Raw genomic sequence first — 57,671 nt, 5'->3', positions numbered from 1 at the left:
CCACGCCATCGCCGAGCGCGGCACGATCACCGTGCGTACCGGCGTGGACGGAGACACGGTGTGGGTGGAATTTGAAGACACCGGTGGTGGCATCTCGCCGGAACTGCGCCAGCGCATCTTCGATCCGTTCTTCACCACCAAGCCGGTGGGCAGCGGTACCGGCCTGGGCCTGTCGATCTCCTACAGCATCATCAACAAGCACCACGGCCGCATCGATCTGGACAGCACGCCAGGCGTCGGCTCGCGCTTCCGCCTGGTGCTGCCGATCAAGCAGCCACGGTAAAGGCCTCTGGTAGTGCCGGCCGCTGGCCGGCAACCCGATGAAATCGGCTACCCAGCAGCTGCCGGCCAGCGGCCGGCACTACCCGTGTGCAGGTTCAGCGCAGCGGTGACCGATCCTCGCCACCATCAGCCGGCTCGGCGGCAACCGGCCCACCGTTGCTGCGTCGCTGTTCCTCGTACGTGCGGAACGCCTGGTGGATGTGCTTGCGCAGCTCGTCGTCGTTCCATGGCTTGGTCAGGAACCGGTAGATCGCACCGCGGTTGATCGCATCGGTCACCGTGTTCAGGTCGGTATAGCCGGACAACACCAGACGGATCGTGTCCGGGTACAGCATCTTCACCCGGCCCAGAAACTCGGTGCCGCTCATGTCGCTCATGCGCTGGTCGGACAGGATCACCTGCACGTCGTTGATGGCCAGCAGATCGAACGCATCGCGCACGTTGCCCGCCGCCAGGATGCGGTAGCCGTCGCGGCGGAACAGGCGCACCAGCGAGCGCAGCACGTTCTCCTCGTCGTCCAGCAGCAGCAGGGTGCGGTCCGGCCGGGTTTCGGCAAACGCCTCCGGGCGCAGGTAACGGCGGCGCAGGGTCATGCCGGCGGCGTCGGCCGACATCGGCTCGCCGAACAGGTAGCCCTGGAACACATCGCAGTCGTTGCGGCGCAGGAAGCCCAGCTGCGCCTGCGATTCCACGCCGTTGGCGATCACCGTCATGCCCAGCTGGTGGCCCATCGCGATGATCGCGCGGGCGATCGCCGCTTCACGATTGCCGGCAGGCGCGCTCTTGATGAAGCTGCGGTCGATCTTCAGCTTGTCCACCGGGTAGCGCACCAGTGCACTCAGGCTCGAATCGCCGGTGCCGAAGTTGTCCAGGCTCAGGCTGATGCCTTCGTTGCGCAGGTTGGCCAGCGTTTCGTGGACGAAGTTGACGTTGTTGGTCAGCGCGCTTTCGTTGATCTCCAGCGTCAGCATCTGCGCCGGCACGCCCGACGCCTGGATCACGCCCATCACTTCGGCAAAGAAGTTCGGCCGCAGCAGCTGCAGGGTGGATACATTCACTGCGATGGTGAAGTCATCGAAGCCCTGGTCGCGCCACAGCCGGGCCTGCTTCAAGGCACCTTCCAGCACCCATGTGCCGATCTGCACGATGATGCCCAGGCGCTCGGCAGTACGCATGAACCGCTCCGGCACCAGCATGCCCAGGGTGGGCGACTGCCAGCGCAGCAGCGCCTCCATGCCCACCACGTGGCCATCGCGGGCGCTGACCAGCGGCTGGTAGCGCAGCTTCAGTTCGCCGTTGGGAATCGCATCGACAATCTGCCGCGCGATGATGCTCTCGCTGTGCGCGCTCGGCGGCGTGTCCACCGCATGGATGCGCACCGCATTGCCACCTTCGCGGGCGGCCTGGTACAGCGCGTCCTCGGCATGGTCCAGCAGGCGCGAGGCGCTGCTGGCATGCTCCGGGCACAGGCTCACGCCCAGCTTGCCGGTCATGAACAGCGTATAGGGCAGTACCGAAAGGGGCAGCTCCATCTGCTGGCGGATCTCTTCGGCGAAATCCTCGGCCAGTGGCAGATCGGCGGTGCGCGGCACGGCGATCAGGAACTCGTCGCTGCCATGCCGCCACAGCTTGCCGCGTCCGCGCAGGTAGGACTGCAGGCGCTGGGCGACCAGCACCAGGGCCTGGTCACCGACCTCCGCGCTCATGTTTTCATTGACCGAGGCGAAGTGATCGATGTCCACATGCATCAGCATCAGCGCTGTGCCTCCGGAAGCGGCTTCGGCGACCATCGCCTGCAGCTCGGGGTTGCCGGCGCCAAGGCGATCAGGCGCATCATCGATGCTGACCGGGGGCAGGTTGGGGTTCCACATGGGCTCAGTATTCCGCTGACTCTACGGCCGCGGTAACAGCGGCCTGGTAAGGAAGGTGGACATCGACGAGGGTACCGGCGCCATGCGCCGACTCGATCCGCACATGGCCGCCCACGCTCTGCGCACGCTCGCGCATCACGATCAGGCCCAGGCCGCGCGGGCCATCCGGGTCGAACCCCTCGCCATCGTCACGGATCATCAGGTGCAGCCCGCGCTGGTCGACGTCGCGCAGCTGCAGCACCACCTGGCTGGCGCGCGCGTGGCGCAGCGCGTTGGTCAGGCTTTCCTGGGCGATGCGGAAGCACGCCTGTTCGATGCTGTTGTCCGGGCGCGTGGGCAGCGATTCGATCTCAGCCTGCAGCTCGACGCTGGACGAGCGGAACAGCACACGCGCCTGCCAGCTCAACGCCGCTTCCAGGCCCAGCGCATCCAGCTGCGGCGGCCGCAGCAGGGTGGAGATGTCGCGCAGCTTGGCGACGGTGGTATCGGCCAGGCTGACGATCTGTGCCAGGTCCTCGCCGCGCCGTTGCGCGTCGTCCTCGTCCTGCGCCGCATAGGCCGAAAGCTTGATCGCGGTGATCGCCTGGCCGATGTCATCGTGCAGGTCGCGCGAGATTGCCCGGCGCTCGTCTTCCTGCAGCGAGAACAGACGACCGGCCATCGCCTGCAGCTCGCGGTTGCTGGTCTCCAGCGCGCTGCGGGTCTGCTCCGATTCGCTCAGGTCGCGCACGATCAGCAGCTTGCAGTCACGCCCGCCGTAGCGCACGTCACCCACCGCAAGGCCGGCCTGGAAGCTGCGGCCATCGGCGCGCTGCATGGCCAGCACGCTGCTGTGGCCTGGGCTGTGCTGGGGCTGCCCAGCGCGCATCTGCGCGCGCAGCCGGGCCAGATCGCTGCCTGCCACCAAGGCTGACAGCGGCTCGCCCAGCAGCGTGTGGCTGCCGTAGCCGAACAGGCCGGCCGCCCACGCATTGGCGTACAGCACATGTTCGTCGGACAGGATCACCACGCCATCGGGCAACACCCGCACCAGCTCGCGGAACTGCTCCTCGCGTTCGCGCAGCAGGCGCCGTGACTGCTCACGTTCGGTCACGTCCTGCAAGGTGCCCAGGATCCGGTCACGGCCGGCCTCATCCACACCGCTGGCCGCACGCAGGTGCACCATCAGCGCGCGGCCATCCATTGCCAGTACCGGCAGCAGCACATCCACCTGCACCTGCTCGCCGGAGCACAGCCCGGCCAGCACCTGATCGGTCTGTGCGGCGGTAGCCGGGTCGGCTGCCACCAGCAGTTCGTCGAAACGGTGCCAGCGTCGCGCCTCGGGCGGGCGACGGCCCAGCAGGCGATAGACCTGGTTGGAGTAACGGCCCTGGCCGGTGGACGGGTCCAGTTCCCATGCGCCGATCCGCGCCAGTTCGTGGGCTTCTTCTACCCGGGCCAATGCCTGGTCGCGCCGAAGCTGCGCCAGGTCTTCGGCCGTGCGGTCGATGGCGATGAGCAGGCGCGCCGTGTGCCCGTCGTAGTCGATCGCGTTCGAGCGCAGTTCCATCTGCCGCAGGCTGCCATCGCGCAGCTGCAACTGCGCACGCAGGATGCACAGCTGCTCGGGCGCCTCGCGGATCTCTTCCAGCTTGGTCTGCAACGCTTGGTCCTGGCCCGGTGGCCAGAGCACGTCGATGGTCTGTGCCAGAAGCGCGTCGCGGTCCCAGCCGAAGGTGCTGCAGGCGGCCGGATTGGCATCGAGGATGGCCAGTGTGTCCAGGTCATAGACCAGGATCGGGCCGGGGTTGCCCTCGAACATCTGCCGCAGGCGCAGCTCGGAAGCCTGCAGGCGGGCATGGGTGTGCAGCACGTGCTCGGCCAGCGGCCGCAGCAGCAGGTACAACAGGCCTGCGCTGGCCAGGGCGAAGAATGCGCCCTTCATGCTCTGCCACAGTGCCGCCTGCTGCGGGTCGGGCACCAGCGCCGTCACCGCGCCGTCAGTGGCGATCATCCAGGCCAGCGCCATCGCCAGGTAGCTCAGCACCACGCGCCGACGGTCGCGCCCCAGCGCCTGCGCCATCCGCGGGTCGGGAACAGGGGCAGTGCCGGTCGGTTCTACGGGCATGGACAGGGCAGGGAGGAGGGCAGGGAAGAGGGGTGCCGGTCATCTTACCGCGCAGGTGTGCCCTGGCCACTCAATTATCCGCCGCAGGCGCCGTTAACCACTGCGTGCCCCGCTGTCGGGCGTTTCATCCGGAGCAAGATCGCGTGGACCAAGGGATCATCGCCAGCCTGCTGCAGCATCCGCTCGCCTCGGCGCTGGTCATCGTCGACCGTAGCGGGCGCCCGCTCGCGGCCAATCCGGCCGCGCGCGAGCATGGCCTGCCGGCTACGGTGGCCGCCTACGCGCCGATGCTGGAAGACCTGCGCCTGCTGGCCGCCGACGGTGGCATCGTCGCCTGCACGCTGCCAGGCGGCCCACGCGGCCACTACGATGGCCACCTGCGCGCCGTGCATGACAACAGCGGCAACCTGCTCGCCTTCACCCTCAGCGTGCCCGAGCCGGTGCCGATCGACGGTGGTGGCCGCTGGGAACTTGCGCTGGACAGCGCCGGCCACAGCCTGTGGGACTGGGACATCCCCAGCGACCGGGTGGCCCGCACGCCCGCGCTGGGTGAGGAAACCGCCACCCAGATTCTGGCGCGCGTGCACGCCGACGACATCACCCAGGTGCGTGCCGCGCTGGATGAACACCTGCAGGGTGGCAGTGAGCAGTACAGCGCCCAGTTCCGTTTCCGCCAGGCCGATGGCCAGTGGCGATGGGTGCTGGACCGCGGCCGGGTGGTGGCCCGTACCGCCGATGGCCAGCCGCTGCGCATGGTCGGCACCCATACCGACATCGAGCAGCAGAAGCAGCTGGAGGCCATGCTGCAGGAGCAACAGCTGCATCTGCGCGAAGCCCAGCGCATCGCCAGCATGGGCAGCTGGTCGTTCGATCCGCACAGCCGCCACTTCTGGTGGTCGCCGGAGCTGCGCTCGCTGCTGGCGCTGCAGCAAGGCAGCATCCCGGGGCAGCGACGTTGGCTCAAGCAGCTGCACCCCCGCTCACGCGGGGCACTGCGTGCCGCCTGGCGGCGCCTGTGGCGTGATGGCCGCGCCGCCAATATCGAACTGGAACTGACCCGCGGCAACGAACCCTCCCAGCACCTGCGGCTGTGGATGCAACCGCTGCTGGACATGGACGGCCAGCCCAAGCGCTTGCTGGGGCAGGTGCAGAACATCACCGAACAGCACCAGACCGATGCGCTCATCCGCTGGCGCACCGAACTGCTCAACCGCGTATCCGCGCTGGGCCGCATCGGCGGCTGCGAGATCGAAGTTGCCACGCGCAACATGCAATGGACCGAGGAGTGCTATCGCATCCACGGCCTGCGCAAGGAACCGATCACCCTCGACCAGGCGCTCGCACTGTACGCCGAGGATTCGCGCGCGGCGTTCGAAGCGGCGCTGGGGCGGATTGCCGGTGGCGGCCTGCCTGAGCAGCTGGATCTGTGCTTCTACCGCCAATCCGGCCTGCGCGTGTGGGTACAGGTGCTGATCGAACTGGATCGTCGCGATGGCCTGCCGCCGCGCTTCGTGGTCCTGTTCCGTGACATTACCCGCGAGCGTGAAGCCAACGAACGCATCGAACTGCTGGCGCACTACGATCTGCTGACCGGATTACCCAACCGGGTGCTGCTGGGCGAGCAGACGTCGGAGGCCATCGAGGAGGCGCGCGATCGTGGCACCTCGCTGGCCATGCTGTTCATCGACCTGGACGGCTTCAAGAACATCAACGACAGCTTCGGCCATGCCACTGGCGATGCGCTGCTGAAGGCCGCCGCGACCCGCTTGCACCAGAACCTGCGCAACAACGACCTGTTCGGCCGTTTCAGTGGCGACGAGTTCATCGTGGTGCTGCGCGACCTGGCCGAGCCGGAAGATGCCGGCCATGTAGCGCGCAAGCTGATCAATTCGCTGGCCGAACCACTGCGTCGCGGCGATACCACGTTGAAGGTGGGCGCCAGCGTGGGCATCGCCATGCTCGGCGAGAGCCAGACCGACTTCGATTCGCTGCTGCGCGCAGCCGACGCGGCGATGTACGCGGCCAAGGAAGCCGGTCGCAATACCTATCAGTATTACAGCCAGGACGCGCTGGCGCGGATCCAGCGGCGGTTGGAGATCGAGCACGGCCTGCATGGCGCCATCGAGCGCGACGAGTTCAGCCTGGCCTATCAGCCGCTGCTGCACGCCCATCATGGTGAGCCGCCGGCGATCGAAGCGCTGCTGCGCTGGCATCGTCCGGGGATCGGCTACTGCAGCCCTGCGGAGTTCATTCCGATTGCTGAAAAGTGCGGCGAGATCGTCCGCATCGGCGACTGGGTGTTGTCCGAAGCCTGTCGCCAGGCGGCAGCATGGGACCGTGCCGGCCTGCATTTCGAGCGCATTGCGGTAAACGTGTCGGCGGTGCAGCTGCGTGATCGCGGCTTCGCTGAGCGGGTGATCGAAATCTGCCACGCGCACGGCTGGCCGCCGCAGCGGCTGGAGCTGGAACTGACCGAATCGGCGCTGATCCGTGACACCGACATCCTGCGCCACTGCTTCGATGTGCTTGAACGGCATGGCGTGCCGCTGGCGGTCGATGACTTCGGTACCGGCTTCTCCAACCTCAACTACCTCAACCGCTTCCCGGTCGGCCGCCTGAAGATCGACCGCAGTTTCGTGCAGGGGATGCTGCACGACTCGGGTACCGCGGAAGTGACCCAGGCCATCGTGCACCTGGGCCATGCGCTGGGCATGAAGGTGGTGGCCGAGGGCGTGGAAACACACCAGGAAGAGGACATGCTGCGCCGGCAGGGCTGCGACGAGATCCAGGGCTACCTGTACTCGCGCCCGCTCAGCCCGCGCGACCTGGCGCAATGGCTGCGCCAGCAGCACGCCGCACCCGGCCGCACCGATGCCGCCAGCGAAGTGGTGCTGGTTCGCTGAGGCGCCACGACCCTGCCTTGGTGGGTGCCGACCGTTGGTCGGCACTGATGTCGGCACGCGCGATCATCCACGCATGGCGTGGATCTACACTGCTCTGGTAGATGCCGACCTTGGTCGGCATTGATGCCTGCACGCGCGATCATCCACGCATGGCGTGGATCTAGTGCGGCGCGGCAACCAGCCTCTGCGGAAACTCGGACCGCAGCCGTGCGCGCACCGCTTCGACCACGTTGGCATAGCGTCGCCGCTGGATGTAAAAGCCAATATAGAACAGCAGCAGGGCCACCAGCATCGGCGACGCCGCCGGGCGTACCAGAATGATCGGCACCATCATCAGCGTCAGGCCCAGCGCGAACCAGCTGCACAGTCCGACCACCCGCACCTCCCGGCGCCGCGCGTCGATCATCACCCGGCCGCGCATCAGCGGAAAGTAGCGACCGCCGAAGCTGGGTGCGAAGCTCTCGCGAAAGGCGACACTGCCGTCCGGCAGCGCGCGGAACACCAGGCGAAGCCAGGTATCGGTCGGCAGGTCATGCTCCAGGCCGGCCAACGAAAGCTGGGCCAGTTCGGTCGGCGTAGCGGCGATGCGTTGGTTGAACAAGGCGATGCCGGTACGGAAGAAGAATGGCGCCCACATCACCAGCAGCAGGATTTCGACCAGCAGCAGGGTAATCAGGGCGATGACCATCGGTCTTCCATGAACAGGACCGGCGCATCATGCCATGGGGAGCTTCATCCACGCAGGGCGTGGATCTACTTCAACGCATCCCCATCCAGCCCAAGGTCCCACGCCAACCCCAGCACGTCGTCGCCAGCCACAACCGGGGCAGGGCGCGCATCGGCCAGTTGCTGCAGCTCCTGTATTTCTTCGCGGGCCACATCTTCCAGCTGTCGCAGCTGCTCACGTACGCTCGCATTGCGCGGGCGTTCGTTCTCGTTGATCGGGGGCAGGGCGCGGATCAGGGTCATGGTGCGCTTGCAGGATGCATCCAAAGGCGGGTCACACGCAAAGGCCCCGGCAGAACCGGGGCCTTGCACGCTGCCGGAAGAGGCAGCGGACATCAGGATCAGAACAGCTCGACCGTACCGGCGCCCATGCTCTGCTGGGCAACCGGCTTGTGCGGCGGGCGTTCCCATTCGCTGCGCAGTTCGCGCAGGCGGCTGCCGGTGCGCTGCAGGGCCGAGGCGATTTCCTCGTCGAACACGCCGCCGTTGCGGTGCAGCAGTTCCTGCAGGGCCACCGCTTCGCGGTTGATTGCGGTCAGGCGGTCCAGGTGGGTATGTACGCCGCCCAGCGCCTGGGTGGCGATGTCCTCGAACTGCAGGGCGCGCACGGCTTCGGCTACGCTGCCATCGATCGAACGCGCGCAGTCGGACACTTCGCGCATGCCGTCACCCAGCGACGCATTGATCTGCGCCACGTTGTCCAGCATCGCCGCGGCTTCCTGGCGCGCTTCACGGGAGCGGTCCATATCGCGCGAGGCCATGTGCGAAACCGTCTCGCGGACCTTGGCGATGGCGTCCTTGGAGCTGTGTGCCAGCTTGCGGATCTGCTCGTTGAAGGTGGTCGAGCGCTCGGACAGGTTGCGTACTTCGTCGGCGACCACGGCGAAGCCGCGACCGGCTTCACCGGCACGCGCAGCTTCGATGGCGGCATTCAGGGCCAGCAGGTTGGTCTGGTCGGCAATCGACTTGACGTCTTCCAGCAGCGCGAAGATGCCATCCAGGTGCTGCGCCATCTGATCGATGTGCTGCACGGTGGTACTGCTCTGGCCGCTCACCTGTTCCAGCGCTTCCACCAGCTGTTCCATGCGGTGGCTGGCGTGCTGGGCGAAGCGGGCAACGTCGAGGCCAGCGCCGCCTTCGTCACCGGCGCGGTCGACGATGCGCGACAGCGCCTGGCTCTGCTGGCGCGACTTGCGGTTCATCGCATCGAAGCTGCCGCCGAGGCTGGAGACGGCCTGGCGGATCAGGTCGCGGGCGCGTTCCACTTCGCCACGCGAACCGTCGATCTCGTTGCCGACGAAGTTGCGCAGCTCGGTCAGCAGCTGGTCCTGCTCACGCAGGACACGGGCATGTTCCGGGGAACGGTGCGCCTGGGCGCGGGCGGTCCACCACGCAAAGCCGAGCCAGCTCAGCGTCATCGTGGTCAGGATCGCCCAACGCAGGGCGACCGGCCATTCGAAACCGATGGCGAAGGGGAGCAGCAGGGTCAGAGCCAGGGGGGCGGCCAGACGGATGAAAATGCGTGAGTACATGGACGTTCTCGGGAGGTGCACGGAGGATGTATCGGCCGTACCCCCCTTCTCTTTAACGTCGATGTGCTCCGAAATGCATTCTGAATGCGCCGGTTTTCCGGCGCGCCCGGGTGGTCTGGGGTCAGGGCCCTATCCCTGCAGGAAAGGGATCCGACCCCGCACTTCAGGCCAGCTGCCGGTCCACGGCCTCGACCATCGCCTTGCGGCTGAGCAGGAAATCCCAGTAGCTGCCACCCAGCTGCCGCCACAGCACCGCGGCGCGCACGGCGGCCAGCAGCAGTGCACGGATCTCGGCCACCACGCCGGCCTGGCCCAGGTAGTGCGGGTTGCCCTGCACCATCACCCTCGGCTTGAGGTGGCTGATGGTGTCCGCATACAGGCCGCCCAGCGCGGCCAGTACATCCGGGTGTCCGCTGTCTCCCAGCGCGGCGGCCTGCTGCTGGGCGCGCTCGATACCCGAGGCGACCTTGTTCACGGTGGCCCCGTCCTGCACGAACCGGCGCTCCAGCTGCAGCACCGACAGGGCCAGCTTGGGCAGGATCGGATCCTGGCCCTGGCTGCGGAAATGGTTGTGCAGCAGGCGCAGGCCGGACTTCAGTGCGTGCCGATCACCAAACACCGCCTGCGGCGAGGACGCATCGATGCGGAACACGCTGTCCACGGCGGTGCGCACGGCAGCGGCGTCGGAATGGCCGGTATCGGCGATACGGCGTACCTGCTGCAGGGCCTGGGCAATGCCGGCCAAAGCCAGAACGCGGTCGTCGACAGTGAAACTCATGCAGCGAGTACCTCAAAAGGGGAAGGGGTGGTGCGCAGGCGCTGTTCCAGCGGCGCGTCGGTGGCGGCGATCACCGCGCCACCCAGGCAGACCTCACCGTCATACAGCACCAGGGATTGCCCGGGGGTGACTGCACGCTGCGGGCGGGCGAAGGAAACCTGCACGCTGCCGTCGTCCAGCACGTCCACCGTGCACGGCTCGTCCGGCTGGCGGTAGCGGGTCTGCGCGGTGCATTCAAAACGCCGTGCCGGTGGCGCGCCGGCAATCCAGTGCGCGGTCTCCGAGCGCAGTCGGTTGGACAGCATCCACGGGCTGTCGCGATCCTGGTCCACGTACAGCACGTTGCTGGCCACGTCCTTGCCGACCACGTACCAGGGGGCGGCAGGGCGGCCGCGCACGCCGCCGATGTTCAGGCCTTCGCGCTGGCCCAGGGTGAAATAGAAAACGCCAGGGTGTTCAGCGATCACGCTGCCATCGCTGGGGTCCAGGATCTGCCCGGTTTTGGCCGGCAGGTAGCGTCCGAGGAACTCGCGGAAATCGCGCTCGCCGATGAAGCAGATGCCGGTCGAATCCTTCTTGGCGTGGGTCGGCAGGCTCACGTCGCGGGCAATCCGGCGCAGGTCGCTCTTTTCCAGATCGCCAATCGGGAACAGCGTGGCTGCCAGCTGTTCCTGCCCCAGCTGGTGCAGGAAGTAGCTCTGGTCCTTGGAACGGTCGGCGCCACGCAGTAGCAGCCACTGATGGCCGCGCTGGGCAATGCGCGCGTAGTGCCCGGTGGCGATGCGCTCGGCGCCCAGCTCGCGGGCAGCATCCAGGAAGTGCTTGAACTTCACTTCGCGGTTGCACAGCACGTCCGGGTTCGGCGTGCGGCCGGCGGCGTACTCGGCAAGGAAGTGTTCGAACACCCCTTGCCAGTACTCGTTGGAGAAGTCGCGGAAATGGAACGGGATGCCCAGCAACCCGCAGACAGCCACCGCATCGCGGCGATCATCTTCAGCGCGGCAGTCACCGCTGCCGTCGTCGGCCCAGTTCTGCATGAACAGACCGGCCACGGCCTCGCCCTGCTGTACCAGCCGCCAGGCGGCCACGGAGGAATCCACGCCGCCAGACACGCCAACCATCACCCGTGGACTGCTCATGCGACCTCCCGGACCAGTGCAAGCGGGTAGCGCTGGCCGGCCAGGTAGTCGGCCAGCACCTGCCAGACCAGCGGGCTGCGCTGGCGTCCGGCGGCGGCCTGCAGTTCGGCCGGGGTCATCCACAGCGCCCGATCGATGCCGGCATCCAGCGGCCGCGCCGGGTCGTGCGAGACCGGGCGCGCGGCATAGCAGAAGCGCAGGAACGGGGTGCCGTCAGCGGCGGTCCACTGGTAGCAGCCGATGAAGGCGGTCAGTTCCACCGTCCAGCCGGTTTCCTCGACGGTCTCGCGCAGGGCGGCGGCAGCCAGGCTTTCGCCCGGCTCCAGGTGCCCGGCCGGCTGGTTCAGCACCTGCCGGCCTTCGATGGTCTCTTCGACCAGCAGCACCCTGCCACCGTCGACCACCACGGTGGCGACGGTTGCGTGCGGTGCCCAGCGCGGGTCCGGCGAGGTGTTCAACTCAGAGATCGTCCTTCTTGGTCAGCTCCAGCTCCATCGCATCGGCGGTGCGGATGGCCGCATCGATGGCGTCGCTGAGCTGGTCGGAGGTGGCGTCGGCATCGATCTTCACTACGAACATCGCGGTCGACTCCTGCTTCACCCAGCCGCCCATCTTGGCATCCTGCGAGTCTTCCAGCAGGCGGTTGGCCACGGCCACCGGGAACTGCTTGGTCTGAGAGGTATAACCCGGCGACCAGACCTCACGGATGTTGTGGGTACCGAAGTCTTCCACCGACGAGCGCACATAGACGATCTGGGTGCGATCGCCTTCGACGTCGAACACCATCTGGTAGTCGCCGTCTTCATCCACCTCGTAGGTGTAGCCCAGCTTTTCCAGATGACGGGCAACGGCCTTGTCGGCCTTCGCGCTGTCAGTGGTGGTCGCAGCGCCAGCGGTGCCAGCGGCAGCCAGGGCGATCAGCAGGGCGGAGAGAAGGGTCCTTTTCATGAAGATCCTGTGAAACCAAGAGTGTGGGAAGGTGCAATTGTGACGGCGGGCGTCCTTGCCGTCCATTCCGCACAGGGCCGACGCAGGGCCGTCTCAGCCCTTATAATGGACCGATGCCTCGCGAGTCCGCCCCCGATTCCCACCACGAGCACGGCGTTGCCGTGGAGCCCGCGCGCCCGGAAGTAGCGCCGCCGCCGTTCTATCAGGTCATGCTGCTCAATGACGACTACTCCCCGATGGATTTCGTCGTGGACGTCCTGCAGCAGTTCTTCAACATGGACCTGGACAAGGCCACCCAGGTGATGCTGCACGTCCACACCCGTGGCCGTGGCGTCTGCGGTGTGTTCACCCGTGAAGTGGCCGAGACCAAGGTGGCCCAGGTCAACGAGTACGCGCGGATGAACCAGCATCCGTTGCTGTGCACGATGGAAAAGGCCTGACCGCCCACGGTCCGATCGCGGATGGAGCGCGCCCTGTAGAGCCGAGCCCATGCTCGGCTGATTTCTGCCCGGGCGTATCGACCCCGGATGGAGCGTGCCCACCAAGGTGGGCACCTACCAGGGCAGACAGAGGATTCACACCTCCGCCAGCGCCTGCAAGGCCATCCCGGCTACTGCCTCATCGATGTCGGCCGGGTCGCCGTCATCCCGGAACCACACCGCTGACAGCCCGGCACTGGCCGCGATCCAGCGCAGCAGTCGCGTGCGCTCGATATCGGCCAGCCGGCAGACCTGTTCCAGCCGGGCGTGGAAGCGCTCTGGCCGGGTGGCCACATGGATGCCTGGCCCGCACAGGTCCGGGTTGCTGAACATCGTGGTGTAATCGAACGCGCGGTCGCCCAGCAGCCGCTTCGGGTCGATCGCAAGCCAACCCCGTGCGCCGAAATCCAGCACGTTGTCGTGGTGCAGGTCGCCATGCAGCGGCCGTATCTCCTGCTCATCCTCCAGCAGTGCCATCGCCAGCGATCTGCACTGTTCCAGCAATGGCGGCAGCGGCGCCCTTGCCTGCAGCAGATCGGCGAACCATCTACGCAGGCAGACCAGGTCTTCTGGTGGCGCGCTCCGTGGCCGGTGCAGCTGCTGCAGGACCTGGCACAGGATCATGGTGCAGGCGTCGTCCTCGCCCTTGATCGAACGTTGCCGCAGCGAATCGCCGTGCGCGCGTTCGATCAGGATCGCCGGCCCCTCGTGGGCCAGCAGGCGTGCGGCACCGTCGCCGTTCCACCAGCGCAGCAGGCGATGGCCGTTCTGTTCCTCTGTCTCCGTGCTCACCTTCAACATGGCCGCCTCGCCAGAGGCGGTCAGCACCGGCCAGAGCCGGGCATGGGGGGTACGGATCGAAGGGCCATCACGTCGCAATCGCCAGCGGCTCAGGTAGGGTTCGCTCATGGTGAGGGTGCTGTCCTGGAGTGAACGATGATCAAGCGGTTCGCACTGCTAACGCCATCTGAACGTCGCAATCCGCTAGGGTGATGGAAATCGCGTAGTCAGGCCGCATATTGTCCCCAACTGCCGCCGGAGTAATCCATGTTCAGCAAAGACCTCGAACACACCATCGGCCAGTGCTACAAGCGCGCCCGTGAGGCCCGACATGAGTTCATGACGGTCGAACACCTGCTGTTGGCACTGCTCGACAACCCGTCCGCCCAAGCCGTACTGAAGGCCTGTGGTGCCGACGCCGACCGCCTGCGCCAGGAGCTGGAGCAGGCCATCGAGGCTTCCGTGTCCCGCCTGGCCGAAGATGACGGCCGCGATACCCAGCCGACCCTGGGTTTCCAGCGCGTGCTGCAGCGGGCCGTGTACCACGTGCAGTCCTCCGGCAAGAAGGAGGTCACCGGCGCCAACGTGCTGGTCGCCATCTTCGGCGAAAAGGACTCCCACGCCGTCTATTACCTCAACCAGCAGGACGTCACCCGGCTGGATGTGGTCAATTATCTGTCCCACGGCATCGCCAAGCTGGGTGAGGAAGGCGAGCAGCCGTCCTCGTCCGAGGGCGAGGGCCGCATGGAAGGGGGCGAGGGTGAGCCGAAGGGCGATGCCCTGACCGAGTTCGCCAGCAACCTCAACGAACAGGCCCGCGCCGGTCGCATCGACCCGCTGGTCGGCCGTGCCGACGAGATCGAACGCACCATCCAGGTCCTGTGCCGCCGCCGCAAGAACAACCCGCTGTACGTAGGCGAGGCTGGCGTCGGCAAGACGGCCATTGCCGAGGGCCTGGCCCGACGTATCGTGGAAGGCTCGGTGCCGGACGTGCTGGCCGATGCGGTCATCTACTCGCTCGACCTGGGCGCGCTGGTGGCCGGCACCAAATACCGTGGCGACTTCGAGAAGCGCCTGAAGGGTGTGCTGACCGCGTTGAAGAAGGTGCCCAATGCGGTGCTGTTCATCGACGAGATCCACACCATCATCGGCGCCGGTTCGGCGTCGGGCGGCACCATGGATGCCTCCAATCTGATCAAGCCGGCACTGGCGTCGGGCGAGCTGCGCTGCATCGGCTCGACCACGTTCCAGGAATACCGCGGCATCTTCGAGAAGGACCGGGCGCTTGCCCGTCGCTTCCAGAAGATCGACATCGTCGAGCCCACCGTGGGCGAGACCTACGAGATCCTGCAGGGCCTGAAGTCCAAGTACGAAGCCCACCACGGCGTGACCTACGCCGATGAAGCGCTGCAGGCTGCGGTCGACCTGTCGGTCAAGCACATCGCCGACCGCCTGCTGCCGGACAAGGCCATCGACGTGATCGATGAGGCCGGTGCCCGCCAGCGCCTGTTGCCGGAAGGGCAGCGCAAGGAGCTGATCGACGTCGAAGAGGTCGAGGCCATCGTCGCCAAGATGGCGCGCATCCCGGCCAAGCAGGTCAGCGCCACCGACAAGGATGTGCTGCAGCATCTGGAGCGCAACCTGAAGATGGTGATCTTCGGCCAGGACCCGGCCATCGGCACCCTGGCCTCGGCCATCAAGCTGGCGCGCTCGGGCCTTGGCAATCCGGAAAAGCCGATCGGCAACTTCCTGTTCGCCGGTCCCACCGGTGTCGGCAAGACCGAGGTGACCAAGCAGCTGGCGCTGCAGCTGGGCATCGAGCTGGTCCGTTTCGACATGTCCGAGTACATGGAGCCGCATTCGATCAGCCGCCTGATCGGTGCGCCTCCGGGCTACGTCGGCTTCGACCAGGGCGGCCTGCTGACCGAGAAGATCGTCAAGACGCCGCACTGCGTGCTGCTGCTGGATGAAATCGAGAAGGCGCACCCGGACATCTTCAACATCCTGTTGCAGGTGATGGACCGCGGCGTGCTGACCGACACCAACGGTCGCGAAGCCAACTTCAAGAACGTGGTGCTGGTGATGACCACCAATGCCGGCGCGGCGCAGGCCTCGCGGCGTTCGATCGGGTTCACCAAGCAGGATCACGCCACCGATGCGATGGAGACCATCCGTCGTGCGTTCACGCCGGAATTCCGCAACCGCCTCGATGCGGTGGTGCAGTTCCAGCCGTTGGGCTTCGAGCACATCCTGCGCGTGGTGGACAAGTTCCTGATCGAGCTGGAGATGCTGCTGCAGGAGAAGCACGTCAGCCTGTCGGCCACGCCGACCGCGCGCGACTGGCTGGCCCACCATGGTTTCGACCCGCTGATGGGCGCCCGCCCGATGGCGCGGGTGCTGCAGGACAAGGTCAAGCGCCCGCTTGCCGACGAGCTGCTGTTCGGCAAGCTGGTCAACGGCGGCAAGGTCAGCATCGACGTGCGCAACGACGAGCTGGTGGTCGAGGCGCAGGCTGAGCCTGAGCGGCTGTTGCCGGCCACTGTGGAATAAGCGTCTGCCGGGCACTGCCCGGCGACGCAGGCAACGACAGGGCGGCTCAGGCCGCCCTTGTCGTGTCAGCCTTCAGCGGCTGCGCTGGCGGGCCATGCGCTGGAAGGTGGCAGCTTCGAGGGGCTCGATCCGCTCGACCGTGCAGCTGGCGCGGTCGGTTTTCAGCACGCTGCGCGAACCGCCGCACAGCTGGTTGCTCTCGCCCTGGGTTTCAAACGCCAGCCGGCGCGAGGTCACGGCGCTGTTGCAGGAGGCGGTGAAGATGACGCGGTAGTGCTGGTCACCATTGCGCAGCAGCACATCGCGATCGGCGCCGGCGCGCACGATCTGCTGGTCCTCACTCAACGCAATGCAGCTGTCGCCGGTGGTGGCTGGCGGCGTGTCGGCGGCCTGGGCGGCGGGAGCGATCAGGGCGGCAGCGATGAGTGCGAGTGCAGCAAAGCCAGCGGGCAGGGAAGACATGTTCATGGCGGGGGCAGGGGGTGGCGATCCGGACTGGATCGGGTGCCACGATGACGCCGCTGGTGCGAATGCGAATCTGCCGCAAGCATGGCTGACCGATGTCACGGTGCATTCGGTCAGGGTGCCGTCCGGCAGGGCCGGATTTCAGACATGACAAAAGGCCAGCGTCCAGGGCTGGCCTTGTCGGGGTGGCGCAACGCGCCAGCCGCTTACTTCATTCGGTAGGTGATACGACCCTTGGTCAGGTCGTACGGGGTCATTTCAACCTTGACCCGGTCACCGGTGAGGATGCGGATGTAGTTCTTGCGCATGCGGCCGGAGATGTGGGCGATGATTTCGTGCCCATTTTCCAGACGAACGCGGAAAGTGGTGTTCGGCAGCGTCTCGCTGACGGTGCCCTCGAACTCGATGGAATCGTCTTTCGACATGTAGTCCTGTGCGGTTCAGAAAACGGCCACGTTGGGCCTAAGGCGCAGCATTTTACGCGTCAAACGCCCAGCTTGCAAAGATTGTGTTATTCCCCGGCAAAATCCGCTGCCGGCACGCGCCCGACCAGCTGAGTCCAGGCGCCTTCCCGGCCCGGTGCCTGCACCGCGCTGCGGACCTGTTGCAGAAACGGCGCGCGCGGCAGGTGCTCCGCCCCCATGCGCAGCAGGTGCGGGTTCTCCACCTGCGCATCGATCAGTGGCCAACCCCAGCCACGCAGTGTCCGCGCCAGTGCAGCCAGCGCCACCTTGGAACCGCCGCTGGCGCCACTGAACATGCTTTCGCCGAAGAACATCGCACCGATGGCCACGCCGTAGATGCCACCGACCAGCGTCTGCCGGTCCCACACTTCGAAGGAATGCGCGAATCCCAGGTCGTGCAGCTGGCTGTAGGCATCCACCATCGCAGGGCTGATCCAGGTGCCGTCCTGGCCGGGACGGGGGGCGCTGGCGCAGGCACGCATCACCTGGCTGAAGGCGGTATCGGCGGTCACTTCCCAGGTGCTGCCGCGCATTTGCCGGCGGAACCTGCTGCTCAGGTGCACACCGTCGGTACGGAACACCATGCGCGGGTCCGGCGACCACCACAGGATCGGCTCGCCCTCGCTGAACCACGGGAAGATGCCGCCGGCATAGGCGTTGAGCAGGCGCAGCGGGTGCAGGTCACCGCCCACGGCCAGCAGCCCGTCGGGTTGGCGCAGGGCGGTCTCGGCTGGCGGGAAGGGGGCATCCGGCGCATCGGCCAGGCGCCAGGGCAACTGACGGGTCATGCCGGCATTGTATTCGTCGTGGCGATACGCGATGTCTGGCACCATCACGCTTCACCGGCAAGGAGCCCCGCATGAGCGACCCCATCACCGCCATCCTCGATGCGCACGATGCGCCGCGCACACGCAATGACAGCCTGGGCATGCTGTTGACCCTGGCCAGCGAAGACCGCCCCCGGCTTGGCGCGCTGCTGCTGCAGGCGCTGGAGCGCCGCTCGCCCAGTTCCACCTTCCTCGATACGGCGCTGGATCTGCTGCCGGATGAGGCTGTCGCGCCGGTCTGTGCCGATGCCTGGCGGCGCTATCGTGACGGCGAGCGCGGTGAACTGCTGACCAGCGTGCTGGAGTTCGCCAGCTACCAGGCGCCGCACACGCTGCAAGGCGACTGGGAGGCGCTGCTGGAGGTCGCCATCGAGGATGACATCCAACTGGCCCCGCAGGTCTGGCAGGCACTGCCGCCGCCGGTCGCGGCGAACTGGGCGCATCGGTTGACCGAGGCCGATGACGATCGCGAACTGGAGCGCGCCAAGGCAGTGCTGTTGGCCAACCAGCCGGAAACCCATGCTGCCGCGCGTGGCTACCTGGCCGACTGGAGCGATCTGGATGCGCAGGTCTGGGCGCACTGGGCGGGCCTGGCCGATGGTCCCCGGCTGCACCGCCTGCATGGCCAGCAACCGCTGCACCTGCGTTTCGGAAGCAGGCAACATCGTGCACAGGTGGCCGAAGAGCCGGGCTGGCGCAAGCGGATCTGGCGGCTGCACCCCACCTGGAATGGCGGTCAGGTGCAGCATGCGGGGAGCATGGGCGGCCCGCTCGACGCCGTGTGCGGCAGCTGCCATGCACCGCTGCAGCGCCTGCTGCAGACCGACACTGCGGCGCTGGAAGAGGGAGCGGCCGGCTCGATCACCCTGGGCCTGTGCCTGGACTGCTGCGGCTGGGAAGATCCGCCCGTGCGTTTCTATCGCCACGATGCGGACGGCGTGCCCAGCTGCCACCCCAGCCAGCACCGTGAGGTGCCGATCAATCCCACCGACAGCGGGGACCTGATGCAGGCCGACGTCGGTCTTGCCGCGATGGACAGCCCTCGCTGGCAGCAGCAGGACTGGGGCCAGTCCAATCATCGGCAGAACCTGTCGCGCGTGGGCGGCGCGCCGAGCTGGGTGCAGAGCGCGCACTACCCGGCGTGCATCGACTGCGGCGAGCAGATGCCTTTCGTGATGCAGCTCGACTCGACGTTGCCGACCACCAATGAAGGCATGTTGCTGTGGGGGAGTGGCGGCATGCTCTACAGCTTCTGGTGCGCGAAGTGCCGGGTGAGCGGGCATTTCTGGCAGTGCACCTGAGCGCAGTGCCCTGAATTGCTCTGGTAGATGCCAACCTTGGTTGGCACGCTTCTCCGACGCTACGGTTCCGCACGAAACGGGCTATGCCCCTGCAGCTCCTGCTGGTAGCGCCGCACATCCCGCCGCTCCTGCCGGCACCAGTCGCGCAGCGCCTCGGCAAACTCCGCATCGGCCACCCAGTGCCGGCTTCGCACGATGGTCGGCAGGAAGCCACGCGCCAGCTTGTGCTCACCCTGCGCGCCGGGCTCGAAACGGGCTATCCCCTCGCGCAGGCAGTATTCGATGCCCTGGTAGTAGCAGGCCTCGAAGTGCAGGCCGGGCAGGGTGGCACCGCCCCAGTAGCGGCCGTACAGCGTGTCGCCACCGCGCAGGCACAGCGCGCCGGCGATGGGTTCGCCGTCCTGTTCGGCCAGGAACAGCACCAGTCCGCGCCCCAGTGAAATCGCCAAGTGGCGCAGGAAGGCTTCGGTCAGCGCTGGCGCGTTGCCGTATTCCAGGAACGTCTGCAGGTAGAAGCGGTACATCGCCTGCAGATCGGCGCGGCTGGCTTCGTCGCCATGCACCACCCGGAAGCTGATGCCCTGGCGGGTGACCTTGGCCCGCTCCTGGCGGATGTTCTTGCGGTGCTTGTGGTTCATGGCGCCGAGGAACTGCTCGAACGTGCTCCAGTCACCCGGGTTCTGCCACTGGAACTGGATGTCCTCGCGCAGCAGCCAATCGTCACTGAAGGCCGTTTCGTCAGCCACCGTGTGGAAATTGATGTGTGCCGACGACACGTCGAGTGCGGGCATCTGTTCGCGCAGTGCCGTCAACAGCGCAGCGCGCTGCGAATCGTCACGGGCCAGCAGGCGCGGGCCGGTCACCGGCGAGTACGGCACCGCGCCGAGCCACTTCGGGTAGTAGTCGCGGCCGTGGCGCGCATAGGCATTGGCCCAGGCGTGGTCGAACACGAACTCGCCATGCGAGTTGGTCTTCAGGTAGCCGGGAGCGGCGCCGACCAGGGTGTCACCGTCCCACAGGGTGAAGTGTTGCGGCTGCCAACCCCAGTCCTCGCGCAGGCAGCCGTGGGTTTCCAGGCCGGACAGGAAGGCGTGGCTGACGAACGGGTTGCGGCCGTCGTGCAGGGCATCCCAGTCGGTGGCGGGAATGGACTGCAGGGAGTCGAGGAAGCGGGCGGTGGGCATGAGGGGAAAGGATAGGGCAGGACGATCGCGAACGGTGTTGGCGGAAGCGGATTGGTTCGTTCTGCCTGAGGGTGAGGAAAGTTCGAATTCTGCGTTGATGTGCGCGTGGTGCCGAACTCCAGCGCGGTGACGGGCCAGGGTGTGTTGCGTCGCAGAAGCGGTGCATTCATTTCACGCATGGAGTAGCCACAATGAACCGAACGCTTCGCTCTGTAACACTTTCCGTGCTGCTGTCCCTGTTGGGGGGCGTGCTTATGACCAGCCCTGCGCAGGCCGCTGAATCCCGCCCCCCGATGGAGCAGGACGCGGGGCTCAACATACTCTTGACTCAGAAGGCGCGCGACATCCTCGAACGCGTCCGTCTCGTCGATGGGCAGGCGCGGAGCCGCCGGGTCGAGGTGTCAGCGGATATCGCCAACGGTGTTGTGACCGTGGCCTTGGATCGGAACTTCCTGCCTGCCGATTACGGACCGTCGTTCGAGGATCAGAGAAGCGAGATCAGTTTTGGGCTGCTGCATTGGGCCGAGCAGGCGGCTCCGTTCAGTCGTGTCATTTTTCTGTATGACGGAAAAGAGGTCGAGCACTATTTTCCTGCTGTGCAGGAGGCGGATAGCGCCGCCCGCGAGGTGCGGCGGAAACGACGAGAAAGGTCAGGAAAGGGCGCTGGGATGGCTTTCGTTGCCGCTGGGCACGGCTATTTCTACAGTCACAGATCGAACGACTGGGTGACGTCTCGTCCAGAAGTTCATGGCGTTTCCGAAGGGATCGTAACCCCGTCGTATGCAGACGAGCTGAAGCAATTGATCGAACAACGAAGCCGAATGCCGGCTGTTCGTCCCCGTGTACAGCAAGGGGGTGGTCTGGTTCACCCGCCCAGTGGAAAGGAGTGGTGGACGATGGCCGCGCGCTATGCAATAGCCGAACAATATCCCGGCAATGTCGCGATCTGGAATACCTATGCGGGCAGCACCCTGTGGGATAGGGAGGAACGTGAGGACATCAATAGTCGGCCGCTTCTGGCCAATCATATTGACGCAGAGGTGGCCATCCACCTGCACAGCAACGCAGAAGCGACGGGGAACGTACGCGGAGCGCGTGTCATCGTACAGCCGGGACAGGCGGAGGATGCGGCGTTGGGGCGGAGCGTACTGTGTGCGATGAAGGAGGTTGTCCAGGCGCAATCGGGCTACGAGTCCTTCGCCGTCGCTCCTGATGTGCATTCCGACAACAAGGGCGAGAATCGAGAGGCGCATATGCCATCGATCATCGTGGAGACCGCCTTCCACACGAACTCGGATGACGCCAAAGCGCTTCTCGACCCAGCCTTCCGGTCCGCCGCGATGAAGGGCGTTGAGAAGGGCTATCGGTTGTGGGCGGCCGGGAAGGCATGCGAGCCGCTGGTGCTAAACGCGATAGCGGATATCGATGTGCCGGTTCAATCATCACGAGCCTTTGATCTTGGCTATCTGGGCAACCCCCAGCATCCAGTGGTCGCGCAGTTCTCGCTGGCGTCCTGTTCGGAGCCTGGGGCCTGTACGCCGTGGGAAGCAACTTTTGATGACCCCGCGACGCCGATGACGATCGATCTTGCCTGCAATGGCTCCAGCCCCGGCATTGCGCGCTGGAGTGTGGTGCTTCGGGACGCGGACGGCGTTGCAGCGCCACCGGTCGAGTTCCAGCAGAGTTGCGTGCAAGCCTGAAGGCGAACGGGGCATTGCCAGGCATGGCCTGGCACTACTGAAAAGAAAAGGCCGGCGCTCTCGCGTCGGCCTTTTGTCTAAGTCGAGCATTGCTCGACTCTACAGGAGCGGATTCACCTCTCAGCTGGCCTTGCCCTGTGCATCCAGGTAACGCTCTGCATCCAGTGCGGCCATGCAGCCGAAGCCGGCCGAGGTGATCGCCTGGCGATAGTGCTGGTCGGCCACGTCGCCGGCGGCGAACACGCCTTCCACCGAAGTCTGGGTGGCGTTGCCACCCAGGCCCGAACGGATTTCCAGGTAGCCGTTGTTCATGGTCAGCTGGCCGTCGAACAGCTGGGTGTTCGGGTGGTGGCCGATGGCCACGAAGAAGCCGTGCGCATCGATGTCGCGGGTGCTGCCGTCCAGGGTCGACTTCACGCGCACGCCGGTCACGCCGGCCTCGTTGCCCAGCACTTCCTCCACCTGGTGGTGCCAGACGGTTTCGATCTTGCCGGCTTCAACCTTGGCGAACAGCTTGTCCTGCATGATCTTTTCCGCCTTCAGGGTGTCGCGGCGGTGGACCAGGTAGACCTTGCGGGCGATGTTGGACAGGTACAGTGCTTCTTCCACGGCGGTGTTGCCGCCGCCGACCACGACCACGTTCTGGTCACGGTAGAAGAAGCCGTCGCAGGTGGCGCAGGCGGACACGCCGCGACCCTTGAACTCGTCTTCGGTCGGAATGCCCAGGTACTTGGCGGTCGCGCCGGTGGAGATGATCAGGGCGTCACAGGTGTACTCGTGGCTGTCGCCGATCAGCTTGAACGGGCGCTGCGACAGGTCCGCGGTGTGGATGTGGTCGAAGATCACCTCGGTCTCGAAGCGCTCGGCGTGGGCCTGCATGCGCGCCATCAGGTCCGGGCCCATCAGGCCATGGGCGTCACCCGGCCAGTTGTCCACTTCGGTGGTGGTCATCAGCTGGCCACCCTGCTGCAGGCCGGTGATGACGACCGGCTTCAGGTTGGCGCGGGCAGCGTAGACGGCAGCGGTCCAACCGGCCGGGCCGGAACCGAGGATGACAAGACGCTGGTGGCGGGAGGGCAGGCTAGTGCTCATGTAGACTCGCGAAAAGGTAGATGGGACAAGGCGCGGCGATGTTTGCACAGCATCCTTGGCTGGTCATAGAGTGGCGGCTGGGGCAGGGCGATTCAAGCCGATGAACAGAACAGCGCCATCCACGGGCGGTTTCGGGCCCTGTCCCCGCTTGTGCGGCAACGGATAACTGAAAACTGACGCCGTCTCGTTTATTATCAAACACTAACAGCGCATTCCAAAGGTATGGTCTAAGGTGGCGAAGCAGGTCCCCGAACGCTCCAAGTCCGACGACAAAAAGGCATCGCGTCGCACGGCGGCAGCGGCCACGACCGACAATCCACGCCGTCAGCGCCTGTGGCGCGACCTGGGTCTGATCGCCATCGCGCCGGCGCTGCTGTATCTGGCTGCCAGCCTTTTCACCTATTCAGCCACCGATCCGGGCTGGTCGCACACCGGCAGCGTGGTCGCGCCGGTACACAACATGGGCGGCCGCGCGGGCGCGTGGATCGCCGACGTGCTGCTGCAGCTGTTCGGCTACATCGCCTTCCTGCTGCCGGTGGTGCTGGGCGCGCTGGCCTGGATCGCGATGTTCGGCCTCAAGCGCGAGAGCAAGGGCGAGAACGATCTGGACCCCGCGTTGCGGCTGGTCGGGCTGGTCGGCTTCCTGATTGCCGGCACCGGCTTCCTGCACGTGCGCCTGTTCAGTGGCGATGTCTCCAGTGCCGGCGGCATCCTTGGCAAGCTGGTCGGAAATTCGCTCAGCGTGGGCTTTGGCGCGCTGGGCGCCAACCTGTTCGTGCTGGTGCTGCTGCTGGCCTCGATCACCCTGGCTACAGGCTTGTCCTGGTTCGTGGTGATGGAGAAGATCGGTCGCGGCGTGATGTCGCTGGCGCCGTTGCTGGAGCGCAAGAAGGAGCAGGCCACTGAGTGGCAGCAGACCCGCGTGATGCGCGAGGAGCGCCAGGAGGTGCGCAAGGCCGATGCCGAAGTGCGCGCCAAGCGCGAGCCGGTGAAGATCGAGCCGCGCCCCGAGCCGGTGATCGAAAAGAGTGATCGGGCCAAGCGCGACAACCAGATCCCGATGTTCCGCGGCGTCAATGGCGATGGCTCGGACCTGCCGCCGTTGGCCCTGCTGGATGATCCCAAGCCGCAGCCCGTGGGCTATGACAAGGAAACCCTTGACGCGCTGTCGCGGCAGATCGAGTTCAAGCTCAAGGATTTCCGCATCGATGCACAGGTGGTCGGCGCCAACCCCGGCCCGGTCATCACCCGCTTCGAGATCGAGCCGGCGCCGGGCATCAAGGTCAGCCAGATCAGTTCGCTGGACAAGGACATCGCCCGCGGCCTGTCGGTCAAGTCGGTGCGTGTGGTCGATGTGATCCCGGGCAAGTCGGTGATCGGCCTGGAAATCCCCAACGTCACCCGCGAGATGATCTACCTGTCCGAGTTGCTGCGCTCGAAGGAGTACGACAAGTCGGCCAGTTCGCTGACCCTCGCGCTGGGCAAGGACATCGCCGGCCGCTCGACCGTGGCCGACCTGGCGCGCATGCCGCACCTGCTGGTGGCCGGTACCACCGGCTCGGGCAAGTCGGTGGCGGTCAATGCGATGGTGCTGAGCCTGCTGTTCAAGGCGTCGCCGAAAGACCTGCGGATGCTGATGATCGACCCGAAGATGCTCGAACTGAGCGTCTACCAGGGCATCCCGCACCTGCTGGCGCCGGTGGTCACCGACATGAAGGAGGCTGCCAACGGCCTGCGCTGGTGCGTGGCCGAGATGGAGCGCCGCTACAAGCTGATGAGCGCGGTAGGCGTGCGCAACCTGGCCGGCTTCAACAAGAAGGTGAAGGACGCGCAGGACGCTGGGCAGCCGATGATGGACCCGCTGTTCAAGCCGAACCCGGAGCTGGGCGAGGCGCCGCGGCCGCTGGAGACGCTGCCGTTCATCGTCATCTTCATCGACGAATTCGCCGACATGATGATGATCGTCGGCAAGAAGGTCGAAGAGCTGATCGCGCGCCTCGCGCAGAAGGCGCGTGCGGCCGGCATCCACCTGATCCTGGCCACCCAGCGCCCGTCGGTGGACGTCATCACCGGTCTGATCAAGGCCAACATTCCTACCCGCATCGCCTTCCAGGTCAGCTCGAAGATCGATTCGCGCACCATCCTCGACCAGTCCGGCGCGGAGACGCTGCTCGGTCACGGCGACATGCTGTATCTGCCGCCCGGCACGGCGATGCCCGAGCGTGTGCACGGCGCCTTCGTGTCCGATGAAGAAGTGCATCGCGTGGTCGAGCACCTCAAGGCGATGGGCCCGGCCGACTATGTCGACGGCGTGCTGGACGAAGTGCAGACGATGGGCGATGGCGTGGTGGTCGGTGCGACCGGCCTGCCGGAGACCAGTTCCGGCGGTGGTGATGAGTCCGACCCGCTGTACGACGAAGCGCTGCGCGTGGTCACCGAGACCCGTCGTGCATCGATTTCCGGCGTGCAGCGTCGCCTGAAGATCGGCTACAACCGCGCAGCGCGACTGATCGAGGCCATGGAAGCGGCCGGTGTGGTCAGTTCGCCCGAGCACAACGGCGACCGCACGGTGCTGGCACCGCCGCCGCCGAAGTAAGCCCTGCCGCATTCCCGACGTCCAAGGAACCGACGCATGCTTCAACCCGTTTCCTGCGCGCTGGCGCTGGCCTGCCTGCTGGCAGCCGGCCCGGCGCTGACCGATGCCGCCGCGACAGCCGTACCCGCGGTCGCGCCGCCATCCACCGGCAGCGATGCCGAGGCCAGCAACAACTTCAGCTTCGTCCGCTATCGCGCCGACTACCAGGTGCGCCCTGATGCCGGCAACGTACAGACTGAAACCTACGAGATCCTGCTCAAGACCAAGGCCGCGGTGGAGCAGTTCAGCCAGGTGCGGTTGAGCTACAGCGAGAAGATGGAAACGCTGGATGTGGTCAACGCCTACACGCTGACCGCCGACGGCCAGCGCCGCGAGGTGCCGGCCGATCGCATCTACACCCAGGAAAGCTATTCCAGCGCCTCGGCGGCGATGTATGCCGACCGCAAGGTGCGGGTGATCGTGTTCCCCAACCTGGCGCCGGGTACGCGGCTGTTCTACCAAGTGCGGCGCACCCAGCTGACGCCGTACTTCCCGGGCTACTTCGGCCTGTGGGAAACCTTCAATGTGTTCACCCAGTACGACGATGCCGAAGTGACCCTGAGCGCGCCGGCCAACCTGCCCATGCACGTGGACAGCCGCGGCGTGCAGGGCAGCGATCGCCCGGTGGTGAAGAACGGCCAGGCGACGTGGCGCTGGCGCTACCAGCGCCGCGAACCGATGCAGGCGCAGAACTGGTCGGCGGCGGTGTGGGAGTTCGGGCCGAACATCATGGCCAGCACCTACCGCGACTGGGCGCAGATGGGTCGCGCCTATCAACTGAAGGCCGGTCCGGCCGCGCAGGTCACGCCGGAGATCCAGGCGCTGGCCGACGAAGTGACTGCCGGCATCAGTGACCGCCGCGCGCAGGCCGATGCGCTGTACCGCTGGGTCGCGCAGAACATCCGCTACGTCGCGGTGTACCTGGGTAACGGTGGCCTGGAGCCGAACAGTGCGCAGAGCATCCTCGACAACCACTACGGCGACTGCAAGGACCACGTAACGATTCTTGAGGCGCTGCTGGCGGCCAAGGGCATCACCAGTTCGCCGGTGCTGATCGGTGCAGGTGGCGGCCCAACGCTGCCGAAGATTCCGCTGCTGGGTCGCTTCAACCACGCCATCACCTATGTGCCCGAGTTCGATCTGTATCTGGACTCGACCAGTGCCTGGGCGCGCTTCGGCCAGCTGCCCGATGGTGATCTTGGCGCGCCGGTGCTGCACACCCGCGATGCGACCCTGGCGCGCACGCCGGCCAACGATCCGCAGCGCAACGCGACGGTGATGGACGTACGCTTTACCTTCGACGCACAGGGCAATCTGCGTGGCGAGACGGTGCCGCAACTGAGCGACAACGCCGAGATCGGCATGCGCGCACAGTTCGCCCAGCTCAATGCGCAGAACCGGGCGCGCGCTGAAGAATCGATCATGGCCGCGTCCGGTTTCGATGGCCGTGGCCAGCTGCAGCTGCAGGGTGTACCGGTCGACCTGACCCGGTCGTTCGGTTATCGCATGGCGTTCCAGGCCGAGGATTACGTGGACTTCGACGTGGCCGGCGGCATGGCCGTACCCGATCCGCCGGGTGGCGAATCGGTGCGCGGGCTTTATGCCAGCGCCTCGGCACCGGACAACGAGACGCCGTTCTACTGCAATGCCAGCCTGCGCGAGGAAACCTATCGCCTGCAGTTCCCGGTCAATGCCCCGATCATCGCGATTCCCGGCAGCCAGCGGTTTGCCAATGCGGCCGGCGAGTACCGGGTCGACTGGAGCCGACAGGGCCAGGAAGTGACCGTGCATCACCGCCTGCAGCAGAACGCGGTGCGCGGCGCCGAGGCGCTGTGCCAGCCGCAGGACTATGCCGCCTTCCGCGCGCTGTTCCGCGAGGTGCGCCGCGGCTTCCGTGGTCAGGTGCTGTACGGCAAGCTGCCGGGCGCTGGCGGCTGAATCGCCGATCAGCGATCAGGGCGTCATAATGGCGTCCTGATCGCCCATTCATCTTTTGCCGGGCACACTGGCACCCAACTTTCCTGGCCGCGCGCCCACAGGATTCCTGCATGAACCTTCGCCTCCGTCGTTTCCTTGCCACCACCACCCTGGCCGTGGCCTGCGCCGCCGCCGGCAGCGCCTGGGCCGGCGCCCGTGATGACCTGAAGACCTTCACCACCGGCCTTAAGGGCCTGGATGGGCAGTTCAGCCAGCAGGTGTTCGACAGCCGCGGCAAGGTCAAGGAATCCACCAGCGGCCGCGTCGCCTTGTCGGCACCGCGCCTGTTCCGCTGGGAGTACGTGCGCCCGCATGAGCAGCTGATCGTGGCCGACGGCAAGAAGGTCTGGATGTTCGAGCCGGACCTGGAACAGGCGACCGTGCGCGAGCAGGGCAAGGAAGAGCAGAACAGTCCGCTGACCGCGCTGATCAACCCGGCGCTGCTGGAGCAGCAGTACGACGTAAGTGAAGAGGCCGCACAGCGCGATGGCCTGCAGTGGCTGTCGCTGTCGCCGAAGCGCGATACCGAAGCCAGCTTCCAGTACGCCGCACTCGGCTTCAACGCGCAGGGCCTGGCGAAGATGGAGATCACCGACGCCGTGGGCCAGCGCACCGTGATCAGCTTCAGTGGCTGGAAGCGCAACCCCAGCTTCGCCGCCAACACCTTCCGCTTCACCCCGCCGGCCGGCACCGACGTCATCGGCAATTGATCGTGGCCGCCGGGCATGGCCCGGCGCTACCTGCTCTGGTGGGTGTCAACCTTCGCCCTTGGTGGGTGTCAACCTTGGTTGACACGCTTTTGATCTGCCGGCCAGCGGCCGGCACTACCGATCCTGATCCGCCTCGCAGGGCCCGGCACTACCGCCCCAGGTAGGTGCCAACCTTGGTTGGCACGCTCTCGCGGTACAATGAGCACGTGCCAAGACATCGCTCCACTTCATTCCCCGGACCCGATCTGCTGAGTGTCGATCGGGAACACATGCGCCCGCTGGCCGAGCGCATGCGCCCCCGCACCCTGGACGAAATGGTCGGGCAGAAGCGTCTGCTCGCGCCGGAGAGCGCGCTGCGCCGCGCGGTTGAATCCGGGCGCGTGCATTCGATGATCCTGTGGGGGCCGCCGGGCTGCGGCAAGACCACGCTGGCGTTGCTGCTGGCTGAATACTCCGACGCCGAATTCCGTGCCATTTCCGCGGTGCTGTCCGGCCTGCCGGAGGTGCGCCAGGTGCTGGCCGAGGCGGCGCAGCGCTTCGCCGAAGGCCGTCGTACCGTGCTGTTCGTCGACGAAGTGCATCGCTTCAACAAGGCGCAGCAGGATGCGTTCCTGCCGCACATCGAGCGCGGCACCATCCTGTTCGTTGGCGCCACCACCGAGAACCCGTCGTTCGAGTTGAACTCGGCACTGCTTTCGCGTTGCCGCGTGCACGTGCTGGAAGGCGTCTCGCCGACCGACATCGTTGAAGCACTGGAACGTGCGTTGGGCGATCGTGAGCGCGGCCTTGGCGAGGAACACATCGAGGTTGCGCCGGAGCTGCTGCTGGAGATCGCCACTGCCGCCGATGGTGACGTGCGTCGTGCGCTGACCCTGCTGGAAATCGCTGCCGAACTGGCGGGCGGGGAGGGTGGTCGCATCACCCCGCAGACCCTCACCCAGGTGCTGGCTGACCGTACCCGTCGCTTCGACAAGGGCGGCGAGCAGTTCTACGACCAGATATCGGCGCTGCACAAGTCGGTGCGCAGCTCCAATCCCGACGCCGCGTTGTACTGGCTCACGCGCATGCTCGATGGTGGCTGTGATCCGTCGTATCTGGCACGTCGACTGACCCGCATGGCCATCGAAGACATTGGCCTGGCCGACCCGCGCGCGCAGAGCATGGCGCTGGAGGCGTGGGACATCTACGAGCGGCTGGGCAGCCCGGAAGGCGAGCTCGCCTTCGCCCAGCTGGTGCTGTACCTGGCCAGCACCGCCAAGTCGAATGCCGGCTATGCCGCCTTCAACCAGGCCAAGGCCGATGTGCGCGACAGCGGTACCGAAGAAGTGCCACTGCACCTGCGCAATGCACCGACCAAGCTGATGAAGGAGCTGGGCTACGGCGCCGAGTACCAGTACGACCACGACGCCGAGGGCGGCATCGCGCTGGACCAGACCGGTTTCCCCGATGCGATGGGCGAGCGGGTGTACTACAACCCGGTGCCGCGCGGGCTGGAAATCAAGCTGAAGGAAAAGCTGGACCGGCTGCGCGCTGAGCGCGAGGCGGCGAGGGCGGCCAAGGGCGCATAGCCCGGTTCGCTTCATGCAAGGTTTCTCATTGCCCCGCCCGCCAGCATTTGGCAGACTGCGCGGCCCTGTTTTTCAAGGAACGATGCCGTGCAGGAAATGATGCTGCCGTTGAAGCGCTATGCCCAGTTCGAGGGTCGCGCCAACCGCCGCGAGTATTGGATGTTCCAGCTGTTCCTGTTGCTTGCGGCAACCGTGGTAGCCGCGCTTTCGCTCACGGTGGCGCTGGTTGCCGGCCTCGTCCTGGAAGCTGATTCCAGCTGGATGGCCGGGATCACCATCGGGGCGCTGGCGCTGGTGGGTCTGCTCTGGCTGGCCACGATCGTGCCGCTTATCGCAGTGACCGTGCGCCGCCTGCATGACTGCGGCCAGTCCGGCTGGCTGTATCTGCTGGCCCTGGTGCCGGGTGGTGGCCTGGTGATCCTGATCTTTGCGCTGCTACCGGGTACGCCGCAGGACAACCCGTACGGCCCTGTGCCTACTGGCCCCTGAGGTCGCCAACGTCGCCTCATGCAACGAAGCCGGCTCTGAGCCGGCTTCGTCGTTTCTGCGCTGCTGTCAGTGGTGCCGAGCTGCTTACTGCAGAACGCAGTCTCCCAACGCCAGGCAATCCGATCCCGAGCTGAACTGCAGCGTGCAGCTGGCGGTGAAGGAAACGCCTTCCTCCATCGCTGCGAGCTTGGCGTTCTGCTCGTCATCGGAAGCGGTCAGTCGGGCCAATACCTGGCCATCTTCGTCGCCCGCCTCAAGGACCGGCTCGCCCTGCAGGTTGCTGGAGGCGCCCAGACTCACCGCCGTGAACTGCACGGTCTGGTTGAGCTCTTCCAGCCCGAGAGAGGAATAGCCAGCCTCTTCATAGGCCGAATACAGCCCGGCAAGGCTTGGCGCGGCGTGGCCGGCCAGCGGAGCGAGGAGGCCAACGGCAAGTGCGATCAGTGCTTTGTGCTTCAAGGTGTTCTCACAATCATGGGATCCGATCCCACGGGGGTTGTGGAGCTGATGGGCGGGGGCCAGGCAGGCACCCGCGGAGGCGGGGCGATTCCTGCGCCCCGATGGCACGAAAAGTAGATGAACACGGACTTCCGGCGCAAGCGCTGGCGCACGTGCTGGCGCGCGCGTGATACACAGTGTGACGTTTGATCGATGTGATAATCATTCGCGTTTAAGGTAGACTGCGGTCCCTTGTGAACCGGTGGCCGTGTGCCGCTTTCGCCGTCACTGATGAAGTCTTCCGTCCTGCCGCCGCGCCGTGGCCCGCTGGTATCCGGCCTGGCCGCCTTGATGATGGGTCTGCTCCTGGCTACCCCGTATGCATATGCGCAGCAACGCAATCCGCTGCAGAAGATGGGCCAGACCGTGCTCGACGCACCGGCGGCCAGCTATCGCTTCGAGCGTTTCGTGATCGACAGCCCCGACCAGCAGCGACGCTGGCGGGTAAATGTTGCGATCCCGGCCAAGGCCTCGAAGACCCCGGCGCCGGCGCTGTACGCGCTGGACGGCAACGCCGTGGCAATGGTGCTGGACCAGCCGCTGCTGGCCGAGCTGGCCGCACGCAAGGCGCCGCCGGTGCTGGTGCTGATCGGCTACGACAACGATCTGCGCATCGATTCGGCTGCGCGCACCCGCGACTACACCGCGTGGATAGATCGCGCCGATGACGAAAGCGGCAAGACCCAGGCCGTCGGCGGCGGCGCGGCGGCGTTCCTGGACATGATCGAGCGCCGCATCAAGCCTGAAGTCGAGCGCCGCGCCAACATCGATCACCAGCAACAGGCGCTGTGGGGTCACTCGCTGGGCGGCCTGTTCGTGCTCAGCAGCCTGTACACCCGTCCGGCCGCCTTCCAGTACTACCTCAGCGCCAGCCCGTCGTTGTGGTGGAGCCAGGGAGCGCCGCTGGGCGACGTCGAACAGCAGTTCGTGCAGAACGCACACGGTCAGCCCGCGAAGGTGTGGCTGATGCTGGGCGGCGCCGAGCGCGTCGGCGACCGCGGCAAGCGCGACATGAGCAATCCGCGCGTGGTCGCGCATCTGCGCCGCATTGGTGGCGCCACCCCGGATGCGGCAATGCAGCTGTCCGAACGCCTGGGCAACGTGCCGGGGCTGAGCGTGCAGTACCGCGAGTTCCCTGGTCTCGGCCATGGCCCGATGCTGCCGGCGTCCTTCCACGCGGCGCTGCATGAACTGTATGGCGTGACCGATCGCAGTGCCGGTGACGGCCAGTCAACCGGTGGTGACAACGCCGCCGAATGAATCCCTCGCACGGCAGTGCCGTGCGACCCCACTACCCAGGCGGACTGTCGACGTGCAGCGGCCAAGGCAACCGATGAATCCCGCGCCACGAGGCGCGGCCTACGTGTGCAAGGAGCCTTCCATGTCGTTCCGTCCGTCTTTCCGTCTCACTTCCCTGGCTGCCGGCCTGCTGCTGGCAGTGACCGCCACCGCGCAGCCGGTGTTCGACCAGCCGGCCAGCGCCACCTTCAAGGGCCAGGTTGTCTCACGCGGTGAGAACGTGGTGCCCGGCAGCACCGCCGACGTCACCGGCCGCGGCTTCGTGCCGGGCCAGCAGGTCAGCCTGCTGCGCGGCGATACCGTGCTCAACAGCCAGCCGGTGGTGGTCGATGCCGATGGCAACTTCAAGACCCAGCTGGCCATTCCGGCCGACGCAGTGCCGGGCACCCACCCGGTGGTGGTGCGCGCCAGCCAGCCGGCCGCCGCAACCGTGCTGAAGCTGCGCGTGTCGCCGCAGTTGCCGCTGTCGGGCCAGGCGCAGTTCGCCACCCAGTCCAACAAGCTGGTGCCGGGCCTGTACCAGTCCGCCTACAGCGCCGCCAGCAACGCAGTGTTCGTGACCTCGGCCGTCGGCCGCCCGCCGGTCACCCAGTCGCAGCTGCTGAAGCTGGACCCGAAGTCGCTGAAGGTGACCAAGGCCATCACCCCGGCGCAGGTGCCGGGCAGCACCAACGGTGCGGTGTTCGCGGTGTATGGCGTGGGCGTGGATGATGCCAATGGCAACGTCTGGGTCAGCAACACCCGCCAGGACACCGTGGCGGTCTATCGCCAGGCGGATCTGTCGCTGGTGCATCAGTTCCCGGTCGGCACCGTGCCGCACGCTCGCGACGTCGTGGTCGACAGCACGCACGGCAAAGTGTTCGCCTCGGCCACCGGCGAAGACCATCTGTCGGTGTTCGATGCGAAGACGCTGAAAGCGCTGGAGCCGATCACCCTGGCCTCCGGCGTGGACGACGAGAAGTTCGTGCCGATGAGCCTGGTGCTGGATGAGCCCAGCGGCAAGCTGTTCACGGTCAGCATCGGTACCCCGGAAGCGGCGGTGATCGATGTGGCCAGCGGCAAGGTCGACAAGGTGATCGACCTGGGCAATTCGATCAGCGCCTCGGGCGTGGCCTTCGATGCCCAGCGCAATCGCCTCTACGTGGCCTCGCAGGGTACTGACAACCTGCTGATCGTCGACGTGGCCAGCGGCAAGGTCGTGCACGACGTGCCGGTCGGCGCCGGCGCGCTGAACGTGGCCTTCGATGCGAAGAGCGGCCTGGCCTACGTCACCAACCGCGGCGCCGGCACGGTCACCGCGGTTGATCGTGATGGCAAGGTGGTCGGCAACCTCGATGGCGGCACCTTCCCGAACCACGTCCGCGCCGATGGCAAGGGCAATGTCTTCGCCGTGAACAAGTCGCGTGGCGCTGAAGATCCGAAGGGTGACCGCATCACCCGCATCAGCCTGCGCCAGCCGTAAGCCACAGGGCAGGGCGGCACCCCGCCGCCCTGCCAGCAAGGAGAACCTGCATGAACATCGCTTCCCGCCTGCGCCTGTGCGCGCTCCCGCTTGCCTTTTTACTGGTGCTGGCCGCCTGTGGCGACAAGGCACCGCCGTCTTCGGGCAACCCCGACGCAGCTGCGCCGGCTGCCGCCACCGCCGAGGCCGGGGCACTTCCCGCAGGCTGGCAGCGGGTGGCGGGCAATGACGTGCCGACCCTGCCGGGGCAGCAGGCGGTGTTGCCGACCAAGGTCCAGTCCGACGATGGTGCCGGTGTGGAGGTGGACGACACCAGCCGGATCATTGCCGGCGGCGACGACATCATCGCGGTGATCGAAGCGCTGGGACTGGGCAAGCAGGTGTTCGCCGCGCCGACCAACACCACGACTCAGGCAGGCCTGGCTGCGCCGCATCAGTTCCTGTTCAACCGCACGACCGGCGTGGAAGGCGTGCTGAGCCTGCAGGGCTCGTTGTTCATCGGCAACAGCCTGCGCCGCCACACCGAGCTGGCAAAGAAGCTGCGCGAAGTGGGCGAGCCTGCGGTGGTGATTGATGACCTGCAGCCGGCACCGGACAAGGTGCGCAAGATTGCCGCCGTGCTCGGCGTGGCCGATGCAGGGCAGACCCTGGCCACCCAGGTGCAGCGTCAGCTGGATGAGGCTGCCGCGATCGGCAAGGGCCTGGGGCATGCGCCGCGGGTGATCCATGTGTCGGCGACGGGTGCAGGCGGTTCACCGACCGTGGCCGGTGCCGATAGCGCGTCGGCCAAGCTGATCGCGCTGGCAGGCGGCATCAACATCGGCACCGAGGCCGGCGTGGCCAACTATTCGCAGCTGAGCAACGAAGGCGTGGTCGCGGCGGCACCGGAGGTAATTCTGGTGACCGAGCATGACCTGCAGTTGTTCGGCGGCGCCGAGGGCCTGTGGAAGGCCTACCCGACGCTGAAGCAGACCCCGGCCGGACAGGCCAACCGGGTCTGGGTGATGCCGGATGCGCAGCTGAAGTACGCCAGCATCGGTTCCGGTGCGGGCGCGTTGGCCCTGGCCCGGGCGCTGGCGGCGCTGCCGAAAGCATGAGTCCTGCGGATCGACGCCGCCGTCGCGGGCGGACGATGTTGTTGATTGCGCTGGTCGCGTTGCTGGGTGCGGTGCTGGCGTCGTTTGCCGTGGGGCCGCTGCGGCTGCCGCCGCTGGAAGTGATGCAGGCGCTGGCGGTAAAGCTGGGCCTGCTGGATCCGCAATCGGTCAGCAGCCGTGACCTGGCCGTGGTGTGGCAGCTGCGCATTCCGCGTGCACTACTGGGTGCCATGGTGGGGGCGGCGCTGGCGATGGCCGGCGCCAGCCTGCAGGGACTGTTCGGCAATCCGCTGGCCGATCCGGGCATCGTCGGCGTCAGTCAGGGTGCTGCGTTGGGCGCGGTGGCGGCGATCGTGCTCGGTGCGGCGGGCGCAGCCGGCTGGCTGGTGCCAGTGGCGGCGTTCGGCGGTGGTGCCGCCGCGATCGGACTGACCTACGCACTGGCACGGCCGGGCAAGGGCAGTGGCAACGCCACGCTGTTGCTGGTGGGCATTGCGATGGCCGCCTTCTGCTCGGCCCTGATCGGCTTCCTGACCTACATCGCCAACGAAAGCGAGCTGCAATCGCTGGTGTTCTGGCAGATGGGCTCGTTGGCGCGTGCCAACTGGGCTGATGTGGTGGCGGTGCTGCCGCTGTTTGCCATCGGCGCATTCGCGCTGCAGCGCCTGGCCACGCCGCTGGACATGCTGGCGCTGGGTGAGCGTCAGGCTCAGCACCTGGGGCTGGATGTGGCACGTACACGGCGCCTGCTGGTGGCGTTCAGTGCACTGTTGGTTGGCTCTGCCGTGGCATTCGCCGGGTCGATCAGCTTCGTAGGGTTGGTGGTGCCGCACGTGGCACGCTTGCTGGTTGGCCCCGGCCATCGATGGCTGCTGCCGTTGTCGGGCCTGCTGGGTGCGCTGCTGATCGTGGTGGCCGACACTGCTGCACGCACATTGGACCCGCCTGCCGAGATTCCGCTGGGCCTGTTCTCTGCCGCGCTGGGCGCGCCGTTCTTCCTGTGGCTGGTGCTGCAGCAGCGTCGCAAGGCGGCCGCATGAGCGCATTCCTGCAATTGCGCGACGTGGTGGTGCGCCGCCAGCAGCGCGAGATCCTGCATGGCATCACCCTTGCGTTCCAGCCGGGCACGGTGACCGCGCTGGTGGGGCCCAATGGTGCCGGCAAGTCCACCCTGCTGGGTGTGGCGGCCGGCGATCTGCGCGCCGACGGTGGCGACGTGCATCTGCACGGACGCCCGTTGCGCGACTACAAAGCCGGGCCACTTGCGCGCGAACGTGCGGTGATGCCGCAGGAGCACGGCGTGCGCTTCGCCTTCAGCGTGGAAGAAGTCGTGGCGATGGGGCGCCTGCCGCATCCGCCGGATCCGCAGGTGGACGATGCGCAGGTGGAAAGCGCAATCGATGCTGCCGAACTGCAGGCACTGCGCCTGCGCGAAGTGCAGCAGCTGTCGGGCGGTGAATCGGCGCGGACCACCTTCGCCCGTGTGCTGGCACAGGACACGCCGTTGCTGTTGCTGGATGAGCCCACGGCTGCGCTGGATCTGCGCCATCAGGAGCGCACCCTGCGCAGCGTGCGTGCCTGCGCCGAAGCGGGCGCGTGCGTGATCGTGGTGCTGCATGACCTCAACCTGGCGGCCGGCTACTCCGATCGCATCGTGCTGCTGGAACAGGGCAGGGTGGCTGCTGACGGCACGCCATCGGAGGTGCTGACCGAGGCCAACCTGCAGCGCGTCTACCAACAGGACGTGGTGGTGCTGCAGCATCCGCGCCGCGGTGTGCCGTTGGTGGTGGTTACCTGAGGCGAAGCGGGCATGCCAGGTTGTGCCGCGTATCATGTGCGGCTCGATTTTTTCAAAGGAATGGCCTGATGAATCTCTCCCGCCCGCGTTGCGCCCTGTTTGTCGCCTTGATCGGCGTTGTCGGCGCTGCAAACGCCGCTGCGACCACCAAGGTTTCGTTGATGACTGCATCCGAGCAGGCGTCGCTGATTGAGACACGGCATTCGACCGGCGAGGGTGCAGCGGTTTCATCGTTCACCACCGAGTACTTCGGCAATGGTGAGATCGGCATGGCCTGGGAGGACAAGCGTGTGCTGCTGTTGTGCAAGAATGCGGCCTACCTCAATCTGCCTGGGATGAAGCCCGACGCCAGCAAGCTGTCGGTCGAACAGCGGCAGATGGTGGCGTACGAGGCGATGATGGCCGGCTTCGGCGGCATTGCTGCGCTGGGCGCGGTCACCGGCGAGTCGATCGAAGTGGCCGATGACGGCACCGAGACGCGTCGCCCCGGTGAATCCACATGGGCCTACGGCGTGGAGCGCTACGAGGTGGCGACCCAGCGCATGCCGGACGGCGTCCTGCGTGCGCGCGTGCGCAAGCAGGCGACGGTCAACAACGCAAAGCCGTCCGCGCCGGGTGACACTTTCAGTACCGATGAAGACCAGGCGGCGCGCCTGGCCGAACTGGCGCCCACCGGCAGCTGGACCGAAGTGCTGATCCATGGCGGTCCGCGCAAGCCGCGCACCGACCCGGCAATGTCCCTGAAGGGGTGGGTGTCGACCGTCGAGCAGCAGGCGGCGACCGTGGGTGATGCTCGCCGTCTGCACGACTGCAAGTAAGGCGCCTGTTGGCCTGCGTAGCAGCCACCCATGGGGTGGCTCTACCTTGGGGCTCATCGTTCCATCCATGCGCGCAATATTCACTTGCGCGCCAGACTGACAGGTCTAGAATGCGCCGCATGAACCGGATGCCGCTCCTGAAGTTTTTCACCCTGACCCGCGCAAGCGCGGAACGGGCGTGTCTGCCTGGAGCCCCACGAGGCCGCTGATCGCGGCCTTCGCTGGACCATCCACAGAGCGCCCTCCGGGGCGCTCTTTTCGTTTCCGCCTTCCATCCCTTAACCCGCTCGACCGCAAGGAGAACGTGCCATGCACCAGATCGCCGAGACCGAACGTCAGCCGCACACCCTGTAGCCAACCGGGGTGTGCGGCCCCCGAAGTTGGCCCAGCAGGAACCCATCTCATGAACACCAATACCCAGACTCTGTCGCGTCTTCGCAACCTCGGCATCATTGCCCACATCGACGCTGGCAAAACCACCCTTACCGAACGCCTTCTGTGGAAGACCGGCGAGATCCACCGCGTCGGCGAAGTGCACGACGGCAACGCGACCACCGACTTCTCGGCGATCGAACGCGAACGTGGCATCACCATCGGCGCTGCTGCCGTGCACGCGCAATGGGCGCCGCGCGATCTGCCGCTGCACCAGCTGACCCTGATCGACACCCCCGGCCACATCGACTTCGCCATCGAGGTCGAGCGCTCGCTGCGCGTGCTCGACGGTGCCGTGGCCGTGTTCTCGGCCGTGGACGGCGTGCAGCCGCAGTCAGAAACCGTGTGGCGCCAGGCGCGCCGGCATGGCGTGCCGTTGATTGCGTTCGTCAACAAGATGGACCGCATCGGCGCCTCGTTCGAGCGCGTGCTGGAGCAGCTCCAGGACAAGCTGCGGGCGCGCCCGTGGGCGCTGGGTATGCCGCTGGGTAGCGAAGGTGACTTCCATGGCTGGGTCGACCTGGTCGATGGCCGCGTGCTGCATTGGCAGGACGGAGGCGCGGCGACGGTGACGGCATGGAGTGACGCCGAGCGCGCGCAATGGCAGCCGCAGCGCAATGCGCTGGTCGAGGCCGTGGCCGACCATGACGATGCGCTGGCAACGGCGTGGCTGGAAGGCCGTGACATCGACGCGGCGATGCTGCGCGCAGCGATCCGTCGCGCGACCCTGTCTGGTGCCGGCGTGCCGGTGCTGGCCGGTGCCGCCTTCAAGGACAAGGGCATCGAAACGCTGCTGGATGCGGTGGTCGATTACCTGCCGTCGCCGCTGGATCGTCCTGCCGTTACCGCTGAAAGCGAGGGCGGCGACGTCCTGCTGCCGCCGGACCCGGACGGCCCGTTGGCGGGCCTGCTGTTCAAGATCACCCACCAGCAGCACGGCGCCTTGAGTTTCGTGCGGCTGTACTCGGGCACCTTGAAGGTGGGCGACAACGTGGCCAGCTCGCAGCACCCGCAAGGGCGTCGCATCAGCCGGCTGGTGCGCGTGCAGGCCGACCAGACCCAGGACATCGGGCAGGCCGTGGCCGGCGACATCGTTGCCGTGCTGGGCTGGAAGGATGCGGTCAGCGGTGAAACGCTGAGCGGGCGAGGGCAGCCGTTGCTTCTGGAGAGTATCCAGGCGCAGGCCCCTGTGCTGGCATGGCGGTTGGAACCGGCGCGTGCGGCTGATCTGATCCGGTTGGCGCAAGGTCTGGCCAGCCTGGCCCAGGAAGATCCCTCGTTCCGGGTGGAAACCGATCGCGATACGGGTGAAACCCTGGCCTGGGGCATGGGCGAGCTGCACCTGGAAGTGATGGTCGAACGCCTGCGCAGCGAGTGGAAGCTGGACATCGGCATTGGTGCGCCGCGCGTGGCTTACCAGGAGACGCCGCAGCGTGCCGTTGAAGGTGTGGTTGGCCGATTGGTCAAGCAGACCGGTGGCCAGGGCCAGTTCGCGCACGTGGTGCTGGATGTGGTGCCGCGCGACGACGGCGAGGTCGTGTTCAATGACCGCATCGTTGGTGGCGTGGTCCCGCGCAACTTCATCGCTGCGGTGGAGAAGGGCGTTCGTGCCGCGCTGTCGGAAGGTCCCCAAGGCCACCCGGTAGTCGGCATCGAAGTCAGCCTGGTGGATGGCCAGACCCATGCGAAGGATTCGTCGGAGATGGCGTTCCATCGGGCGGGCAGCGAGGGCATCAAGGCTGCACTGGCGGCCAGCGGTACGCAGTTGCTGGAGCCGGTGATGGCGGTGACGGTGCATTCGCCGTCCGCCTCGGTGGGTGACGTGGTGGGCGATCTGAATCGTCGCCATGGCCGCGTCGCCCGCATCGACGACCAGGACGGTCGCGCCGAAGTCAGCGGTTTCGCGCCGCTGGCGCAGCTGGTCGGTTACACGACCTCGCTGCGTTCGCTGAGCCAGGGACGGGCCAGCAGCGAATCGCATCTGCACGGCTACGAGCCGGTGCGTGCGTCGTAAGGAAGGAGCAGGGGAGCCCGTTCGCGGGCTCCCTTTTTTTTGTGTATTGGCGGGGGCTCATCCACGCATGGCGTGGATCTACTGATCTTGTAGTGACGGGGTCCGTATCCACGCATGGCGTGGATCTACTGCACAGCTGGCCTTCGGTAGATCCACGCCATGCGTGCATGGGTGCCATCCGTGCGCCACTCACTTGCACTGCATTGCAACAAAACTGCAGAAAAAGCTGGATTAAAGTGATGCCTCACGATAAATTGCGCACCCCCCGTTGCTTGCCGCCGCCCGCACCCTGCCCATGCGTGATGACAATGATCCCGGAACCCTGGAGCTGACCCTGCCGCGCAAACGCGGTCGGCCGCCCAAGTTCGGGTACGCAATGAGCGACGCGCAGCGGGCCGCGCGCTATCGGGCGCGGCGCGCAGGGCAGGCCAATCACGCTGATGTGCGGCACTGCAGCGACATGGTCCTGCTGGACAAGATCCGCGCGGCGGTCAGTGCGCGCGACACCGAACTGGCCGGCTTCCTGGTCCACGTTCTGTGGCAGCGTTACCCGTTGCAGCTGAAATAAGTCGGCCGCGGGGTGGCCGTTGTCACCTGCCTTGTTGATAATGCGGGATTCAGGTTGTTCCCGCTGGCGCGCCCGGGATGGCAGGCGCGCATGATCGACATGGTTTCCACGATGACCACCACCAGCGACACCACCACCGAAGCTGCGCCGAGCAGCGCGCCCTTGTTCTACACCCGTCCGGTGCCGCTGCAGGCAGACCTGCACGCCGATCTGCGCATCCTGCCGGGCAAGCTCGAATTCGCTGCCAGCAGCAACTCGATCCCGCTGGTGCTGGGCGAATTCTCGCTGGCGCTGCACCACTTCCCGATCCTGTTCGCAGGCCCGAGCGCGGTGCCGATGGCCGCCGTGGGTGTGACCACCGACAACCTGTTCATCACCGATGGCCTGTGGGACGACGAGACCTACATCCCGGCCTACCTGCGCCGCCATCCCTTCATCTTCATCGACACCGGCGCGGACAATGACTTCCTGCTCGGCATCGACGAAGACAGCCCGCGCGTTGTCCGTGGTGGCGAAGAAGGCCAGCCGCTGTTTGTCGATGGCAAGGCCACCGACATGGTTCAGCAGGCACTCGAGTTCTGCGGCCAGTTCACCCGCGAACACGAACAGACCCAGGCGTTCTCCAAGGCGCTGGTCGACAACGGCCTGCTGGTCGAGCGCAATGCAACCGTGCGCCTGCCCGATGGTCGCGAGTTCAACCTCAACGGCTTCTTCGTGGTCGACGTGGAGAAGTTCATCGCGCTTCCGGACGCGACCGTCGTCGAATGGCATCGCAACGGCTGGCTGGCGCTGATCCACCAGCACCTGATGTCGCTGGGTCGCTTCAACGACCTGACCCGCCGCCAGGCGGGCCGCAACGCCGCCTGATTTCAGGCCGCCGGCGCGGTTCCCGCACGCCGGGAGCCGCGCCAGCCTTGCATCTCGGCCAGTACCTGGCGCGCATCGTCCCACCTGGGTGGCACGCAGTCGCCCAACTCCCAGAGCTCACCGGCAAGCGCCGCCATGCCGCCCGCGCCGAGCATCTGCAACGCCCCTTGCAGTCGATGCGCGTGATGGCGCAGCCGCACGGCATCGCAATGACCGATCGCTTCATGCAGGCATTGCAGTTCGCGATCGATGTCTTCTTCGTAGGCGGCCACCAGTTCCTGGGCAATGCCCTCGCTGGTAGTGGCGGTCACAGGCTGATCGAGAGCCCGCAGCAGCGCATCGATCTGCAGCGGCTTGACCAGTACCGCATCGATACCGGCCGCCTGGCAGCGTAGTGCGTGGTCGCCACCGCTGAAGGCGGAAAGCGCAAGCAGCCGGGCACGAGGCGCTCCTTCTGCCTCATGCAGCCGTAATTGCCGGGCCAGCGAGTAGCCATCCATTCCCGGCAGGCCGATATCCAGCATCACCAGCGGGCAGGGCGCCTCCTTCTGCAGTGCCAATGCTTCGTCGGCGTTGGCAGCCTCCTGCACCGTCGCGCCCCAGCACCGCAGCTGGGCTGCAATGACCTGTCGGTTCAGCGCGTGGTCCTCGACCAGCAGGATGTCCATGCCGTCCAGCCGGGGCAGGGCGGCCGCTGTTGAAGCGTTCTGCGCATCTTCCTGCACCGGTTGCACGGGCAGATGAACAATGAAGCGGCTGCCACGTCCATGCACGCTATGAACATCCAGAGTGCCGCCCATGGCTTCGGCCAACGTGCGACAGATGGACAGGCCCAGCCCGCTGCCACCGCGCTGCCTGCCCGCGTCGGCCTGCCGGAAGGGCTCGAACAGCCCAGCCATCTGCGCTGGCGTGATGCCGATGCCGCTGTCGATGACTTCCATCAGCAATGCTGCGGGCTTTGCTGGTGCGTCCAGCTGCAGGCGCAGTTCAATGCCGCCTACATCGGTGAACTTGACGGCATTGCCGAGCAGGTTGTCGAGCAGTTGCCGCAGGCAGTCCGGGTCTGTCGCCAGCAGCGGGAACGGCGTCTGCGGCAGGCAGAGCTGCAGGGTCAGAGCTTTCTTCTGCGCCTGGGGCGCGATGGCCTGCAGTGCCTGCGTGCAGAGTGCGGGAACGTCGCAGGGCTCTCGCTTTGGCCGGAAAGTGCCGCTGGCCAGGCGGGAGAAATCCAGTGTGCGATTAAGCAGTCCGCGCAGCGCGTGGCCCGCATTTGCAGCGGAGGCCACCAGTTCGCGCTGGCTGGCCGGCAGTGGCGCTTGCCCCAGCAGGTCGATTGACGCCATGACGGCCTGGGCGGAATTGCGTACCTCATGGCTGATCATGCCGGTCATCTGTGCGTGCTTCCGTTCACGGCCCTGCTGCTGGCGCAATCTGCGCACAGCCAGCAATGGAAGCGTCAGCAGCAGGGCAGCGGCTGGCAATAGCCAGAGCGTGGCGCCATCGAAACCTCCGCGGGCCTTGTGGCCGAACGCGGTTGGCAACGCCTGCTGGGCCCAGCGCTGCAGGAGCTGGGCATGTTCTTCGATGGTGATGTCATCCAGTGCTGCCTCGATGCGCTCAAGCAGCTCCTGGTCTTCGCGCCTGGCAAGCAGGTGCAGCTGGGTCGGAAAACTGGCGTCGAGCACTTGCAGGCGCAGGCTGTGGGAAAAGTAGCGCCGCGCCATCGCACGCGCGGTGGATTCCAGACCGATCGCTGCGTCGGCAATGCCAGCATCCACCGCAGCCAATGCCGCCCGCATGCTGGGTTGGGGCAGCACGGGCACTGCGGGATAGTGCTCGGCCAGCCACGCCGGATAGGGGCCGCCGTCAACGGCAGCGATCCGCAGCGTGCCGGCATCGGCAACCCGCCGCGGCAAGCGCTCACCGATGCGGCCGGCAAGCACGCTCGCGCCGCCATGAAAGCTGCGCGATGGCGCCAGGCTGGGGCAGGGCAGGTGCGCCCCATCGCCAGCACCCTGCACCAGCACCAGATCAGCCCGTCCCTCGCAGACGGCACTCATCGCTGCCAGGGTGCTGGGAAAGGGAACTTCAACGAAGGCCAGGCCGGAATGGCGGGCAACGAGCGCAGCATAGCCATGCGCCAGCGTCTGCAGCACTTCCGTGTTGGCGGCATCTTCGGGGGCAGGGTGCAGGGTGGGTCCCGCGGCCACCCGGACCTCGCGCCCAGCCGCCCATTCTCCGTGCTGGATGTCGCCGGCAGACGTGCAGGGAAGCAGTGTGAGCAGCGCCAGCAGCAGGGATTTGCGGGCGCGCTTCAACAGCGCGGTCACAGGGCCTCCAGCTGCTGCCGCATGGCGAAGATCTCCGCGTCGTTGCGCAGCCCCAGCTTGCGCAGGGCGGCAATCTTCTGCGTGCTTACGGTCTTGACGCTGCGGTGCCGGTGCAGGGCAATCTCGGAGACGGTCAGCCCGTCCAGAACCAATCGAATGACCTCGCGCTCATTCCGGCTCAGGGCATCGCAGGGCGTCAGCAACTTGCACGAAGGCGGTATCCGGCAAAGTCCTTGCGAGACGCGCACAACCGCGTCGGAGAGTTCAGCCAAAGGCTCGGATTTGCCGACAAAGCCGCTGATTCCCGCATCCAGCAGGTGGTTGATGATCGCCACCGAATTCTGCCCGGCGAAGCCAAGCAGCGTTACCCGCGGCAGCGCCTGTCGAAGATGCTGGACGAGCTCGGCGCCGCTGATATCACCCGGCGCCAGGGTGATGTCGATGATCGCCACATCCGCGCGGCACTGCTGCAGGGCCAGCACGAAGGCCTGGCTGTCACTGTGGCTGGCGACGATCTCGAAGCGGCTGTCGTTGCCGAGATGAAAGGCCGTGCCGCGGCGGACGACGTCATGGTCATCGAGCAGCGCCAGGCGAAGCCGGCGCGGTGCAGGGAATCCGTTCATGCGCAGCAGTGTTGTCAGCGCCGAGTGGCGTGGCGCCCATTCTGGCGCTGCTGTCGCGTCGAGCATCGAAAACGTTCGATTTTTGAGACTTTTCCTAGAGCGGAGTTGGTAAAAGCTGGAGCTCTGTGTCGGGAATGGCGCTACGCGGGTCCGTCAGCGCAGCCTGTTGCGTCTTTGATCATTGCAATATTCGTGAAGCGCTCGTTGCCGTTTTCGCATGCGGCGCTCCCGAATCCGGGTGTGGCGGCGCCTATTAACGTGACGCGTCACGCTCGATGGGCGCGCCAACGACAGCGGAGCCTCAATGAACTTAAAAAAGGGGCGGCCGTAAGGCCGCCCCAATGCCGCTCAATGGGCGTGCTGCAATCAGAACCGCACCGACCACCGCGCGTTCGCGCCATGGTCGCGGCTTTCACTGCCGAACTGGCCGCTGTAGCCCAGTTCCAACTGCTGGCGCGGGCTCAGCCATGCCGACACGCCCAGTTCGGCCACCACCGCGTTGTCAGCAATGGGAGCGCCACTGACTGCAAACGCGGTGCCACCGTTGACGAAGGCGAGGTTGGCCACCTGGCTGCGGTCGCCAGATGCTTGGCGGTAGCCCACCGCACCGCGCAGGTGCAGCCAGCTTTCCTGCTGGAACGAGGCCTTCAGTCCCTTGTCGAAACGCAGGCCGGCGGTGGCCACGGTGGTGCCGGTGTCGTCGACCTCGCCCCGCAGCGCCGCCGCACCTCCGTGCTCGTTGACGCGCTTCAGGTCCACTTCCACCCGCGCAACCTGCAGATACGGCTCCAACCCGCCCTCGGGCCCGCCAAAGCGATAACCGGCTTCAAGGAAGGCTTGACGCGTGCGGCCGTCATAGCGCGCGCTCAAGGTGTCGCTGAAGCCAGTGAATGCCACCTCGCGGGTGCTTTCCACTTCGTGCTTGCTCCAGGCCACGCCGCCGCGCAGGCCGAAGCCACCCCAGTTGTGGCTGGCGTAGGCGCCGAAGTGGGTGTTGTCGATCTTCGACTTGGCACGCCGGCCATCCTGCTGCTTCACGTCGGTGCGGCCGGTGCCGGCCAGCAGGCCGACCTGCCATCCATCGAACTCGCGGTCGATGCCGACCAGCAGGCCGTTGCTGTTGGCTTCGGTACGTGCCGTTCCGGCATTGCCATCCAGCTTGCCGTTGCCGCCGATCGCCTGCACCCAGACCCCGGTGGCGTCGTTGCCACCGGCGCCTGGTGCGGCTGCGCCGGCGCGGCGCGACAACGCCGCATCACGCACATAGCGACTGCTTTCGACCAGCGCCAGCGGCGTCGCAGCGTGCAGTTCGCCACTCAGGCCATCCAGTACGGCAGCCACCTGCTGAGGGAACAGCTGGGTCAACGGCTTGGGAAGGCCCTGGTTGATCGCGAGGGTATCGGCAGCAGCGGCCACGGCGCGCTGGTTCGGAGTGCCGGCCGCGGTTGCCAGCAGGGCGCCGCGGGCCACGTCGATGCGCGTGGTATTGGCAGCGTAGGCCACACTGAACTGCAGGAAAGGCGAGAACGCGCTGAAATCGGTCTTCGAGAACTGGCCGCTCACGCCGCCATCGGCGCGCAGCACGTTGAACTGTTCGCCCAGGTAATACACTCCCGGCTCGGGTAGTGCCAGCAAGGTTCCGCCCAGCGTCGCAGTGCCGGTGACGTGCAGCTGGTCGCTGCGGCTGCCCGGTGCGAGCTCGGCCGCATAGGTGCCGGCAGCGCCCTGCACGTAGTTGCCGTTGATGGTCAGCGTGCCGATGGAATTGCCGGGCGCGATGATGCCATCCACGCGGGTGTTGCCGAGCGTGCCGATGCCCTTCAGCAGGCCGTTGGCGTCGACCGTGGTGGTGCCGCCGCTCTGCGTGCCGTTGAAGGAGACTACGCCGCCGTTGACCACCAGGTTGCTGTCCTTCAGTACGCCGCTGGCGCTGATCGTGCTGACACCGCCAGTGGTGTTCAGTGCGGTGGAAACCAGAGTGCCGTTGAGCAGGAGCTGGCCATTCTGCACCTCGACCGCTGAGGTGAGGGTGTTGCTGCCGTTCAACTCCAGCGTGCCCTCGCGCAGCACCGCACCGTTAAAACTGTTGTCGCCGCTCAGGCGCAGCCAACCGATGCCGGACTTGGTCAGCTTGCCGGGGCCTGCGATGTCGTTGGTCCAGTCGTCCCAGGCGTCACCTTCCCAGACTTTCAGGCCGCCGGCCTTCTGGTTCATTGCCACGTCGGTGTCCACGCGCAGCGAGCCATAGCCCTCGATAGCCTTGCGCAGATCGACCATGCCCCAGCCGTAGACATCGTCCACTCCCGGCGCGCCGAGGTCACGCGCCGTTGTCAGCAGGACGTCACGCACCTGCGCATTGTCCAGATAGGGGAAGCGCTCAAACAACAGACCCAATGCGCCGGTGATGTGCGGAGCGGCCATCGAGGTTCCGCTCTTCTTGACGTAGTCGTAGTCCGGCAGCAGGCTCCGCGTGTCAATCGTGACGTTGCCAGCGCTGTCCTTGGAAAGCGTGGCGTCAAGCTTGGTTTTGGAGCCATAGGTTGTGGAAAGAATTGCCGTGCCAGGTGCTGCCAAGCACCAGTTTGCCGCCAGGCCGCAGCGCATGGAGCGATTGCTCAGCTCCAGGGCTTCATTGACGTTCACGACAGCCAGCCAGTACGGCTCAACATCCCTCTGGGCGCGTGGCAGCGTGGCGTACATGCCTGCGATCGGCGCCTGTTGTGGAGATGGATTGGGCGCGTCGGTGTTGCCTGCAGCCCATACTTGAATGAGGCCGGTCCTGCGCGAAGCGGTGGCCATCACGGCCAGCCTGTCGGCGAAAACCGTATGCGACAGATAGACGTCCATCTGCTGGGCCGTGCTCGGCTCGGTAGCAAGCCCCCAGCTGTGGTTGATGGCCCGGATCTGCTGTTGTTCGAGCTGTTCGTACAACTGGCTGAAGGCCGCTGTAGGGGCGCTGACGGATTTGGAGTTTCGCTCGAGCGTCATTCGTGGCGAAACACTGAGATGCGCCACACTGTTGGAAAACAGGCGGGCGACACTGAGGTCGGCACCGAAGGCTACGCCGTGCATGCCGGAGCCATCCCGATTGGCAGCGATCGTCCCGGACACATGGGTGCCATGTGTTCCATAGGTGACCCCTTCAAAATAGTTGTTTCGATTGAGCAAAGCGGCGTATCGAGGCTCAAGGGTCTGATAGGTGAGCTGGACCTGATCGCCATCGGTCCTGAAGCAACTGTTGGGGCCTTCGATCACTTCTGCCGGGCACAAGCTGCCATCGGCAAGAACGCCCGCCAGGCGGATGCTCCGATGGTTCTTGCCTGCGAACTCTGGATGTCCAAGGCCGGCGCCATCGTCGAAAACACCCAGCCGGACGCCTTTGGCGGTCAGGCCGCGAGCGTAGGCGAACTCGGCGCCCATGGCAGCCAAACCCCAGTCCGCTTTGAACTCATCGGTGCGCCAGCTTCCTGGATCACCAGCATTGCCAAGAATGGCAGTGCTGGCGACCGCTGCCGGCGCAAGCGTCGCCGAGGCGGGGCCGGCAACGGATGAAACAGTAACGCTGCTGATCGTCGGCTGCGCCCATCCTTCCTGCAGCTGGCGCTGTTGCTGCCAGGCATCCAGTGATTCGGTGGCCATCGCGGGCAGCGCCGTTGCCAGCAGCAGCGAACTGATTACGGCAGTCGCCAAGGGGTTGGGCAAAGGGGAGGGCGGCGAACGGTCGTGCAGCAGTCGAGTCATCATGCAGCTTCCTTGATTGGGTGACGGGACGAGGTGAGCGATTTGCGCCGGGCTTGCGGGCCAGGTGCTGTAGAGCGTGCGGAAGCGGGCGCTTGGACGGGGGTTGTGGGCCGCTCCAAGTGGTAACGTCGGCAAGTGCGCATCACCCCCAGTGGCTTGCTGATGCGATGCACGCCAACCTGCTGGTGCCGCTGGCCTGTTGCGTTCGCCGGACCCGTGGCCAGAATCTGGATGCTCGGTTGCAGCCCAGACGCGCAGATTTGATGGACGGGCCGGCGTCAGTTAAGGCTGAGCGGCTGATTGCGGCTCGGCGCGATATCTGGGTGAGAAAGCGTGTGTGAGCTCGGCAGATCTATCGGGAGACGATCGCTGGCTTCAACGGCGCGGGCGTGCTGATGCAGCGCTGGCCGAGGGCTGACCGCGGGGCTGGGGTTGGTGGCGAGCCAGGTAGACGAACTCCGGGCGTCAGCCTGGGAGATCGGCCTGGGAAGTGGTTGCAACTCAGTAGTGGGCCTGGGCAGGAGCAAGTGGCAGCCAAGTCAGCCGGCTTAGAACATAATATACATTATGCGCAATACTGTATCGGTCTGTTGCAGCCTTCGTCGGCTCCTCTTGGCAATGGCTCCGGCTCTGGCTCGGCTCTTGCCTTCCTGCTCGTTCCCCCGACAAGGACGAGCTCGCAGCATGATCACGATTGATCCGCACGACCGCATAGATCTAACCGGCCCTTGGGCCGGTTTCGGTTTTCAGGGCGGCCACATGTTCACCCCGAAGGGTCACCAGCTGGATCCCTGCGACATGGCCTGGTGGTCGTGGTCGCCCGATCGGTGCGGCCCCGAGAGGCTTATGCACACGCCAGTAATCAGGTTCTGCAGGGCGCTGTACGCGCCGCGCAGGTAGGAGCCGGGGTTGAGTAGCACATCCAACGGGATTTCCATGTGCTTGCTGAACAGGCGCACCTCAGCGCGCACCCAGCGGGATGAAGGCAGGCCGGATGCCGATGCGAGTGATCTTCGCGTCAAGCATGGAAACCTGCTTAAAAATGCGGGCGCGGTCGCGAATCCACTTGCACCCCATGTCGGTGAGGCTGATGCACACGGTGTTCTTCTTGCCACCGATACCAACCCGACCAACGACCTCGTTCTCATGGTCAATCAGCACCGCGGACTGCTCGTCGAAATTCCAGTGCTTCTCACGGATAGCACCGGCAACGACTTCACCCCGAAAGCCGAAAATGCGGAACAACAAGAGGTTGAGCTTCTTGCGGTTGACTTCTTCAAGGGCGGAGAGCGGGACCACAAAGGTCAGGTAGTCGATGATTGCGTCTTCCTGACCCTTTTGGCCCGTGTTACTCCCGGGCCAATCCCCGCCGCCGCCCGCTGCCTCTTTTCACCGGGCGAAAGCGGGGAATAGCCCCCTGCCCCGCCCTCGACAGTCATGCGGAAGCGAGCGCGATCAGCGGCCATTGCGTCTCCCCTTTGTTGCGCATGGCCAACACCAGCGACCAATACAGGCCTGTGAGCAGCATGCCGCCGACCACACAGGCCACCAGCGGATCGAGCAAGAACTCAGCCATGGACAGCCTCCTGCTGCTCAGCGAAGCGGGCAACGGAAAGCAGGTCGCCGCGCTTCGATGCAGCAATCTCCGCCTGATACGGCGATTCGTCATGCGGGGTCCAGCCGGTCGCGGCCAGTTCGGCGCGTGCCTGGGCGACGAGGGCCGCTTCCTTGGTGCACTGGGCGGCGGCATGATCAAGCCGATCCAGTACCACGACACGCCGATCCAGTACCACGAAACGATGCGAGCGCAGCCGATGGAGAAGCCCACGACGGCACCCAGCAGTGCGAAGGCAAGAAGGGGCTCGGTCATGCCAGAATCCCCCCACGCACAGAATCGCCGCAGGGGGGCGCAATGAGGACTTCTTCCAGAATTGAAATTTCGATATGGGCGCTGACGTGCGCTATCGCTCTGTCGTTTTGCGCTGGCGCAGTCACAACGTGGCTGCTGTTTGAGCTTGAGTGGTCTTACGGCCTTGGGGGCGGTGAAGGAAGCGACGGAGCCGATTGGTGGGCCGCAATCTCTGGGATCTTTGCTGCGCTAGGCACATGGATAATTGGTGCGGGAGCATGGAGATATGCCGGTGAGGCGCACAAGCTCCGCATGTTCGAAGTGAGGACCGAGAGGCTTGTAGGTATTGACGCGAAGTTGTTCGCTCTCAATGACCTGATCGTCAAGTTTGACATCACGAAGTACTGTATGACTCTCTTCGACGAGGACTCGCTTGACGATGGAAAATTCTATAGCGCAAACGGCTTGGCCCGCTCGATAAACGTGGGGCTTAAGCAGATAAAGCGGATGGATTGGATGGATCGCGGAGGAATCGTTCTCGATACCGACGTCATCGATGCTATGAATGCCTTCAGCATCTCGATAGAGGATTTTGAGTCGGCTTGCGCCAGCGCGACCAATGCGCTGGCGACCTCCGAAGAGGATTTTGTCGATGCAGAGAAGCCATTCCTTGTGGAGCTTCTCAGGGTGGCGTCGACGATCAAGGTTGAAGCCGATGGGATTCTTGAGCTCCTCAACGTCGAGGATGAGCGATTGGAAGGGGATCGCAAGAGAATTCGTAGTGACCGCTTTTTCGATGAATAGCTGAACATTGGTGGTCGCGGCGATCTCAGCCTGTGCGATTGCAATCAGCTCGGCCTCGCGGGACCGCTGCGAGGCGGTGTAATCTCGCCGGTCGAGCGGCCAACGAGCTTTGCGCCTCCGATGTAAACGATCAGGATGGCGGCCAGCAGAACCAAGATCAGAAGGGGCTGGTTCATGCCAGAATCCAACCATTCACCAGCGCGCCACAGGGGGGGGCATGAAGACCAAAACGTTCGAGCTGTCCTTGATTGGTGTTGTGATTGCCACAACGATTGTCTTCTTCGCTGGGGCTGCTGCAGTCTGGTTGATGTTTGGTGCGGCTTGGACTTATGGCCTTGACTTCGGTACCGGAACCCGGGCCGATTGGATGGCTGGAGTCGGGACTTGGGCGATCGGAGCAGGTGCGATCTACTATGCGCATCAAACTCAGCTGCAGCGCGAGGAAGAGGGGCGGCGGGCGCGCGATCGTGATCGCGACGCGCGCGCCCGTCGCCTTGACTACATGATCTCCAAGGCCAGTCTTGCCAAGCGCCAGATCAAGGGGTTTCGAGCGCTTCCCGAAGGTCTTCCGGAGGGCGGTAACACTCTTGAGACCCTTGCCCCGAAGTTCCGTGAGACCAAAATCGCGGCGCTCGAGGCCGCAATGAATCTGGTGGTTTGGGCCGCTGAGGACGTCGCGACACTGCGCGCCGCTGACCAGGCCCGATTGGAGAATGTTCTCATCGCTATGATTGAGGTCAGGCAGTTCATGGCGTGGTGCCGGCTTGAGGAGTTCAAAGGAAAGGTCTTCTTCATGGCCGTGGAGGAAGCTTTGGAAAAGCTGACCCGTGAAGCAACCGAGCTGGAGGTTTGCTTGCTCGCGGAGGCGGATCGGGTCATGCTCGAATGAGCTTGAGTTGCTCAAGTTTCGCTGCTGCGCTTGGTGCCCATAGGTGCAGTTGATGTTCGACTGGTTTGCTGCGCGCTTGGTGAGCTGCAGATCAACAAGCGCGATGGCGATAAGTGCATCCATGTGCCTACCCCTGCCCAAGCTCCTATCCCAAGGGAGCCCGTCAGCGGCCTTAGGGTGCTGGTGGCGGGTGCGAACTGGAAATTCGGCTATTCGCTGCCGGACACGGCGATGTGCGCAACTTTGGCCAGGTTAACCGGACTACCGCTGGCCCGCGTCCTGGGGATCGTCTGACGTAAACACCTGGCCCAACAGGCTGCCGATGCGGTCCGCGAGCTGCTCGCCGAAGCGGCGGCCGAGAACACTACTCGCAGCCACAGCGGCGCCCTACGCTACTGGGCCGACTGGGATGCGGCGCGCTACGGCATCGAGGCTGCAGTTCGTGGTCGACCATGTCCAGCGCCGGTCGGCTGAGGGCGAATTGGCCTGGGAATTACCGTCGGTCGTAGATCAGGCATTGGTGGTGGCCGGCCTGAAAGTCAAACTTGGACCCTAGTCTGGAAGCAGCGAATCGGCCCCGCCCTCTCCCGTAAAGAATAGTTTCTTTTCCTTCGATAGAGAGCGTGTGCTGAAGGGCCTGAACCTAAAGGTCCCGTCTAGGATTTGGTTCTGTATTGACGTTAGCAGGGTCGTCCACTCAGCTTGACTCTTAGGGAGTGCTCCATCATCTGTTTTGTACTTGAACTGTGCCCCGCGCCTTCTCATCCGGTTGAGCGCCGCAACCGTGAAATCCTGGGGAATCATCTCCTTCGACCCCCTGCTTACGCTCCCCAGTCTGCGCAGCCTACAACCTAATCGGATTGGAAGTTGTACGCAGTTGTTGAAGGGGCAGTGCCCAGGCCACTATCCTAGCTCTGATAGGCATCCTGCCGATACCGAGCCCTACATGGAAAGTGAAAGCAGTAACCCATACAGCAAATTACTTGAGGGCTTCGAACATGCCGTCGTGCATGTCGCGGTGGTTGTACCGCCATCTTCGAAGCTTCCTACATCGGACGCTCCACGTACATCTGAAAAACCTCCTCTGCGTTTACTGTTCGCATCGGTCTGGTTCCTGGCGTCAGGAAGACAGGTCCCATCGAGACCTCCCAAGCCCTACTTCAAAAAATTCAAGGAAGAAGGCGCTATTGCGGTCGACCGTATCGTCATGACCGCGGAAGAGGCCGTCCGATGGTACCGAAGCGCATCGGAAGAACTTCATACACCTAGGCCGGTAAATGGGTTCCGGGAGGGCTCCGACGACGTACCCCTCTCCGCTGGCAGACTAAGCGACTTCCCAAGCTGGCCTGTACTGGGCGTGCCAATGGAAAGTGACGACATCACACTTAAATCTGAACGTTCTTCCATTCCGTTCCGTAACCTCGGCATCACGAGGTACTCGCGTCGAATTTCGGACAGCCAAGAATGGCCGAGCTTCCTTGGCCAAGAGGGACAAAGCAAACACTGCCAAGAAGCTTTCCAATTTCTAGAGCACCACATGCATGTCAATTTTAAGGAGTACCCTGAATATCTGGGTGGGATGGCGCTCGCCGTGCCTGACTGCGATGTGCTTTCAGTCCGACAATTCGTTGATCCTAAAGAGGGCAGCTCAGAATCGTTGTACTTCCATTTGAAGCCCCATCCAGGCCGGAAGCTTCAAGGTCTAAGCTTGACCTCAATGGAAGGCCAGGAAGGCGTACTCACCTCCTTCGATACAGTTCCGGTACCGGAGGATGGGTTGGTTGAAATTAAAAGACCATACTCTATCCACGTCTCAGGGCTAGTTCTGACGCACAAGGATCGTGGGGTGTTGATGCAAACGCCCATGCGGCAGTTCATGCGCCAAATGAACATGACGACAGAGTTGGTCGAACGACGCGTCAAGGTTCAAGCCCCTGAAACTGATAAAAAGAAGAGTCCTGTCAATGAATACTTTGCCGAAAAGAAAACGTTGGCATCCTCTCAAACATTTGGTGAGGCACCGAACACAACCGACGCCTTTCAGCGTTTGCTGGTCGCAAAAAGTGAACGATTGCTCAATCACAGCGCCCAGCTATATGATCAAACTTGGTTTACGACTGACCAGCGCAAAGAAGCACTCGAGCACGTCAGGGAAAAGCTCAAACACGCTCGCTCCACTATTTTCATCGCAGACCCCTACTTCGGCGCAAATCAAATCCCCCAATACCTGCTTGCCATAGAGCGAGACGAGATAAAGATACAAATCTTGACCTCAAGTAACGCCTTCAAGAAGATCAAGGAAGCAGATGGCGGTACTGAGGCCGGGGCTAGTGAGGGCTCCCTGGCCACTCACCAGGCATTGCTCCAAAACTTGAATGTATTCCAAGCCAATCACAAAAATAGTATTGAAGTCAAAGTAGCGAATACAGAAAGCAGTCTGTTCCATGATCGATTCCTCGCCGTCGATGGTCGCGTGTGGATGCTCGGCAGCTCACTGAACTCTATCGGCATACGGCCAACGCTTATCATGCGCATACCGCATGGTGAAAAAATCCTCAACCACCTTATGGGCCTCTACAAAAACGCCGCTCCTCTGGAGGATTTCAAAGTTCCGCGGGAAGCGCCCAAAAAGCCATGTGTGCACTGCGGGCGTGACATGGTAGGCACGAAAGAAGTGCAGTCACCAAAAACGGAGGGAGGGGGGCAGGAGCAGGGCCTGCCGAACGGACAAGGGATACAGGGCGCGGAGGTGCAAGACGCACCGGACGCACAGGCCGTTAATAATGGCTAAATTCTCGTCCCAGATTAGCGTCAGTACGACCGTGCAGGCGGTAGAGACAAACTTTACTCCGCAGTTACTCATACCTTGCGAGGCGCCCTACCGGGATGAATCACGCCACCATTTTCCCTGCATTAATGCCATCAAGGCTCGTCGTGCAATTGCGGATGTGCGGTTAGTCGAAGAATTTGAAAAAGCGATTAGTACTGCACAAAATGTATGGATAATTGACAAGCATTTATTCTCTGCGGATGGCCCAAAACCAGATCATCGCCGAAGAATTAAAAAAGTCGTGGACTGGTTTTACACAGATAATATTCAAAATGTAAAAATACTAACTGGCTATCATGATTCAAGGAAGGAAATCGAGAAGGATTTCGAGGACTTAAGGCAGCTCGTAACAGAAGACCGAGCCAAGCTCGCCCCGCCCATCACAATAGCACTCTCATTTGCCCTCAGAGACGCCGATTGCATTCACGATCGCTTTGCTATCGTTGATGACGAATTATGGCATTTTGGCGCAACCGTAGGCGGCTTTCACCGGGACGTAAATGCTGTGAGTAGAGGCTGGAATGCTCAGACTCATGGCGCAGTGCAGTTCTTTGATACAGCTTGGAAGATGGCCAGCGACAACGGGAAAAGATAGTCATGAACAAAGAATGGCAGTTGCCGCCCGCTTACGAGTCGGACTTGCACAAATCGTACACAATCGCCGAGTCGGTGATTGGAGACTTCGCAGAAGGTCGATTCGCACCTCCCGACATATTGTTCACGTCTGTTACAGAGTACTTCTGCGCCCAGGACGATTCCAGGAATGCTCTTAAGAGGTTTACCACCCAACTTGGCGGTTACAGCGAGGACTTCGATGCGTCAGACGATCCGAGAATTCAGGCGGCCTTGGTGATCGGAATTGTAACGGCCTGGGCCTCTTCAGAAACCGAAAGCCGGTACATCGCCTTCAGGGCTCTCGTCCGAAACTCATTGTGGGTTGAGCATTTGTGGACTGAGGTGGCGCTGGTTGTAGCTCTGAAAAATGATCTATTCAAAGACGCACTCTTAAATTTAGCTGAACAACATTTCGTTGATGCTGAAAAAAAACTACTTCAGGAAGATGGGGTTGACCCATCCCATCCAATCACCCTCGATGAAATTTGGTACGGACACACTAGGGAAGGTCGGATCGATGAATCCAGTTGGCCGTGGATCGAATTGCTAGCAAAGCTTGATCCCGGCAAACTCTTTAAATGGATGAATTCCACACAAAGCCTTCTTTTGATCAATCGAGTACTCGACAGTCCGGAGTTTTACCGTAACTACGATCTGTGGGAGCATTTCACACTCGGGTCTCCACCAAGCTTCCAAAGCGATGGCTCGTGGAATGGCGCCCTATTGCTTCCAAGCTTGCTCAGGCACGGGAGTACGAAAATCATCCACATAGCCAATGGCCGAGAATACCATCCGTCCGTGCTAGAGCCGCACGTCAGGTCGCTGCTCGCCTGTTTCGTAGCTACTGTCGCTAAAAGATCCGATTTCGAGGGCCTGTTCAAGCGTTGGGGCACTTGGCTCACTCGCCAGCACCTTAATTTCCCTGATAACAACTCGGATAAAATACGACCTCTGAGCAGCCAAGATATATTATGGGAATTAGCCGATAAGCTCCCACTTCCTTGCACCCCAACCGTTTGCGACCAATTGAGTTTTTCTTGGGAGCCATGGGTTTACCAATCCATGCTAGCACTTCTACATTCGAACGCCCCCAACAAGTTTCCGACACCGGACATCAGCGCCTTCATCAAAGAATGGAGCCTGACACCCACTGAGTGGAACTCCTCCAAAGGCAAGTCGCTTCGAAGCCATGTTAGTGAATATCATGCCACTCAGCCCAACAGCTATGCTTGCCGGGTGCTTGGGTATTCCGTCGCGTTGAGCGATGACTTCACCACTCACTGGCTGCGCATGTGGAACTCTAGCGTTGCGCTGAGAGAAATTCTCGAATTCCGTCCCATTTATAAGATTTCCACAGAATGGCAACCTTCGGATGCCTCAGGACTGATGCGCACGTTGGTTGACATAGGTCTGGGGATTCTGGACTGTACTACCAACGCACAGGAGACTCTCAATACCGAAGTACTTAAGCAATCCGCCGCGCTATTTCAAGCGCTGTGGGAGGCTACCACTGAGATGTTGAGCATTGACTTCTATGGTGACGACTTCTGGCCAATCATGCAGCAACACCTAGTCATTCGCAGGCTGCGGTGGACAGTCGAAGCAGAGAACGCGAATAATGAAAATTACAGCAAATGGCTAGATCAGGCCGCCACCCCGACATCACGGGAAACATTGGCCTTAGTCTCCAGCAATCCATGTTCATTCATAAGCTTGCTACCCCTGCTTGTGCAAAACAAAATTCCTAAGCAAGCCTTGAAGGAGCTGGTCAACCAGGTCGAAATTGACTTAGCTTCTCTCGCATCGAGTGCAGCCAGATACCAGAGTGGGCCTGAGAGGAAATTCAAGATATATCCTCATCACGTCCACTTGGTCGAAGAGTTGGCTTAGACCTGCAAATGATATGGGGTGAGTCGCCCCCTATTTCTCTAGGCGCTTTCAAGCTTCGAGGAAGAACTGCTCAGCCTGTCCGCGTTTGGCCTTAGCTGCCCTACATGAAGGGCAGCTAAGGCCGGCAGCTGGCTTTCCCTACCCCGATAAAAATCCCTTATCGCCGCTCCCCGAAGAAAGAGCGCCTCAGCCCGCGCTCTGATGCTTGCCGAAACCCAGCCCTACTGGCCAGCCGAAGTTGGCATCACACCCTTTCGCACAATCTCCAACCTCCCAACATCGCCAACAGGCACAAGCACAGCAGCCTTCCGCGCCGGGTCCCACATCGCATAGGAATCACCAAGTCGACCAATCAGGCTCAGGCCGTCCTGCACCTTTCCGTCAACAGTCACAGCCGTCACGTGCTTGCCGCCCCCAGAGGAAACCGTCGCGGCACGCCCGGAACCAAGCATGCTTGACACTATCGAGACGTAGACCAGCATCACCAAGGCGTAGATCAGCCAAGGGGAATCTTTCACCGCAGCGGGCACCACCGGCGAAAGTTGCACGATCAGCGCACAGATGATCGTCAGAAGAAGCCCTATCAGAAGAGGCCACGTGTTCGACCACCAAAGCAGCAGCCCTAGGCCAGTGAAGAAAAGCATCGGAAACAGCCATGCGAACAGCTTGCTCTTGGAGCTGCCGCTCGTCACCTTTATCTCCACCCAGCCGCCAAACAGCGAGGCCACCAGCATGAGAAA

Annotated in this window: 48 protein-coding genes and 1 pseudogene (2 of these 49 only partly in view); 27 read left to right on the top strand and 22 right to left on the bottom strand. The window is 64.5% G+C overall.

Annotated features, from left to right (window positions below):
* A protein-coding gene (locus H3005_RS09795; RefSeq protein ID WP_099818410.1) for an ATP-binding protein crosses the window boundary here: on the top strand, positions 1–283 show its 3' portion. The gene continues 935 nt to the left of window position 1, outside the view; the window shows 283 of its 1,218 coding nt (coding positions 936–1,218); the start codon falls outside the window, past its left edge; it ends in the stop codon at positions 281–283.
* Between the two features lie 94 nt (positions 284–377).
* On the opposite strand, the gene H3005_RS09790 is transcribed toward H3005_RS09795, so the two are convergent.
* Positions 378–2,153: an EAL domain-containing protein gene (locus H3005_RS09790; protein ID WP_089241062.1), complete on the bottom strand. Its 1,776-nt coding sequence runs from the start codon at positions 2,151–2,153 to the stop codon at positions 378–380.
* 4 nt (positions 2,154–2,157) lie between these two features.
* Positions 2,158–4,260 (bottom strand): PAS domain-containing sensor histidine kinase, encoded by a 2,103-nt coding sequence (locus tag H3005_RS09785; protein WP_180167013.1) that lies wholly within the window; start codon positions 4,258–4,260, stop codon positions 2,158–2,160.
* Positions 4,261–4,403: 143 nt separating this feature from the next.
* Here H3005_RS09785 and H3005_RS09780 point away from each other — a divergent pair, with 143 nt between their 5' ends.
* Entirely contained in the window at positions 4,404–7,163 is a 2,760-nt protein-coding gene (locus H3005_RS09780; RefSeq protein WP_191078045.1) for an EAL domain-containing protein, read from the top strand.
* A 160-nt stretch (positions 7,164–7,323) separates the two neighbouring features.
* On the opposite strand, the gene H3005_RS09775 is transcribed toward H3005_RS09780, so the two are convergent.
* From H3005_RS09775 to H3005_RS09745, 7 genes are all read right to left on the bottom strand, one after another.
* Positions 7,324–7,851 carry a hypothetical protein gene (locus H3005_RS09775; protein WP_191078044.1) on the bottom strand — a complete coding sequence of 176 codons (528 nt, stop codon included), beginning with the start codon at positions 7,849–7,851 and terminating at the stop codon, positions 7,324–7,326.
* Positions 7,852–7,916: 65 nt separating this feature from the next.
* Positions 7,917–8,132, bottom strand: a complete 216-nt coding sequence (locus H3005_RS09770) for a hypothetical protein (RefSeq protein WP_191078043.1) — start codon at positions 8,130–8,132, stop codon at positions 7,917–7,919.
* A gap of 98 nt (positions 8,133–8,230) precedes the next feature.
* On the bottom strand, positions 8,231–9,421 hold the full coding sequence (locus H3005_RS09765) for a methyl-accepting chemotaxis protein (protein ID WP_100552494.1): 1,191 nt from the start codon (positions 9,419–9,421) through the stop codon (positions 8,231–8,233).
* Between the two features lie 163 nt (positions 9,422–9,584).
* On the bottom strand, positions 9,585–10,199 hold the full coding sequence (gene hflD / locus H3005_RS09760; RefSeq protein WP_100552495.1) for a high frequency lysogenization protein HflD: 615 nt from the start codon (positions 10,197–10,199) through the stop codon (positions 9,585–9,587).
* Complete coding sequence (gene mnmA, locus H3005_RS09755) at positions 10,196–11,338, bottom strand: tRNA 2-thiouridine(34) synthase MnmA (RefSeq protein WP_089241078.1); 1,143 nt, start codon at positions 11,336–11,338, stop codon at positions 10,196–10,198. The genes hflD and mnmA overlap by 4 nt, the downstream gene beginning before the upstream one ends.
* Complete coding sequence (locus H3005_RS09750; protein WP_089241080.1) at positions 11,335–11,796, bottom strand: NUDIX hydrolase; 462 nt, start codon at positions 11,794–11,796, stop codon at positions 11,335–11,337. The genes mnmA and H3005_RS09750 overlap by 4 nt, the downstream gene beginning before the upstream one ends.
* A gap of 1 nt (position 11,797) precedes the next feature.
* A complete protein-coding gene (locus H3005_RS09745) occupies positions 11,798–12,286 on the bottom strand; it encodes a hypothetical protein (protein WP_191078042.1) in 489 nt (162 codons plus the stop codon).
* 113 nt (positions 12,287–12,399) lie between these two features.
* Between H3005_RS09745 and clpS the strand changes: the two genes are divergently transcribed.
* On the top strand, positions 12,400–12,726 hold the full coding sequence (gene clpS, locus H3005_RS09740; protein WP_025879127.1) for an ATP-dependent Clp protease adapter ClpS: 327 nt from the start codon (positions 12,400–12,402) through the stop codon (positions 12,724–12,726).
* Positions 12,727–12,861: 135 nt separating this feature from the next.
* Here the strand turns inward: clpS and H3005_RS09735 are convergent, their stop codons facing one another.
* A complete protein-coding gene (locus H3005_RS09735) occupies positions 12,862–13,674 on the bottom strand; it encodes an APH(6) family putative aminoglycoside O-phosphotransferase (protein ID WP_191078041.1) in 813 nt (270 codons plus the stop codon).
* 138 nt (positions 13,675–13,812) lie between these two features.
* Here H3005_RS09735 and clpA point away from each other — a divergent pair, with 138 nt between their 5' ends.
* The gene (clpA, locus tag H3005_RS09730; protein ID WP_049467362.1) at positions 13,813–16,095 is read left to right on the top strand and encodes an ATP-dependent Clp protease ATP-binding subunit ClpA; all 2,283 of its coding nucleotides are present in this window, start codon (positions 13,813–13,815) and stop codon (positions 16,093–16,095) included.
* A gap of 72 nt (positions 16,096–16,167) precedes the next feature.
* On the opposite strand, the gene H3005_RS09725 is transcribed toward clpA, so the two are convergent.
* The 3 genes from H3005_RS09725 to aat form a co-directional block, all read right to left on the bottom strand.
* Entirely contained in the window at positions 16,168–16,563 is a 396-nt protein-coding gene (locus tag H3005_RS09725) for a hypothetical protein (protein WP_191078040.1), read from the bottom strand.
* A gap of 203 nt (positions 16,564–16,766) precedes the next feature.
* Positions 16,767–16,985, bottom strand: coding sequence for a translation initiation factor IF-1 (infA, locus tag H3005_RS09720; RefSeq protein ID WP_005409596.1), 219 nt, complete (start codon positions 16,983–16,985; stop codon positions 16,767–16,769).
* A gap of 86 nt (positions 16,986–17,071) precedes the next feature.
* The gene (gene aat / locus H3005_RS09715) at positions 17,072–17,812 is read right to left on the bottom strand and encodes a leucyl/phenylalanyl-tRNA--protein transferase (protein WP_191078071.1); all 741 of its coding nucleotides are present in this window, start codon (positions 17,810–17,812) and stop codon (positions 17,072–17,074) included.
* A gap of 71 nt (positions 17,813–17,883) precedes the next feature.
* Here aat and H3005_RS09710 point away from each other — a divergent pair, with 71 nt between their 5' ends.
* The gene (locus H3005_RS09710) at positions 17,884–19,152 is read left to right on the top strand and encodes a hypothetical protein (protein WP_191078039.1); all 1,269 of its coding nucleotides are present in this window, start codon (positions 17,884–17,886) and stop codon (positions 19,150–19,152) included.
* 59 nt (positions 19,153–19,211) lie between these two features.
* Here the strand turns inward: H3005_RS09710 and H3005_RS09705 are convergent, their stop codons facing one another.
* On the bottom strand, positions 19,212–20,336 hold the full coding sequence (locus tag H3005_RS09705; RefSeq protein ID WP_100552501.1) for a GNAT family N-acetyltransferase: 1,125 nt from the start codon (positions 20,334–20,336) through the stop codon (positions 19,212–19,214).
* Positions 20,337–20,527: 191 nt separating this feature from the next.
* Between H3005_RS09705 and H3005_RS09700 the strand changes: the two genes are divergently transcribed.
* Complete coding sequence (locus H3005_RS09700; protein WP_100552502.1) at positions 20,528–22,036, top strand: N-acetylmuramoyl-L-alanine amidase; 1,509 nt, start codon at positions 20,528–20,530, stop codon at positions 22,034–22,036.
* A 120-nt stretch (positions 22,037–22,156) separates the two neighbouring features.
* Here H3005_RS09700 and trxB read toward each other — a convergent pair whose 3' ends face one another.
* Positions 22,157–23,128 (bottom strand): thioredoxin-disulfide reductase, encoded by a 972-nt coding sequence (trxB, locus tag H3005_RS09695; protein WP_191078038.1) that lies wholly within the window; start codon positions 23,126–23,128, stop codon positions 22,157–22,159.
* 232 nt (positions 23,129–23,360) lie between these two features.
* Here trxB and H3005_RS09690 point away from each other — a divergent pair, with 232 nt between their 5' ends.
* The 5 genes from H3005_RS09690 (at position 23,361) to H3005_RS09670 (ending at position 30,507) form a co-directional block, all read left to right on the top strand.
* On the top strand, positions 23,361–25,724 hold the full coding sequence (locus H3005_RS09690) for a DNA translocase FtsK (RefSeq protein ID WP_191078037.1): 2,364 nt from the start codon (positions 23,361–23,363) through the stop codon (positions 25,722–25,724).
* A 36-nt stretch (positions 25,725–25,760) separates the two neighbouring features.
* Complete coding sequence (locus tag H3005_RS09685) at positions 25,761–27,701, top strand: DUF3857 domain-containing transglutaminase family protein (RefSeq protein ID WP_191078036.1); 1,941 nt, start codon at positions 25,761–25,763, stop codon at positions 27,699–27,701.
* A gap of 110 nt (positions 27,702–27,811) precedes the next feature.
* Complete coding sequence (gene lolA / locus H3005_RS09680) at positions 27,812–28,450, top strand: outer membrane lipoprotein chaperone LolA (protein ID WP_100552505.1); 639 nt, start codon at positions 27,812–27,814, stop codon at positions 28,448–28,450.
* A 269-nt stretch (positions 28,451–28,719) separates the two neighbouring features.
* A complete protein-coding gene (locus tag H3005_RS09675) occupies positions 28,720–30,018 on the top strand; it encodes a replication-associated recombination protein A (RefSeq protein WP_223880159.1) in 1,299 nt (432 codons plus the stop codon).
* Between the two features lie 87 nt (positions 30,019–30,105).
* Positions 30,106–30,507 (top strand): DUF805 domain-containing protein, encoded by a 402-nt coding sequence (locus H3005_RS09670; protein ID WP_100552506.1) that lies wholly within the window; start codon positions 30,106–30,108, stop codon positions 30,505–30,507.
* 84 nt (positions 30,508–30,591) lie between these two features.
* Here H3005_RS09670 and H3005_RS09665 read toward each other — a convergent pair whose 3' ends face one another.
* Positions 30,592–30,966 (bottom strand): hypothetical protein, encoded by a 375-nt coding sequence (locus H3005_RS09665; protein WP_191078035.1) that lies wholly within the window; start codon positions 30,964–30,966, stop codon positions 30,592–30,594.
* Between the two features lie 270 nt (positions 30,967–31,236).
* Between H3005_RS09665 and H3005_RS09660 the strand changes: the two genes are divergently transcribed.
* From H3005_RS09660 to H3005_RS09620, 9 genes are all read left to right on the top strand, one after another.
* Entirely contained in the window at positions 31,237–32,265 is a 1,029-nt protein-coding gene (locus H3005_RS09660) for an alpha/beta hydrolase-fold protein (RefSeq protein ID WP_100552507.1), read from the top strand.
* Between the two features lie 121 nt (positions 32,266–32,386).
* Positions 32,387–33,766 (top strand): ATP-binding protein, encoded by a 1,380-nt coding sequence (locus H3005_RS09655; RefSeq protein WP_100552508.1) that lies wholly within the window; start codon positions 32,387–32,389, stop codon positions 33,764–33,766.
* A 50-nt stretch (positions 33,767–33,816) separates the two neighbouring features.
* On the top strand, positions 33,817–34,863 hold the full coding sequence (locus H3005_RS09650) for an ABC transporter substrate-binding protein (RefSeq protein WP_100552509.1): 1,047 nt from the start codon (positions 33,817–33,819) through the stop codon (positions 34,861–34,863).
* Positions 34,860–35,903 (top strand): iron ABC transporter permease, encoded by a 1,044-nt coding sequence (locus tag H3005_RS09645; protein ID WP_089241109.1) that lies wholly within the window; start codon positions 34,860–34,862, stop codon positions 35,901–35,903. Before H3005_RS09650 ends, H3005_RS09645 begins: the two co-directional genes overlap by 4 nt.
* The gene (locus H3005_RS09640) at positions 35,900–36,661 is read left to right on the top strand and encodes a heme ABC transporter ATP-binding protein (protein ID WP_100552510.1); all 762 of its coding nucleotides are present in this window, start codon (positions 35,900–35,902) and stop codon (positions 36,659–36,661) included. Before H3005_RS09645 ends, H3005_RS09640 begins: the two co-directional genes overlap by 4 nt.
* Before the next feature lie 68 nt (positions 36,662–36,729).
* Positions 36,730–37,479 (top strand): hypothetical protein, encoded by a 750-nt coding sequence (locus tag H3005_RS09635; protein ID WP_100552511.1) that lies wholly within the window; start codon positions 36,730–36,732, stop codon positions 37,477–37,479.
* A 403-nt stretch (positions 37,480–37,882) separates the two neighbouring features.
* Positions 37,883–39,925, top strand: a complete 2,043-nt coding sequence (fusA, locus tag H3005_RS09630) for an elongation factor G (RefSeq protein WP_100552512.1) — start codon at positions 37,883–37,885, stop codon at positions 39,923–39,925.
* 295 nt (positions 39,926–40,220) lie between these two features.
* Positions 40,221–40,493, top strand: a complete 273-nt coding sequence (locus H3005_RS09625; protein ID WP_025877210.1) for a hypothetical protein — start codon at positions 40,221–40,223, stop codon at positions 40,491–40,493.
* Between the two features lie 111 nt (positions 40,494–40,604).
* Positions 40,605–41,360, top strand: coding sequence for a SapC family protein (locus tag H3005_RS09620; protein ID WP_100554115.1), 756 nt, complete (start codon positions 40,605–40,607; stop codon positions 41,358–41,360).
* A 2-nt stretch (positions 41,361–41,362) separates the two neighbouring features.
* Here H3005_RS09620 and H3005_RS09615 read toward each other — a convergent pair whose 3' ends face one another.
* From H3005_RS09615 to H3005_RS09595, 5 genes are all read right to left on the bottom strand, one after another.
* Positions 41,363–43,690, bottom strand: a complete 2,328-nt coding sequence (locus H3005_RS09615) for an ATP-binding protein (RefSeq protein WP_243381752.1) — start codon at positions 43,688–43,690, stop codon at positions 41,363–41,365.
* The gene (locus tag H3005_RS09610) at positions 43,687–44,379 is read right to left on the bottom strand and encodes a response regulator transcription factor (protein ID WP_331273760.1); all 693 of its coding nucleotides are present in this window, start codon (positions 44,377–44,379) and stop codon (positions 43,687–43,689) included. The genes H3005_RS09615 and H3005_RS09610 overlap by 4 nt, the downstream gene beginning before the upstream one ends.
* Before the next feature lie 300 nt (positions 44,380–44,679).
* Positions 44,680–48,054 (bottom strand): autotransporter serine protease, encoded by a 3,375-nt coding sequence (locus H3005_RS09605; protein WP_191078034.1) that lies wholly within the window; start codon positions 48,052–48,054, stop codon positions 44,680–44,682.
* A 960-nt stretch (positions 48,055–49,014) separates the two neighbouring features.
* Positions 49,015–49,353 (bottom strand): hypothetical protein, encoded by a 339-nt coding sequence (locus tag H3005_RS09600; protein WP_100552523.1) that lies wholly within the window; start codon positions 49,351–49,353, stop codon positions 49,015–49,017.
* A gap of 136 nt (positions 49,354–49,489) precedes the next feature.
* Positions 49,490–49,630: a hypothetical protein gene (locus H3005_RS09595; RefSeq protein WP_165780979.1), complete on the bottom strand. Its 141-nt coding sequence runs from the start codon at positions 49,628–49,630 to the stop codon at positions 49,490–49,492.
* On the opposite strand from H3005_RS09595, the gene H3005_RS09590 reads away from it, so the two are divergent.
* The 7 genes and pseudogenes from H3005_RS09590 (at position 49,629) to H3005_RS09565 (ending at position 56,931) form a co-directional block, all read left to right on the top strand.
* Positions 49,629–49,970: a hypothetical protein gene (locus H3005_RS09590; protein WP_191078033.1), complete on the top strand. Its 342-nt coding sequence runs from the start codon at positions 49,629–49,631 to the stop codon at positions 49,968–49,970. The two genes, H3005_RS09595 and H3005_RS09590, sit on opposite strands and share 2 nt — an antisense overlap.
* The gene (locus H3005_RS09585) at positions 49,967–50,707 is read left to right on the top strand and encodes a hypothetical protein (RefSeq protein WP_165780955.1); all 741 of its coding nucleotides are present in this window, start codon (positions 49,967–49,969) and stop codon (positions 50,705–50,707) included. The genes H3005_RS09590 and H3005_RS09585 overlap by 4 nt, the downstream gene beginning before the upstream one ends.
* 217 nt (positions 50,708–50,924) lie before the next feature.
* On the top strand, positions 50,925–51,596 hold the full coding sequence (locus H3005_RS09580; protein ID WP_100552524.1) for a hypothetical protein: 672 nt from the start codon (positions 50,925–50,927) through the stop codon (positions 51,594–51,596).
* Positions 51,597–51,899: 303 nt separating this feature from the next.
* Positions 51,900–52,149: pseudogene (locus H3005_RS20935) on the top strand (integrase); the annotation flags it as partial.
* A gap of 393 nt (positions 52,150–52,542) precedes the next feature.
* A complete protein-coding gene (locus H3005_RS09575) occupies positions 52,543–54,387 on the top strand; it encodes a VPA1262 family N-terminal domain-containing protein (protein WP_191078032.1) in 1,845 nt (614 codons plus the stop codon).
* Positions 54,380–55,021 (top strand): hypothetical protein, encoded by a 642-nt coding sequence (locus H3005_RS09570; RefSeq protein ID WP_100552527.1) that lies wholly within the window; start codon positions 54,380–54,382, stop codon positions 55,019–55,021. Before H3005_RS09575 ends, H3005_RS09570 begins: the two co-directional genes overlap by 8 nt.
* A gap of 2 nt (positions 55,022–55,023) precedes the next feature.
* Positions 55,024–56,931, top strand: a complete 1,908-nt coding sequence (locus tag H3005_RS09565) for a hypothetical protein (RefSeq protein WP_100552528.1) — start codon at positions 55,024–55,026, stop codon at positions 56,929–56,931.
* 221 nt (positions 56,932–57,152) lie between these two features.
* Here H3005_RS09565 and H3005_RS09560 read toward each other — a convergent pair whose 3' ends face one another.
* On the bottom strand, positions 57,153–57,671 hold the 3' portion of the coding sequence (locus tag H3005_RS09560) for a hypothetical protein (RefSeq protein ID WP_100552529.1). 192 nt of this gene lie beyond the right edge of the window; 519 of the gene's 711 nt are visible here — the last part of the coding sequence; its start codon lies off the right edge, out of view — the gene reads right to left on this strand; its stop codon occupies positions 57,153–57,155.

The sequence above is a fragment of the Stenotrophomonas sp. Br8 genome (genome assembly GCF_014763005.1).
Lineage (GTDB): Bacteria > Pseudomonadota > Gammaproteobacteria > Xanthomonadales > Xanthomonadaceae > Stenotrophomonas > Stenotrophomonas lactitubi.
This window is presented reverse-complemented; position numbering and strand designations above follow the sequence as displayed.

Coding starts and splice junctions, on each gene's coding strand:
- H3005_RS09790 (WP_089241062.1), bottom strand. CDS start 2,153: ATGTGGAACCCCAACCTGCCCCCGGTCAGCATCGATGATGCGCCTGAT.
- H3005_RS09785 (WP_180167013.1), bottom strand. CDS start 4,260: ATGCCCGTAGAACCGACCGGCACTGCCCCTGTTCCCGACCCGCGGATG.
- H3005_RS09775 (WP_191078044.1), bottom strand. CDS start 7,851: ATGGTCATCGCCCTGATTACCCTGCTGCTGGTCGAAATCCTGCTGCTG.
- H3005_RS09770 (WP_191078043.1), bottom strand. CDS start 8,132: ATGACCCTGATCCGCGCCCTGCCCCCGATCAACGAGAACGAACGCCCG.
- H3005_RS09765 (WP_100552494.1), bottom strand. CDS start 9,421: ATGTACTCACGCATTTTCATCCGTCTGGCCGCCCCCCTGGCTCTGACC.
- hflD (WP_100552495.1), bottom strand. CDS start 10,199: ATGAGTTTCACTGTCGACGACCGCGTTCTGGCTTTGGCCGGCATTGCC.
- mnmA (WP_089241078.1), bottom strand. CDS start 11,338: ATGAGCAGTCCACGGGTGATGGTTGGCGTGTCTGGCGGCGTGGATTCC.
- H3005_RS09745 (WP_191078042.1), bottom strand. CDS start 12,286: ATGAAAAGGACCCTTCTCTCCGCCCTGCTGATCGCCCTGGCTGCCGCT.
- clpS (WP_025879127.1), top strand. CDS start 12,400: ATGCCTCGCGAGTCCGCCCCCGATTCCCACCACGAGCACGGCGTTGCC.
- H3005_RS09735 (WP_191078041.1), bottom strand. CDS start 13,674: ATGAGCGAACCCTACCTGAGCCGCTGGCGATTGCGACGTGATGGCCCT.
- clpA (WP_049467362.1), top strand. CDS start 13,813: ATGTTCAGCAAAGACCTCGAACACACCATCGGCCAGTGCTACAAGCGC.
- H3005_RS09725 (WP_191078040.1), bottom strand. CDS start 16,563: ATGAACATGTCTTCCCTGCCCGCTGGCTTTGCTGCACTCGCACTCATC.
- infA (WP_005409596.1), bottom strand. CDS start 16,985: ATGTCGAAAGACGATTCCATCGAGTTCGAGGGCACCGTCAGCGAGACG.
- aat (WP_191078071.1), bottom strand. CDS start 17,812: ATGACCCGTCAGTTGCCCTGGCGCCTGGCCGATGCGCCGGATGCCCCC.
- H3005_RS09710 (WP_191078039.1), top strand. CDS start 17,884: ATGAGCGACCCCATCACCGCCATCCTCGATGCGCACGATGCGCCGCGC.
- H3005_RS09705 (WP_100552501.1), bottom strand. CDS start 20,336: ATGCCCACCGCCCGCTTCCTCGACTCCCTGCAGTCCATTCCCGCCACC.
- H3005_RS09700 (WP_100552502.1), top strand. CDS start 20,528: ATGAACCGAACGCTTCGCTCTGTAACACTTTCCGTGCTGCTGTCCCTG.
- trxB (WP_191078038.1), bottom strand. CDS start 23,128: ATGAGCACTAGCCTGCCCTCCCGCCACCAGCGTCTTGTCATCCTCGGT.
- H3005_RS09685 (WP_191078036.1), top strand. CDS start 25,761: ATGCTTCAACCCGTTTCCTGCGCGCTGGCGCTGGCCTGCCTGCTGGCA.
- lolA (WP_100552505.1), top strand. CDS start 27,812: ATGAACCTTCGCCTCCGTCGTTTCCTTGCCACCACCACCCTGGCCGTG.
- H3005_RS09675 (WP_223880159.1), top strand. CDS start 28,720: ATGCGCCCGCTGGCCGAGCGCATGCGCCCCCGCACCCTGGACGAAATG.
- H3005_RS09660 (WP_100552507.1), top strand. CDS start 31,237: ATGAAGTCTTCCGTCCTGCCGCCGCGCCGTGGCCCGCTGGTATCCGGC.
- H3005_RS09655 (WP_100552508.1), top strand. CDS start 32,387: ATGTCGTTCCGTCCGTCTTTCCGTCTCACTTCCCTGGCTGCCGGCCTG.
- H3005_RS09650 (WP_100552509.1), top strand. CDS start 33,817: ATGAACATCGCTTCCCGCCTGCGCCTGTGCGCGCTCCCGCTTGCCTTT.
- H3005_RS09645 (WP_089241109.1), top strand. CDS start 34,860: ATGAGTCCTGCGGATCGACGCCGCCGTCGCGGGCGGACGATGTTGTTG.
- H3005_RS09640 (WP_100552510.1), top strand. CDS start 35,900: ATGAGCGCATTCCTGCAATTGCGCGACGTGGTGGTGCGCCGCCAGCAG.
- H3005_RS09635 (WP_100552511.1), top strand. CDS start 36,730: ATGAATCTCTCCCGCCCGCGTTGCGCCCTGTTTGTCGCCTTGATCGGC.
- fusA (WP_100552512.1), top strand. CDS start 37,883: ATGAACACCAATACCCAGACTCTGTCGCGTCTTCGCAACCTCGGCATC.
- H3005_RS09625 (WP_025877210.1), top strand. CDS start 40,221: ATGCGTGATGACAATGATCCCGGAACCCTGGAGCTGACCCTGCCGCGC.
- H3005_RS09620 (WP_100554115.1), top strand. CDS start 40,605: ATGACCACCACCAGCGACACCACCACCGAAGCTGCGCCGAGCAGCGCG.
- H3005_RS09610 (WP_331273760.1), bottom strand. CDS start 44,379: ATGCTCGACGCGACAGCAGCGCCAGAATGGGCGCCACGCCACTCGGCG.
- H3005_RS09605 (WP_191078034.1), bottom strand. CDS start 48,054: ATGACTCGACTGCTGCACGACCGTTCGCCGCCCTCCCCTTTGCCCAAC.
- H3005_RS09590 (WP_191078033.1), top strand. CDS start 49,629: ATGGACAGCCTCCTGCTGCTCAGCGAAGCGGGCAACGGAAAGCAGGTC.
- H3005_RS09595 (WP_165780979.1), bottom strand. CDS start 49,630: ATGGCTGAGTTCTTGCTCGATCCGCTGGTGGCCTGTGTGGTCGGCGGC.
- H3005_RS09585 (WP_165780955.1), top strand. CDS start 49,967: ATGAGGACTTCTTCCAGAATTGAAATTTCGATATGGGCGCTGACGTGC.
- H3005_RS09580 (WP_100552524.1), top strand. CDS start 50,925: ATGAAGACCAAAACGTTCGAGCTGTCCTTGATTGGTGTTGTGATTGCC.
- H3005_RS09575 (WP_191078032.1), top strand. CDS start 52,543: ATGGAAAGTGAAAGCAGTAACCCATACAGCAAATTACTTGAGGGCTTC.
- H3005_RS09570 (WP_100552527.1), top strand. CDS start 54,380: ATGGCTAAATTCTCGTCCCAGATTAGCGTCAGTACGACCGTGCAGGCG.
- H3005_RS09565 (WP_100552528.1), top strand. CDS start 55,024: ATGAACAAAGAATGGCAGTTGCCGCCCGCTTACGAGTCGGACTTGCAC.